Here is a 57111-nt window from a genome sequence, read left to right on the forward strand (position 1 = left end):
GCGCACCCGCGTGTCGGCGCCCGGCTGCAGCAGGTAGATGGCGCAGCGCGAGCCCTTCTCCTGCTCGCGGGCGTTGGCGGGCTTCCAGATCTCGTGCGTGCCCCAGCCGAGCTCGGCCGGCTGGTTGCCTTCGGACACGAAGCCCTCGACCGACCACGTGTTCACGAAGACGCCCCGCGGCTTCGGGGTCTTGGCGCGCTGCGTGTCCCGCTCGGCGATGTGGACGCCCTTCACGCCCAGATCCTTCATCAGCGTGGCCCACTCGGCGCGGGTCTTGGGCTCGGGCCGCTGCAGGCCGGTATCCTGCGCGATGTTGAGCAGCGCCTGCTTCACGAACCACGAGACCATGCCGGGATTGGCGCCGCAGCACGAGACCGCGGTGGGGCCGCCGGGCTTCTTGGCGCGGGCGTCGAGGATGTCCTCGCGCAGGGCGTAGTTGGTGCGGTCGCCCTGGCTCTTCGTCTTGTCGAAGTAGAAGCCCGGCCAGGGCTCGGCCACCGTGTCGATGTAGAGGGCGCCGAGCTCGCGGCAGAGCTCCATGATGGCGCGCGAGGAGGTGTCGACCGACAGGTTCACGCAGAAGCCCTGGCCGCCGCCCTCGGTGAGGAGCGGGGTGAGGACATCGCGATAGTTCTCAGGCGTCAGCGCCACCTTCTCGAAGCGCAGGCCGTGCTTCTCGGCGAGCGCCCGGTGGGTGTCGACCGGGTCGATCACCGTGAAGCGGGCCTTGTCGTACTCGAAATGGCGTTCGATCAGGGGCAGGGTGCCCCGACCGATCGAGCCGAAGCCGATCATCACGATGGGGCCGCTGATGCGGCCATGGATCGGGTGCCGGGTCGGCTGATCGGTCATTCAGGATATCCTCGCGTCTGGCGGACGCCGTCGGCGTCCGCGCGGTCTGGCCAATGGGCGGGTTATGGCGCGCATGTGACACTGCGGCGACAGGTCGACGCATGCGCTGCGGCGCGGCCGATGGGAGCATCGCCGAAAGCGGCTCAATGGCGGCTCGCCCCGGTTCGGTCAACCATTCGCTGCATCGGGTTGTAAACACAACGTTGACGTGCCGCGTCCCACGCCATGAGCTGAGCGCATGATGCATCCGCGCCGAGTCCTGTGGCCGGCACCGCTCGCAGCTTTCATATTGCAGTGCAACAAGGCGGCTGACACGGTCGCCAGGCTCGGGTTCTCCGGAAGCGTCCGGGACCTTCGCCCCCGTCGGAGTCCGTCATGCTCGCTCTCATCGCCTCCCGGATCCCCGGCCCGGTCACCGAGACCGCCGATCGCGATCCCGGTTTCCTCACCCTGGTTTTCGCCTGCGCCCGGGCCGCCCGGACCGGTGCCGAGGCCGCCTTCGCCCGTCGCTGCGCCATGGCCCGCCTCGTCGGCGGCCCGAACCCGCTCTGATCGTTCGGGCTCGGCCGGCCGGCATTGAGCCCGGCCGTGTCGGCACAATTGCGTCATCCCCGCTGGGGCTTTAGGCGGCTCTGCCGTTCCATGGCTCCGGGGGTTGTTGATTCCATGCCGACGATTCGCGCGCTCCTGCGCTCCAGCCTGACCGTTACGTTGCTGCTCGCCTTCTCCCAGGCGGCGCCGCGGGCCCAGGATGCCGAGCCGGAGGCCGCCCCGGCCGAGGCGCCGCAGAAGGCCCGGCCGAAGCCCAAGCCCAAGCCCGCCGCCCCGAAGCCGGCGGCCAAGCCCGCTTCCGAGGCTGCCCCGGCCGCCGCACCGGCTCCGGCCCGCGCCGCTTGGCCCACGGGCGCCAGCACCGTGACCGAGAGCTACGGCGACTGGTCCATGACCTGCACGCATCCGGGCGAGAAGATCACCTGCATCGTCGCCCAGGCGCAGGGCGATTCGCAGACGGGCCGTCGCAAGTTCGGCATCGAGCTCCAGACGCCGGTGAACGGCCGCGCCGAAGGGATCGTGATGATGCCCTTCGGCCTCTCGATCGAGCCCGGCATCGCCTTCAAGCTGGACGAGCAGGTTCTCGGCAAGGGCGCGCCCTACACCGCCTGTGGGGCGGATGGCTGCTTCGTACCGATCAGCTTCCCGACGCTCGCCCTCGACGGCATGCGCACCGCCAAGAAGCTGTTCGTGATCGGCCACAAGGCCGGCAGCAGCGATGACGCCACGATCGCGGTTCCGCTGGAGGGATTCGCCCAGGCCCTCGACCGCGCCGTCGCCCTGAGCAGTTGATCCGGAGCGTTCTGCGCCGAAGTAAATGCCGGTTCGGCGCCGGCGAGCGCGTCACAAAGAGGGCTTCGAGCCGCGCGCGCTCGCGAGGCGATCGGGCACCGCTCGAAGCCGATCCCGCCGATTTGCGGGTTACGGTTAAGGCCGCGTTAGCCGCCCCGCCGCAGGATGGCCGCGACATGTGGCGCCGCGCGCCGCGGCCCAGCCGGTGCCGCGCGCCGGAATCGGATCGGCGAGGCGATGGCAACGGTGGGCGGGCGACCCCGGATCGGTCAGGGGCTCGGGGCGCGGCTGCTGCGCGCGTCGCTGCCGCTGCTCGCCCTGCTGGCCGCGGTCGATCCGGCCCTGGCCGCCCGGCTGATCGGCGCCAAGGGCACGGAGAGCGCCGCAGTGGCCGGCGCCGGTCCCGGCGGCTACGGCCGCATCGTGCTCACCTTCGACAAGCCCGTCGCCGTCAAGGCGAAGCTCGCCGGCGGCGTGCTGCTCCTGACCTACGGCGAGCGTGTCGGACAGGGACCCGAGCGGCTGGCCGACGAGATGCCCGCCTACGTGTCGAGCGTCCGGCGCGATCCGGACGGGACCGGGCTGCGGGTCGCGCTGCAGCGGCCCTACCGGGTCAATCTGCAGATGGCCGGCGAGCGGGTCTTCGTGGATCTGCTGCCGGAGGGCTGGGCCGGCTTGGCGCCGCCGCTGCCGCCCGAGGTGGTGGCCGAACTCGCCCGCCGGGCCCGGGTCGCCGAGGAGGCGCTCAAGGCCCGCATCCCCGAGCCGGTGCGCAAGCCCCTGTCGCTGGAACTGGCGCTCCTCCCGACGCTGACGCGTCTGTCGCTGCGCCTGCCCGCGGAGGCCGTCACGACCCTCACCGCCGAGGGCAACGCCACGCGCCTGCGGGTCGTCGGCCCCTGGACCATCGATCCGAGCGGCACGCGCGGTCGTCCCCGGCCCGGCATCGCCAAGCTGGCGACCGAGACGGATGCGACCTCGGCCAGCCTGCTCGTCACCCCCGAGGACGGATTCCAGATCGGCTCGGAGCGCGAGGACGGGGCCTTCCTGCTGGACGTCGTCCGGCGCAAGCCGGCGGAGCCGGCCAGCAACGCCGTCCCGATACCCGGTCCGGCAACGCCGGCTCCGGTCGCCGTCGCGCCGCCCGCTCCCGTTCCGGCCCCGCCGCCCCGGGCGGAGGCGGCCGCCGTCCCGGAGCGCCCGCCCGCGCCGCCGATGCGCCCGGCCGGATCCGGCTTGGTCTTCCCGTTCCAGGCCCTGCCGCCGGCCGTGCTGTTCGAGCGCGGCGGCATGGTCACGCTCGCCTTCGAGACTGCCGAGCCGGTCCCGGTCCCGGCAGGCAACCAGGGCCTCGTGCCGTTGGGAAGCCCGACCCGGACCGGGCCGCTCACCCTCCTGCGCTTCTCGGCTCCCCAGGGCCGCTTGGTCGATCTCAACGCGGTCTCGACGGCGGGTGGGGTCGGCTGGGAACTCTCGGCGGGCGACACCCTGAGTCCGAGCGACACGATCGATCCCGTGCGCAAGCCCGATGGTTCGGGGCGGATCGCGGTCACCCTCGGCCTGCCCCGGCCGGGCTCGGCGACATGGCTCGACCTCGACGGCGAGCGGATCGCGGTGGTCACCTCGGCCGCCCAGCGTCCCGTCGGCAATCCGAAGAACCGGCGCTTCGTTGATTTCGAGATCCTGCCGAGCCGGCACGGCCTCGCGGTGCTCGCGAGCGCGGACGACCTCGCGGTGCGGCCCGACCTCGACACGGTGACGATCGGACGGGCGGGGGGACTCGTGGCCTCCGCGACGAGCCGGAAGGCCGAGGTGGTCCTCGCCGAGCCGGGGACGCTCGCCATCGCGCCCGACGACTGGAACCGCGCGCGGTCCGGCAACGTGCGCGACACATTGCGCGAGTTCGCCAACGCGGCCGCCGCCGCGAATCCGGCTGACCGCGGCTTGGCGCGGCTCGCCATGGCCCGGGCCGACCTGGCCAACGGGCTCGATGCGGAGGGTCTCGCGGCCCTCGAAGCGGCGGCTGCCGACGATCCGCTGCTCGCAGGCCAGCGCGACACCGCCCTGCTGCGTGGCCTCGCGCTGGTGCGGATGGGCCGGAACGCGGAGGCGCTGAAGGCTTTGTCCGCCCCGATCCTCGCCGGGAATCCGGAGGCCGCCCTGTGGCGGGCGATGGCCTCGGCCGGTCTGGGCGATTGGAAGGCGGCCGAGACCGGTTTCCTCAAGGTCCTGCCGCTCATCAAGGATTACCCCGCGGATCTGGCGCAGTCGATTCGCGCCACGGCGGCGGAATCGGCGATCGAGAACGGCGATACCGAAACGGCCGCCGCCCGCGCCGAGGGCGCCCGCGACCTGCCCCCCTGGATCCGCGACCGGCTGGCCCTCGTCCGCGCCCGCGTCTCGGAGGCGACGGGTCAGGTGGAGGCGGCGCTCGACGCCTATGCCCGCCTGGAGACGGAAGCGGTTCGTCCGGTATCCGCGGAGGCGGCCCTGCGCAGGACGTTGCTCGCCCGGTCTGCCGGCAAGCTGACGCCGGACGCCGCGACCGAGCGCCTGGAACGGCTCGCCCTGATCTGGCACGGTGGCCCGATCGAGGAAGCCATCACGGCGGGCCTGGCCCGGCTCGATCTCGCTGCCGGCCGCTGGCGCCAAGCCTTCATGGCGGTGCGCCGGGCCAATGCCTTCGCGCCCAGCGCCCCCGCCTCGGAGGCGCTCGCCCGCGACGCGCAGATCGCCTTCGAGAACCTGTACCTAACCGACAAGGGAGATAGCCTGCCGGGGATCGAGGCCGTGGCCTTGTTCTTCGACTTCCGGGAGCTGAGCCCGATCGGGCGGCGGGGCGACGAGGTGGTGCGCCGGCTGGCCGATCGCCTCGTCGGCCTCGACCTGCTCGACTCGGCCGCGGACCTCCTCCAGTACCAGATCGACAAGCGGCTGACCGGGCCAGCCCGGTCGGCGGTCGCGGCACGGCTCGCCACGGTGCGGCTGATGGACGACAAGCCGCTGCAGGCGCTGAAGGTCCTCGACGCCACCGAGCTGCCCGAGCTGCCGGGCGAGTTGAAGCGCGCCCGGAACCTGATCCGCGCCCGCGCCCTCTCGGACCTCACCCGCACCGACCTCGCCCTGGAGACGCTCGAGGGAGAGAGCGGGCCGGATATCGATCGCCTGCGCGCCGACATCTATTGGGGCGCCCGCCGCTGGCGCGAAGCCGGCGAGACGCACGAGGCGCTGCTCGGCGAGGCGTGGCGGTCCAACCAGCCCCTCGACGCGGCGGCCCGGGCCGATGCCGTGCGCGCTGCGATCGCCTATGATCTCGCCGGCGAAACGATCGGCCTGGAGCGGCTCAAGGCGAAGTTCTCGGAATCCATGGCGGCGAGCCCCGACGCGCGCACCTTCGCGCTGCTCACGGGCACCGATCCGACCCATACTCCGGGCTTCCGCGCGGTGGCGGCCCAGGCCACCAAGGCCGAGACGCTGTCGGCCTTCCTGGCGGAGTATCGCAAGCGCTACCCGGACGCCGCCGTCCCCGAACGGGGGAAGTCCAGGGCCGCCGGCGCGGACGGTCCCGAGCCGCAGGGCGGTGACCGGCAGAGCAATGCCGAGACCCCCGGCACGCCGCCGGGATGAGCGGCGCCCGCGTCATCGATCCGGACGCCTTCCTGGAGACCGAGGCCTGACGACGCCCGGCTGTCCGCGGATCGCGTGTGCCGTCAGCTCCCGTAGCTCTGCACCAGCGACCCCGCCACCAGGGTCCATCCGTCGACCAGCACGAAGAAGATCAGCTTGAACGGCAGGGAGACCGTGGCGGGCGGCAGCATCATCATGCCGATCGCCATCAGCACCGAGGCGACCACGAGGTCGATGATCAGGAACGGGATGAACAGCAGGAAGCCGATCTCGAAGGCGCGCCGCAGCTCCGAGATCATGAAGGCCGGGGTGACGATCTCCAGGCCGACATCCTCGGGCCCCTTGGGTGCGGGCACCTTGGCGAGGTCGAGGAACAGCTTGAGGTCCTTCTCGCGGACGTTCTTCAGCATGAAGGTCTTGAACGGCGCCGAGGCGCGCTCGAAGGCCTGGGCCTGCGTGATCCGGCCGGCGATCAGGGGCTCGATCCCCGCGCTGTAGGCCGCGCGACCCGTGGGGGCCATCACGAAGGCGGTCAGGAACAAAGCGAGGCTGACCAGCACCGCGGTCGGCGGCGCCGTCTGGGTGCCGAGCGCCGAGCGCAGGAGCGAGAGCACCACCACGATCCGGGTGAAGGCGGTGGCCATCACCAGCACCGACGGGGCGACCGCCAGGACGGTGATCAGCGCGACGAGCTGGAGCGCCCGCTCGGTGGTGCCGCCGGCGCCGAGGTCGAGGGTGACGCTCTGGGCGAGGGCCGGCGAGGCGGCGAGCAGCGCGAGGGCCGGGATCACCATCCGGCCCGGAGGCCGGAATTTGCGCCTCGGACCGGGGCGAGTCGGGGAGTTCGGCACGGCAGGCGTTGGTGTCACGAGCGGTCGCAGGTCGGCGCGGCGGGGCGGACGCCCTCGCGGCGGGCTTCGAGATTCTGCCAGACGAGGAGCGACGGCAGGCCGAGCACCACGTCGGGCACCCGGCGGGCGAGGGAGAGGGCGATGGCCGTCCCGGCATCGATGCCGAACAGGCCGCAGACCAGCACGAGCCCGCCCTCCTGCACGCCGAGCCCGCTCGGGACCAGGAAGGCGGCGGCCTTGATCGCCTGGTTCAGGGATTCGATCACCAGGATGTCGGTGAGCGCGACGTGGTCGACGCCGATGCAGGTCAGCACGATGATGATTTCGGTCGCGCCGAGGAGCCAGGCCAGCGCGTGCAGGGCGATGGACTGGGCGAGACGCCCCCGCCGCCCCGGCCCCCAGACCGCGTCCAGCGCGCCCTGGATGCGCCGGCTCGGCTCGGGCCGGGCCTCGGCCTCGCGCACGAAGCGCCGGCCGAGGGCGGCGATCCGGTCCTCGAGGACACGGACGATCCCGGTCCGCTGGAGCGCGAAGAACGCCGCGACGGCGAGTGCCGCCACCGCGAGGGTGCGCAGCGTCCAGTCGGCGAGTTCGGCCGCCGCGGCGCCGTCGACCTGGGTGAGGAGCCCGGCCCCGAGGCCGGCGAACAGGGCGAGCGTGCCGACCTGGAACAGCAGATCGGCGAGCACCGAGGCGGCGGCGAGCGAGCCCGCGACCCCCCAGAAGGTGAGGAGCCGCGCGCCCAGCACCTCGCCGCCCACCGAGGCGACCGGCAGCAGGACGTTGATGCCCTCGCGCACGAAGCGCAGGATCAGGCAGGCCGAGGCCGGGGCGGGCGACAGCCCGTCGAGGATGCGCGCCCAGGCGAGGCCGCACACCACCAGCACCAGCGCCCGGACCAGCGTGACGCCGACGAAGCCCGCGACGCCGATCCGGCCGAACGCCGTCGCCACGGCCTGGAGATCGTTGGTCGCCACCAGCCAGACCGCGAAGCCGAGCCCGATCAGCGTGCCGAGCAGCGGGAGGCGGCGCACGAGGGCGCGGACGGCCCGGCGCTTCCCGGATTGGCGCGCCTCCGTCACGGTTGCAGCGTGCGCGTTACGCATCGGGAGGCGGGCAAGAGCGTCAGCTCCGGGTTGGGCCGGTCAGCGTGCCGGCGGCGATTCGTCGAGCGATACCGCCGCTAGTGCGGTATTGGGGCCGAATTCGGGGGACGGCCGCCGCGGCGGAGCGGGGGCAAGGACAGCGGCCAGCGCGTCCGCGGGGCCGGCCTCGGGATCGAGCAGGACGACGCGGCCGGACGCGAGGCTCGCGCCGGTGGCGACCGCGATGGCGCGCTTCGGGCACGGGCCGAGGCAGCCCGACTCGACGATGCAGAGCTTCCGCCGGCCGGCCGCCTCGTCCCGGGGGGCCTGCTTCCCGGCCTTCTTCAGGAGCGCGCGGACGGCGCGCGGGCGCAGGCCCTGCCGCTTGGCGCATTTGGAGCAGACGACCACGACCTCGGTGAGCTTGGTCCTGGCGGAGCGGCCGGCAGGGCGGCGATCCGCGTCGCCGGTGGAGCGTGGCTCTGTCATCATCCGGAGACTCTAGGGCGCGATACCGGCATCGGGCTACGTCGCCCGTCGCCGCGGCTCGGAGGGCCGGGACCGGCGCCATAAAAAGGGCCTAAAAGAACGGGATTCCGGTTCCGCGCACGGGCCGCCCCTTGGCCGGCGCCGCCTCGGCGGAACCGGCGCAGACCCAGGAACAAAGAGCGGATGAGCCTCGACGACGTCAAAGACGACACGCGCGAAAGCGAGATCGTGACGTTCGCTGCCCCGACGATGACCGAGCTGCGGCGGAGCGCGGAGACGATCCGGCCTGTCCCGGAGAAGCGGGGCTTGCAGGCTTTGGCCACCGCGATTCGCCAGCGCCTGGACTGGACCCGGCTGCCGGGCCTGCGCCCCCGCCAGGAGGACACGTCGAGCTACGGCGCGCGGATCATCCGCCGCATCAGCCTGTTCGTCGTGCTGCCGACCCTCGTGGTCGGGCTCTACCTGTTCGGCTTCGCGTCGAATCAATATGTCGCCGAGGCCCAGTTCGCGGTGCGCGGCAACGTCGAGCCGATGGAGAACATCTCCCTCGGCCAGTACACGAGCCTGATCCAGAAGCACAACAGTCAGGACAGCTTCATCGTCCGCGACTACATCAACAGCCAGACCATGGTCGAGGCGCTCGAGAAGAGCATCAGCCTGTCCAAGATGTTCTCCCGTCCGGAGGCCGATTTCTGGACGCGGTTCGATCCGAGCGACCCGATCGAGGATCTGACCCAGTACTGGCGCAAGCACGTCGACGCGCATATCGATTCGATCTCGGGCGTGATCCGCCTGTCGGTCCGGGCCTTCACGCCCGACGATGCCCTGACCATCACCCGCGAGGTGGTGACGCGCGCCGAGGCGCTGATCAACGACATCTCGAAGCGCGCGCAGGCCGACATGGTCGTCCAGGCCGAGGCCGACGCCAGGACCGCGCAGGAGCGCCTGCGCAAGGCGCATCTCGCCCTGCAGAGCTTCCGCAATCAGTGGGGGGTGATCGATCCGGTCAAATCCGCCGAGGGGATCCTGACGACCCTCACGATGCTGCGGAAGGACAAGCTCAAGGCCGAGAACGACCTTCAGGTCCTGCGCAGCTCCAACCTGGACGAGCGCTCGCGCTCGATCCAGACGCTCGTCGCCAATATCGCGGCCATCGACCAGCAGATGAAGGCGCTGCAGGACGAGATGACCACCGCGGGGGCCGCCCTGGGCGGCCCGAACCTGACCGAGGCCCTGCTCCAGTACGAGGGCCTGCAGGTCGAGCGGACGATCGCCGAGAAGCTTGAGGAATCAGCCCATCTGCTGCTCGACCGCGCCCGCGTGGCGGCCGGCAAGCAGCACATCTTCCTGGCGACCTTCGTGCCGCCGGTCCTGCCGACGGACAGCCTCTACCCGGAGCGGGGCCACACGCTGCTCGTCGCGTTCTTCTGCTTCTTCGTGCTCTGGAGTTCGTCCTCGCTCCTGATCGCGGGCATCCGCGACCAAAGGATGTAGGCAGCCGCCGAGCGGCTCTGGATCCCGCGCCGCGCGGTCTGTAGAGGGGGTGGCCGGCGATTCCGGTGCCCGGTGAAAGAGCGAAGTCTAACGGTCCATGTCGGATTTCTCCGATCTCGTCGCGAAGGCGATCCAGCCCTCGATGACCCGGGAGGAGCGCGAGGCGGTCTACGCCGTGGTTCGACAGGCCGTGCTCCGCCTGCAGGAGCGGGAGGCGCTCCCCCCCGGCGATCCGCGCGTGGCGCTCCAGCGCCATCTCGTCGAGGAGACGATCCGCGATGTCGAGGGCGACGTCGCCCGCTACGCCTCGCTGCGCAAGCTTGAGGCCGCCTTCGCGGCTCAGAACGAGACGGACCGGGCGACGAAGAGCGGGCGCCGGTAGAGCGCACGCTCGGCCGAGGCGGAAGCTCGGCGCGCCGCCACTGCGGCGCGCATCAAAGGGGTGTCACCCGCAGGCTACGCTCGCCCGCACGCTGCCGGGCTCGGCCACGTCGAGGCCCGCCGAGACGTACTCGTTGAGCTTGTTGCGCAGGGTCCGGATCGAGATGCCGAGGATCTTGGCCGCATGGGTGCGGTTGCCCAGGCAATGGTCCAGGGTGTCGAGGATCAGGTCGCACTCGACCTGCGCCACGGTCCGCCCCACCAGCCCGCGGGTGGCGGCCTCGGCGGCCTGCGCGGCGCGCGTCGCCGGACCTTCCGCGGCGATCGCCTCTCCATCGGGGGAGAGGATCGCCTCGGGGCCGATCGCGTCGCCCGAGGCCAGCAGCACCGCCCGGTGCAGGGTGTTCTCCAGCTCGCGGACATTGCCGCGCCAGGGGTTCCTCAGCACCAGCGCGCGCGCCTCCGCGGAGAGCGGGCGGGCCGGCACGCCGTTCACCGCAGCGTATTTCTTGGCGAAATGCGCGGCGAGTTCCAGGATGTCGGCCGGCCGCTCGCGCAGGGGCGGCAGCTTCAGGGCCACGACGTTGAGCCGGTAGAACAGGTCCTCGCGGAACGTGCCCTTGCGGACCTCCTCGGCGAGGTTGCGGTTCGAGGTGGCGAGCACCCGGATATCGACCCGCACCGGCGCGGTGCCGCCGACCCGGTCGATCACCCGCTCCTGGAGGGCGCGCAGCAGCTTCGCCTGCAGGCGGACATCCATCTCGGAGATCTCGTCCAAGAGCAGCGTGCCGCCATTGGCCTCCTCGAACCGGCCGATGCGCCGGGCGACCGCGCCGGTGAACGCCCCCTTCTCGTGGCCGAACAGCTCGGATTCGAGCAGGGCCTCGGGGATCGCCGCGCAGTTCACCGACACGAAGGGCTTGCCCACCCGGTTGGACTTCTGATGGACGTGGCGGGCCAGCACCTCCTTGCCGGTGCCGCTCTCGCCGGTGATCAACACCGAGGCCTCCGAGCGGGCGACCTGCTCGGCGAGCTTGACCACGCGCTCCATCGACGGATCGCGCCACACGAAGGCGGCGCGGTCGGTGGCCACCGCCTCCAGCACCGCGGCGATCATCTCGGGATCCGGCGGGAGCGGGATGTATTCCTTGGCGCCGGCCCGGATCGCCGCCACGGCGGCCGAGGCGTCGGCCGAGACCCCGCAGGCGACCACGGGGGTGCGGATCCGCTCCGCCTCCAGGGCCGAGACGAGCCCCGCGATCGGCAGCGACACGTCGATCATGATCAGATCGGCGCCGCGGGCGCGCAGCACGTTGAGGCCCTGCGGCACGGCGTCGGCCTGGGTCACGGAGGCGCCGCGCTGCATGGCGATCTTCGAAGCGGTGATCAACTCGCCGTTGAGCCGCCCGATCATCAGGAGCCGCATAACTCGTCCCTCTCAAATCCCATGGCGCGGACAGCCCCCCGGCGTCCGGCCGGTAAAACCTATTCGCCCTTGACGATCTCGGTCATCGTCACGCCGAGCCGATCCTCGACGAGGACGACCTCGCCGCGGGCGACGAGCCGGTTGTTGACGAACACGTCGATCGCCTCGCCGACCTTCCGGTCGAGTTCGAGCACGGCGCCCGGCGCCATCCGGAGCAGGTCGCCGATCGGCATCCGGGCGGAGCCCAGCACCGCCGAGACCATCACGGGCACGTCGAAGAGCTGCTCCAGGTCGGCGGCGGTCTTGGGCGTGGTCGGCGCGTCGCGGATCGAGCCGCCCGCGTAGTCGGGGTCGTTCTCGCCGAGCTGGGGCAGGCTGAAATCGTCGGACATCGGCATCGGGATTCCTTCAGGAACGCGTCGGCAGGCCGAGGGCGTCGAGCACGGCCGCCTCGATGCGGGCGCGCTCCCGGACGATGCCGCCATCGGCCCACTCGATGCGGGCGTCGCCCGCCGCCATGTCGGGGTCGCCGAGGACGACGAGGCGGCCCTCGTAGCCGCGCTCGCGGGCGAGGCGCTTCATCAGGGCCTCGGCCTCCTCGACCAGGCTGTCGTGGACCCGCACCACGAGGTGGGGCACCCCGCGCAGATGCTGGAGCGCGGCGCGCGCCGCCTCGCCGATACCGGCGAGCGGCACGGCGTCGAGGGCGTCGCCCGCGACCTTCCGGGCGATCAGCATGGCGACCTCGACCGCCTGCACCTCGCGCTCGGCGTCGCGGGCATCGGCCTGGGCGATGAGGCCCGCGGCGGCCAGCGCCAGCCGGTTCAGGGCGTCGGCGAGCCGCCCCTGGATCTGCGCCTCGGCCTGGACCCGCCCCTCCTGCAGGCCGCGGGCATGGGCCTCGGCCTCGGCGCGGGCGGCGGCCTCGGCGGCGCGCTGCGCCTCGGCACTGGGACGCGCGCTGCGGAAATCGGTCTCGAACAGGAACGGCTTCGCGCTCCGGGCGGATTGGGCGCTCAATAGACCAGCTCCTCCTCGGCGCTATTCTTGGCGATCATGATCTCGCCCTTCTCGGCGAGGTCCTTGGCGATCTCGGTCATCTTGGCCTGCGCCTCGTCGACCTCCTTGAGGCGGACCGGGCCCAGCGAGGCCATCTCGTCCGTGAGGTTCTTGGCCGCGCGGGTCGACATCTGCCGCATGAAGAAGGCGCGGGTCGCCTCGTTGCCGCCCTTGAGCGCCCGGCACAGGGTTTCGTTGTCGACCGAGCGCATCAGGGTCTGGACGCTGCCCGGATCGAGCTTCAGCAGATCCTCGAAGGTGAACATCAGTTCGCGGATGCGCTTGGCCGAGCCGCGGTTCGCCTGGTCGAGGGCGGCGAGGAAGCGCCCCTCCGTCGACCGGTCGAAGGCGTTGAACACGTCGGCCATCATCTCGTGGGCGTCGCGGCGCTGGGTCTGGGCGATGGTGGAGACGAACTCGACCCGCAGCGTCTCCTCGATGTGGCGCAGGGCCTCCTTCTGGACCGTCTCCATGCGCAGCATCCGGTTCAGGACGTCGATGGCGAACTCTTCCGGCAGGATGGTCAGCACCTTGGCGGCGTAGTCGGCCCGCACCCGGGACAGCACCACCGCCACGGTCTGCGGGTATTCGTTGCGCAGGAACGAGGCGAGGATCTCGGGATCCACCTGGGCGATCGAGGCCCAGACGCGCTTGCCCGACGCGCCCTTGATCTCCGCCATGATCAGCGAGACCTGATCGCTCGGGAAGATTTTCAGGAGCAGCGCCTCGGTCCGCTCGAAGTTCGACGAGATGCCGCCGCTGTTGCCGAGTTTGGTCACGAACTCGATGATCAGCTTCTCGACGGTGGCGACCTCCAGCGTGCCGAGCTGGACCATCGCGTGGCTGACCTTCTTGACCTCGTCCTCCTCCAGCATCTGCCAGATCGGCGCGCCTTCCTCCTCGCCGAGCATCAGCAGGAGCGCGGCGGCGCGCTGCGGGCCGGGCATCGCCGCGAAGGCGTCGACGCCCACATTCGCCAGGGTGTTTGCCGGTCCTGCCGCCATCGTTCCGCCCTCGATCCCCTACGCGTCACTCTTCCTGGAGCCAGCCGCGCAGCACCTCGACGGTCTCGGTCGGGCTCGCCCGGACCATGTCGACGACGCGCTGCACGGTTTCGGCCTGGACCTGGCCGTTGATCTTGGCGAACTCCATCAGCCGGGCGGTGGGGTTGTCCCGCTCCAGGACCGTGATGGTCCCCGCGGGCCCGGCGACCGCCACGGCCTCCGCTGCGGCGCCCATCCCCGGCGCGGCGAGCGACGGCGGATCCGGCACCGGCGCCAGCACCTGCTTCACCAGCGGGCGCACCACGGTGAGCAGGACGATCAGGGTGAGGAGTGCCAGCACGGCGAGTTCGGCCATGCGCAGCACGTCCTCCTTGGTCGGCGCGAGCAGCGATTGGATCAGCGTCGGCTCGGTGAATTGCGGCAGGCTCGGCGCCTCGGCGAATCGGAGATTGACGACCTCGATCTGGTCGCCGCGGGCCTTGTCGAACCCGACCGCGCTGCGCACCAGGGCGGTGATCCGCTCGATCTCGGCGGGCGCGCGGGGGCTGTAGGTCTGCTTGCCGTCGGCCGCGGTCGCGTAGACCCCGTCGACCACCACCGCCACCGACAGGCGCTTGATCCGGCCGCCCTCGGCCACCTCGGTCTTGGTTACCCGGGAGATCTCGTAATTCGTGGTCTCCTCGTTCTTGTTGGTCGCGTCCTTGGGGGCGGGCGCCTTGTCGCCCCCGTTGGCGCCGGGCAACTCGTTGCCGACGCTGACCTGCCCGTCGGCGTTGCTGGTCTGCGAGGATTCGGTCCGGGTCTGGGCCGAGCGGACGACGCGGCTCTCGGGATCGAAGGTCTCGGAGCGGCTCTCGATCCGGTTGAGGTCGAGTTCGGCGTTGACCTGCACCCGCGCCCGGCCCGGCCCGACGATGCCGGCGACCACGTCCTCGATCTGGCCGCGCAGGCGCCGCTCCAGGGCGACCTGGCGGTCCTCGAAGCCGCTGGCGGCGTCCGCCTCCGCGTCCCGGGCGCCGTCCGCGAGCAGGCGGCCGCGCTCGTCGACGATCGAGACCCGCTCGGGCTTCAGGCCCTCCACCGCGGAGGCCACGAGGTGGCGGATCGCCCGGACCTGCCCGGCATCGAGGTCGCCCATCAGCTTCAGCACGATGGCGGCGCTCGGGTTCTCCCGGTCGCGCTCGAACAGGCGCCGCTCCGGCAGGACGAGGTGGACCCGCGCCGCCTGGACCCGGCCGATCGCCTGGATCGAGCGGGCGAGCTCGCCCTCCAGGGCGCGCAGGTGATTCACGTTCTGGACGAAGTTGGTGGACGAGAACGCGTCGCCCTTGTCGAAGATCTCGTAGCCGACGCCCCCCTGGGTCGGCAGGCCCTTGCCGGCGAGGTCCATGCGCAGCTTGGCGAGGTCGCCCCGGGGCGCCAGGATCGTCTGGCCGGCCTCGCCGCGCGTCTCGTAGCGGATGCCGCGGCTGTCGAGGTCGCGGATGACGGCGGCCGAATCCTGCATCGACAGGTCCGAGAACAGCACGCCCATGTCGGGGCGCGAGACCCGCAGGATGATGAAGGCGAAGAAGCCGATCAGCGTCAGCGTCACCGCCGCCATGGCGGCGATCCGGGCCGGTCCGAGCTTCGTGACGAGATCGAGGACCGGCTTCACGGGCGGGTTCGCTGCACTCTGAACGCGATGCGGGCCCCTGCGGCCCGCCCGGCAGAATTTGCCCAGGCCATGGTTAGCGGGGCGTTAATGCCGGGCGCGGCAGCGGCCGATGGCGGCGGCCGGAACGACGCGAAGCCGCGCCCGGGGTCGGGACGCGGCTTCGCGGGGCTTCGGGAACGGACGGTACGGGCGGAGGGGCCCATCCCGGTGATGCCCGATCAGTGCCGGTAATGCTGGATCCGCGTGGTGCGCAGGCCGGCGAGCCCGTGCTGATCGATCGAGAACTGCCAGCTGAGGAATTCTTCGGTGGTCAGGGTGTAGCGCTTGCAGGCCTCCTCCAGGCTGAGGAGACCGCCGCGCACCGCGGCCACCACTTCGGCCTTGCGGCGGATCACCCAGCGGCGCGTGCTCGGGGGCGGGAGATCCGCGATGGTCAGGGGACTGCCGTCGGGCCCGATCACGTACTTCACTCTCGGGCGGCTAGGTTCGGTCATGATACGCTCTACACTCGACTGACCTGTCGAGCCTCGAAGGTACTTGCGCCCGCTTAAGAGATGTTGAAGCGAGTCACTCGGATGTGATTCGTTAAGCGCCACTTGTGGACAACCCGATGGTCTGCACGCTGGAGAGCGGCACTTTCTGCTGGCCGATCAGCAGGACCGGCGCAGAGCCGCTGAGATCGACTTCGTCGACTGTCCCCGACAGGCTGGTATCGACCGCCACGGTGGAACCGGTGGCGTCCGTGGCGGCGACCTTGATCGAGTAGGCGCCGTCCGGCGCCGTCAGCCCTGCCGAGGTCTTGCCGTTCCATGTATAGGTCTGCGCACCCGCGGCGAGCGAGGTGGTCTGGGTCGCCACCACGTTGTTGTTCGAATCGAGGATCGTGATCACCGCCTTGGAGGCGGCCCGGGCCGGCGTCAGCGTCCAGGCGGCCGCGCCGTCGGAGAGCTGCGAGGACGTGCCGCTCGCCGTGATGGTCTTGCCGATGTAGCTGGTCGCCGTGGCCGAGCTCGCCGATTGCGAGGCGGTCAGGATGCTGTCGAGGCGGTCATTGGTCTTGAGCTGCTGTTCGACGCCGGCGAACTGCACGAGCTGCTGCGTGAACTGGTTGGTGTCCATCGGGTCGAGCGGGTTCTGGTTCTTGAGCTGCGTGGTGAGCAGCGTCAGGAACTGCGTGAAGTTGCTGGCGATCTCGGTCGCGTTCCCGCTGCTCGACGCCGTGCCGGACGTGGATGCCGTGCTCGCGAGGCTCGATATGCCGCTGGTCATGCTGGTCTCTCCCGTGCCGCGCCCGGAGCGCGGGCGCACGATGGTTGCGTGTCGTTCGGCGGGGGCCGCCGCGCCTAGATCCGGATGTCGAGGCCGCCGTAGCCGCGCAGCCACCGGGTCGGGGCGATCTCCTGCGGGGCCTCGGCCTGATCCCGGGTCCAGCCGGCCGTCCCGCCTTGGGGGGCGCCGCCCTGCTGGTTGCTGCCGCCGCCTCCGGTTTGCGCATTGCCGTCGCCGCGCAGCGACAGGTTGAGGCCGCCGGCCGATGGATCGAGGCCTGCCTGCGTCAGGGCCTGCTGCAACTGGTTCGCGTCGCGCTGGAGCATCGCCAGGGTTTCGGGGCGGTCGACCACGAGATGCGTCGTGACCGTCCCGCGGGCCTTGTCGATCTCCAGCTTGACGTCGACCCGCCCGAGCTCGACGGGGTCGAGGCGGATCTGGAAGGCGTTCGACCCGTTCAGCGAGCGCAGGCCGATCGCCATCGGCACCTGCCCGATGGGAATCGGCGGGGTCGTCTGGGCGGACGTCTGCGCGGGCGCCGCCTGCGCCGCATTGGCTGCCCCGGCGGAGGTCGTCGGCGTCGCGGGCGCTCCGCCCGGATTGGCCGAGCCTGTCGCCTGCGGCGCAGGGCCGGCGGCACCGGAGGGCACCGGACCCGCGGCCTGACCGGCATCGGCCAGCGCCGTCAGGAAATCCGTTCCGGGACCAGCCGCATTGGCCGCCGGGTCGCCCGTGCCGGTCTGCGCGGCCGCGACCGGGCTGGCGCTCGGATCGACCGGCTCACGCCGCGCCGCGCCGGTCGATGCCTGGCCGAGGGCCGGCCCGGTGATTCCCATCACCTCCGTGCCGCGCGCAGCATTGGCCGTGCCCGTGCCGGCGGGCGTCGATGCCGGTGCCGCCGAGCCGGGTAGGGGGGCTCCGGCTGTCAGCGGGCCCACGCCGCTCCCATCGCCGGCCGTTTCCGGATCCGAAGGCGGATCCTCGCCCTTCGTGGTGGCGATGCGGGCCGCGGCGCCCCCCGACATCGCCGCGATCAGGCTCAGCAGCGTGGCGGCGGGATCGGAATGCGCGGCCGGCGCCGGGCCATCGCCCTGGCCTGTCTGCGCCGCCGGTTCGGCCTGGACCGGCACGTCGGCGTTCGTGGCGGACGCGTCGGCCGCCGGATCCTGCGCGGAGGAGCCAGCCGTCGCGATCTTCGGACTGGTCGGATCCCCGTGCGCGGGGGCTTCCGACGGCGCCTGCGGCCCCGCCGAAGCGTCGGCCTTCAGGACCGGATCGGAAGCGGCAAGCGGCGTCCCGGCGCGCGGGGCGGCCGGCTGCGCGATCGCAGGGGAGGTTGTGCCGGTTGCAGCGCTCCTCGGCTGTGCGACCGCCGACCGCCTGTCCGATGCCCGGGCCTCGGCCTGCGCAGCTGCGTCGCGATCCCGCTCGGAAGCCGACCGGGAGGCGTCAGCCTCCGCACGCTGCGTCGCCTGCCGTTCCCGCGCCGCGTCGGTGGCATCGCGCTGGCTGGCCGCCCGAGCCTGCGCGGCCGCGGCATCGTCCCGGGTCCGGGCCGCGGCGAGGGCCGCGCCGAACCGGTCCTGCGCGGAGGTGCCGGACCGCGCGGCGATGCCGGCCGATTCCCAGCTCGTCCGCGTGGATGGAATCCACGCTGTCACATCCAGCCGATCCGTCGCACCGCTCGCCATGCCGGGCTCCTTCCGGAGGCGGTGCAGCAAGGCGCGCGCCAACGGAGCGCCGCGGCAAACCTCTGAAAACGCTCGCCTTTATCGGACGCCGACGCGCGTGCCAGGGGTCGAAGCTGCCGCCTGCCCGGCAGGATCTGCCGGGTGGTCATACCTCTACCGGGTCCTTCACCCTGGAAAGCCGGCCGGACTCCCGCTATAGACGCCCCGTGCAGCCGGGACGCTTCCGGGCAGGCGGCTGCGGATCCTCGTGATGAACGCCCTCGATCTCCCCAAAGCCCCCCACGAGACGCGCGTCGTCGTCGCCATGTCGGGCGGCGTCGATTCCTCCGTGGTCGCCGGGCTCCTCAAGCGCCAGGGCTTCGACGTGGTCGGCGTCACGCTCCAGCTCTACGATCATGGCGCGGCGAGCCACCGCAAGGGCGCCTGCTGCGCCGGCCAGGACATCCACGACGCCCGGGCGGCGGCCGAGCATCTCGGCATCCCGCACTACGTCCTCGATTACGAGGACCGGTTCCGCGACGAGGTGATCGAAAAATTCGCCGAGAGCTACCTCGCGGGCGAAACGCCGATCCCCTGCGTCGAGTGCAATCGCACGGTGAAGTTCCGCGACCTGCTGGGCCTCGCCCGGGACCTGAACGCGGACGCGCTCGCCACCGGCCATTACGTGGCGAGCCGGGCGCTGCCGGGCGGCGGGCGGGTGCTCCACCGCGCCCTCGATCCCGCCCGGGACCAGAGCTATTTCCTGTATGCCACCACGGCCGAGCAGCTCGATTTCCTGCGCTTCCCGCTCGGCGAGATGGAGAAGACCGAGACCCGCGCTCTGGCGAAGGAGCTCGGCCTGTCGATCGCCGAGAAGCCGGACAGCCAGGACATCTGCTTCGTCCCCCAGGGCCGCTACAGCGACGTGATCGCCCGCCTGCGCCCCGACGCCGCCCGGCCGGGCGAGATCGTCGACCTCGCGGGAGAGGTCGTGGGGCGGCACGAGGGCATCGTGCACTACACGGTCGGCCAGCGCCGGGGCCTCGGCCTGTCGGGGCCGGAGCCGCTCTACGTGGTGCGGCTGGAGCCGGATTCCGCCCGTGTCGTGGTCGGCCCGCGCACGGCGCTCGCCACCACCCGCATCCGCCTCTCGGAGCTGAACTGGCTGGGCGAGGGGCCGGCCGAATCCGTGCGCGACCTGCCGGTGGCGGTGCGCGTGCGCTCGACCCGGCCGCCGCGCCCGGCGACCCTGACGGTCGGGCCGGACGGCGCCGCCGAGGTGGTGCTCGCCGAGCCCGAGGACGGCGTGTCGCCGGGGCAGGCCTGCGCGATCTACGCGGATGACGGCCCCCGGGCCCGGGTCCTCGGCGGCGGCACCATCCGGCGCGTCGATGCGTTGTCGGCCCGGCCCCGCGAGGCCGCCTGATCTCAACCTCTGGAACCTTCGAACGATGCTGAGCGAGCCGCAGACGGCCGGGCCGAGCACGGCCCTGATGCGCAAGGCCTATGCCCGCTGGGCCCCCGTCTACGACGTGGTCTACGACAAGCTCACCGAGCCGGCCGCCCGCGCCGCCGTCGAGGCCGCCGCCGAGCACGGGCCGCGGATCCTGGAGGCCGGGGTCGGGACGGGGCTGGCGCTCGGCTACTATCCGAAGGCGAGCTTCGTCTGCGGCGTCGACCTGTCCGAGGACATGCTGAAGCGCGCCCGCGCGAAGGTCCGGCGCCGGAACCTGTCCCACGTGAAGGGCCTGCAGGTGATGGATGTCTGCCACCTGGGCTACGCCGATGCGAGCTTCGACGCCGTGGTGGCGCAGTTCCTCATCACCCTGGTGCCCGATCCCGAGGCCGCGATGTCGGAATTCCTGCGGGTGGTCCGGCCCGGCGGCGGCATCGTGCTGGCCAACCATTTCGGCCAGAGCGAGGGCCCGGTGGCCCGGGTCGAGGAGATCGTGGCGCCGCTCTGCACCAAGATCGGCTGGTCGTCGGACTTCAAGGCGACGCGGATCGAGGCCTGGGCGCGGCGCAACGGCGTCGAGGTGATCGGGCTGAAGCCGACCTTCCCGGGCGGGTTCTTCAAGATCCTGCGGATGCGCAAGCCCGGGTGAGCGAGGCCATCCCCGTCGGAGCCCCCCGCGAGGGCCGCTGGAAGCGCGTCCGGCGCTGGCTGCCCCTCCTGCTGCTGCTCGGCATCTCGATGGTCGTCCTCGTCTCGGGCGCCGCGCAGATCCTGAGCCTCGATCGTTTGCTCGCCTCACGGGCGTGGCTGCGCGGATTCGTCGAGGCCGACTATGCCCGCGCGCTGGTCTCGGCCTATTGCCTCTATGTCGGGGCGGTGGTCGTCTCGGTGCCGGCCACGCTGATCCTGACCATGATCTGCGGCTTCCTGTTCGGCATCGTTCCGGGGGCGATCACGGCGCTCTGCGCCGCCACCACGGGGGCGGCGATCGTGTTCGCCATCGGCCGCGGCCCCGGCGCCGACCTGCTCCGCCGGATGGGCGGCACCCGGCTCGCAGCCCTTGCCGAGGGCTTCCGGCGCGATGCCTTCGGCTACATCGCAGTGCTGCGGCTGCTGCCGCTGTTCCCCTTCTGGGTGACCAACCTCGCGCCCGCCGCCTTCGGCGTGAAGATGCGGGTTTTCGTGCTCGCGACCTTCCTGGGCCTGTTGCCCGGCGCCTTCGTGTACGCCACCACGGGGGCGGGGATCGAGGATGTGGTCGCCGCCCACGAGGCGGCCCGGACGGCCTGCCTGGCCGGCGACGGGACCGACTGCGATCGGGCCCTGACCCTGCGGGACCTCGTGACGCCCAAGATGGTGGCGGGGCTCGTGATGCTGGCGGCCTTCGCGCTGGTCAGCATGGTCCTGAGCCGGCGCGCCCGGCGCCGCCAGAGCGTGCTCCGCTGAGGGATATTCCGATGCGGCGCGCGAGCGCGCCGGAACAACGACGTAAAGCGATCGCCGAGCGCCGGGCGATCGGACCGGGCTCGTCCATGCGGCGGAGCGAAGGTTCGCACGGGCGCGGATCGCAAGGCGCGAGGCGGCGCCCTCGGACACACGGACGGGGCACAACCGCGATTCCGGGCGAAGGGGGCACGTGCAACCGCTTGCGGGCCACGCCATTATAGTGCTCACGGCCAAGAGGCTGTATCGCCTGTAAAACCGTGGCTCGTGAACATGTCCCCCGCGAAGGCCGGAAACGGCTTGAGCAATCGCCTCCCCGTCGATCCGCATCCGCGACGCCCGCGCGGAGCGTGACCGGCATGACGCTCGATTCCGACACCGCCGTCGCGGCGTCCGGCCTGCCCGTGTCGACGCCGGCCCGCGACGGGCTCGACCGGCGCAGGACGCGCCTGGGGCTGTCCGGCCGGCTGTTCCTCGTCACCGTGGCCTTCGTGGTGGTGGCGGAGGTGCTGACCTACGTGCCGGCGGTCGCCAATTACCGGATCGAGTGGATGTCCGACCGGCTGGCGGCCGCGCAGGTCGCTGCCCTGGTCCTCGACGGCCGGACGGGCGAGCCGGTCTCCGAGGTGCTGGAGAGCCGGCTGCTCGCCGGCGTCAACGCCCGCGCCATCGCGGTGCGCGGCGGCGGCACGCAGCGCCTGCTCGCCATCGAGGCCGTGCCGGAACGGGTCGCCGACACGGTCGATCTGCGCGACGTCACGGCGTTTTCGGCGATCCGCGGCGCGTGGCGCACCCTGATGGCTCCCGCGGATGAGCCGATCCGCGTGGTCGGGGAGGGCGGCGGCGGTTTCGACCGGGTCGAGATCCTCCTCGACGAGGCGCCGCTGCGGGCCGCCATGGTCGATTACGCCCTGCGCCTGCTGGTCTCCTCGCTGATCATCGCGGCCTCGGCGGCGGGGCTGGTCTTCGTGGTGCTGCAGGTCCTGATCGTGCGCCCGGTGCGGCGGCTGGTGACCAGCATCACCGCCTTCGCGGACGATCCGGAGGATGCAGGCCGGATCATCGCGCCGTCCCGCCGCAGCGACGAGATCGGGCAGGCGGAACTCGCGCTCGGGCGGATGCAGCGCAGCCTCGCCGATCAGCTTCGCCAGAAGCGGCGGCTCGCCGAGCTGGGGCTCGCCGTCAGCAAGATCAGCCACGAATTGCGCAACCTCCTCACCGGCGCGCAGCTGCTCGGCGACCGTCTCGAAGGCACGGCCGACCCCACCGTCCAGCGCGTCGCGCCCCGCCTCGTGGGTACGCTCGCCCGCGCGATCCGCTTCTGCGAGGCGACGCTGGCCTATGGCCGGGTGACCGAGCGGGCGCCGCGCCTCGTCAGGACACCCCTGGCGCCGATCTTCGCGGAACTCCCGGACCTCGCCGCGCTGTCGGCGCATCCCGTCGCCGTCCAGGTGGCGGCGCGCGGCCTCTGCGTTCAGGCCGATGCGGAGCAGCTTGGCCGGGCGCTCGCCAACCTCGTGCGCAACGCCGTGCAGGCCCTCGACGGAGCCAAGGTCGCCGACGCCACCGTGCGGGTCGTGGCCGCCCGCGAGGAGCCGGGCCGGGTCACGATCCTGGTCGCCGATAATGGCCCCGGCCTGCCGGCGCGCGCCCGGGAGAACCTGTTCGCGCCGTTCGCGGGCTCGACGCGGTCCGGCGGCACCGGGCTCGGCCTGCCGATCGCCGCCGAGCTGATCGGGATCAACGGCGGCACCCTGACCCTCGACGAAGGCGCGGGCGGCGCCCGGTTCCGGATCGTGCTGCCCGAGGGCTGAGGGCCTATTCCGCCGCGGCCAGGACCGGCTCGGCGACGCGGATGCCGAGATCGGCCAGCAGGGCCGCATCCGCATCCGCCTCGGCGTTGGCGGTCGTGAGCAGGCGTTCGCCGTAGAAGATCGAGTTCGCCCCGGCGAGGAAGCACAGGGCCTGGGCCTCCCGGCTGAGCGCCCTCCGGCCGGCGCTGAGCCGGACCCGGGCCCGGGGCATCACGATCCGGGCGGTCGCGCACATGCGCACCATGTCGAACGAATCGACCGCTTCGGCCTTGTCGCCCAGCGGCGTGCCGGCCACTGCCGCCAGCGCGTTGATCGGCACGCTCTCCGGATGCGGCGCGTGGTTGGCCAGAACGTGCAGCATCGCCACGCGGTCGCTCGCCGCCTCACCCAGGCCGATGATGCCGCCGCAGCACACGCCGATCCCTGCCGCGCGCACCCGCTCCAGCGTGTTCAGACGATCCTCGTAGGTCCGGGTCGAGACGATCTTGTCGTAGTAGTCCGGCCCCGTATCGAGGTTGTGGTTGTAGGCCGTGAGGCCGGCTTCGGCGAGGCGCTCGGCCTGGCTCGCCGTCAGCATGCCGAGCGTGACGCAGGCCTCCATGCCGAGGCCGCGCACGCCCCGCACCATCGCGAGCACGGCGTCGAATTCCGGCCCGTCCTTGGGGCTGCGCCACGCGGCGCCCATGCAGAACCGGGTGGCGCCCGACGCCTTCGCGGCCGCGGCCTCGGCCAGCACGCTCTCCACCGGCATCAGGCGCTGGCGCGCGAGGCCGGTCTCCTTGTGGTGGGCCGATTGCGAGCAGTAGCCGCAATCCTCGGGGCAGCCGCCGGTCTTGATCGACAGCAGGCTCGCCCGCTGGACATCGGCCGGGTCGTTATACGCCCGATGCACGGTGGCGGCCCGATGCACGAGGTCGAGCAACGGCATGTCGTGGATCGCCTGGATCTCCGCCACGGTCCAATCGTGGCGGATGTCCTGCGGGTGCGGGGCGGCGGCTTGGCTCATGATCCCTTTGAGTGGGATCGGCGCAGAAAATCAAGCGCCCCGCCGCGCTCAGCCGGTTGGATCTCCGGCCGAGACCTTGGCGGTCCAGTCGTCGAAGGCGATGACCTTCTGACGCTGTTCGCCCAGATGCTCGATCCGCAGCACCATCTCGTCGCCGGCTTTCAGATAGCGCGGCGGCTTCATGCCGAGGCCGACACCGGGCGGCGTGCCGGTGGTGATCACGTCGCCGGGCTCCAGCAGCATGAAGTGCGATGTGTAGGCCACGAGCTGGGGCACGTCGAAGATCATCGTGGCGGTGGAGCCGGTCTGCCGGCGCTCGCCGTTCACGTCGAGGCTCATGGCGAGGTTCTTGAGGTCGGGGATCTCGTCGAGGGTGACGAGCCAGGGACCCAGCGGCCCGAAGGTCGGCGCGCTCTTGCCCTTGGTCCAGGTCGGGCCCCGGTTCATCTGCCAGTCCCGCTCCGAGACATCGTTGCAGATGCAGGCGCCCGCCACGTAGTTCAGCGCCTCGTTGGCGTGGACGTAGCTGGCGCGGCGGCCGATCACTACGGCGAGCTCCACCTCCCAGTCCGTGCAGGATGAGCTCTTGGGGATGATCACCGTATCGTTCGGGCCGCAGAGGCTCGACGGCGCCTTGTTGAAAATGATCGGCTCCGCCGGGATCGGCGAGCCGGTCTCGGCGGCATGGTCGGCGAAGTTGAGGCCGATCGCCACCACGTTGCGGGTGCCGCCGACGCAGGGGCCGAGCCGCACGTCCGGCGGCAGCTTCGGCAGGGTCTCTGGATCGAGCGCCCGCAGCCGCGCCAGCGACTCGGGGGCCAGCGCCGGGCCGGCGATGTCGCGCACCACGCCCGAGAGGTCGCGCAGGCCTCCGCTCGCGTCCACGAGGCCGGGCTTCTCGTCGCCGCTCGGGCCGTGCCGGAAGAGCTTCATTGCCGCGCTCCTGAATCCTACCCTGGAACCGGTCTATGCCGGCCGCGAGGACCATGGCCGGGCGCCGGTCCCGGCGCAAGCGGGGCGAGCGGGCTTGGCTCCGGTAGCGCGGGTGTCGCACCGAGGCAACAGCTTGGCGAGAAAGTGCATGCCGGCCCGCTGCTGGATTTATTGTTCTCAATCACGAGTGTCTATCGACGTCTGGGATCGGTTTTGGGAAAATCAGTAATAGGGCAAATATACAAGGCGTAAAAACGTATAAGAGGCATATTTTATTGTATTTTGTCTTTCTGCTTCCAGGGCCGATTATCCTTGCGGCCTTGCCCTCGAAACCTGCACCATGCCCGGAAGGCTGCCGCGTAACGGCTCTCGAATAAGCGACGGCGCCAGGCAAAGCTGAAGGGCTTGGGGGAACACGATGGGCGGGACAATGCGCGCGGCGATGCTCGCGGCGATAGCAATGGTCCTCGGCGCCGGAGCGGCGCATGCGGGCGCGTTCGGGATTCGGGAGCAGAGCACGCAGGCGCAGGGGCTGGCCTTCGCGGGGGCCGCGGCCGGCTCGGGCGGCCTCTCGTCGATCTTCTGGAATCCCGCGACGATCACCATGAATCCCGGCTTCGTGTCGGAGCAGAACTTCACCTTCATTGGCCTGTCCTCCACGATCCGGCCGGACCTCGGCACGAACCCGGGCTTCGCGCGCCTGGGCGGCTCCGGCGATATCGGCCAGGGGGCCGTGGTGCCGGCGGGCGCCACCTCCTATCAGATCAACGACCGCCTCTGGCTCGGCCTCTCCACCGGCGCGCCCTTCGGCCTCGTGACCAAGCCCCGGCAGGTCTGGGCCGGCGAGGTCTACGGCCGCTCGTCCCGGATCTTTTCCCTGGCGATCAACCCGGTGATCGGCTTCAAGGTCAACGAGTGGCTCTCGCTCGCCGCCGGTCCGAACATCGAATATTTCCGCCTGACCCTGCGCCAGGCCCTGCCGATCCCCGGCATCCAGCCGACCGTCTATCCGAGTTCCTTCGTCAAGGGCGAATCCTGGGGGGTGGGCTTCACCGCCGGCGCCACGCTGACGCCGCGCGACGGCACCGTCCTGGGCATCGGCTACCGCTCCTCGGTGCATCACGACATCGACGGCTCGATCGGCGTTCCGCTGCCCAACCTGGCGCCGCTGGCCGGGCAGGTCCGCGCGAAGCTCAACACGCCCGACAAGCTGAGCGTGGGCCTGACCCAGGCGCTCTCGCCGGTCGCCCGGGTGAACCTGGGCTTCGAGTGGGACAACTGGTCGAGGCTGGGCACGGTCGGCATCGTGTCGAAGACGCTGGGCGTGCCGGTCAACAACCTGCCGCTGAACTACAAGGATGGCTACACCTACTCGATCGGCGCCGAGTACGACGCCGCGCCGAACCTGACGCTGCGCACCGGCTTCGCCTACGAGACCTCGCCGATCGACTTCACCAACCGCTCGGTGCGCCTGCCGGACGGCAACCGCTACGACGTCTCGGTCGGCGCCAGCTACCGCTGGAGCCAGCAGCTGACCTTGAACGTGGCCTACTCGCACTTCTTCCTGAACCGCTCGCGGCTGCTGGCCGGCCTCGGCCGCGACTACAACGTCGGCAACATCGCCTTCGCGGGCGTGGTCGATTCGAGCGCCGACATCGTCTCGGTGGGCTTCCGCTACGTGTTCGGCGCCCCGCCGCCGGCTGCGCCCGCGCCGCTGGTGCGCAAGTACTGAAGCGGCGGTTTTCGTGCGCTTCATAGTGAGGCGCCGATCGAAGCGCGAAACCGGAAGATGGCGGTAGCGCGCGACGCAGTTTGGACCTTGAACGTATCCGCCTGTATCGCGCCTTTGACGGGATGTTGGATCAGCCACTGAGGTGGATCGCAGTCGTCCGCATCCCGTTGTTTCAGTTGTCGACGCGGCCTATCTTGAGGCCATGATGGCACTGCCCGATCGTACCGGGGCCGATAAGGCCGACCAGCGGAAGGGTCATTCGGTCAGCATCAGAACCTTGATCCTGGTGCCGATAGCGGCCGGCCTGATCGCGTCGCTCTTCGCAAGGTTTGGGCTGTCGTTCTTCGACAACATTCAGCCGAAGACGCTCGATTATTTGACCGCGTTGTTCAGTGTGACCGCTTGGGGCGCATTGCTTGCCGTGGAAGCGTTCGAGAGATACCGGAAGTAGCCGGGAATGTCGCATCCATGGAGGTTGGCGACGAGGTTTCCATCGTCGCGGGCATTGTCGTGTCGGCGCTGGGCCTCTGGTTAAGACCTCACAACCGCAGCCGCGAGCGATTTCCGCTGCTCTTGGCCAATGGCATCGCGGTCGGTCCGCTGATGCTGATCATGCTGAGCCCGTTGCCGAGTCTGATCGGCTGGAATGCCGATTTCCTCGACATTGCCATGAACGAAGGTCGGATAACGATCTTCTGGGCGGCGGCATTTGCGACGGCCCAGTTGTTGATCGATGTGTTCAGCCCCCCGAACCGGCACCCATGATCTGACGCGACCGGGCTGCCGATGCGCCTCAGGCGCGCATCCGCACATAGGTCCCGGGCGCCGGCCCCAGGGATTGCAGCGCGTCGCCGCCGGGCTTGCGCGCCGGAACCCGATCCGGCGCCTGCGCCTCGATCCACTGGAACCAGTAGGGCCACCACGAGCCCTTGGTCTCCGCCGCGGCGGCGATCCAGGATTCCAGCGTCCCCTTCACCGGGCCGCCGGTCCAGTAGCCGTATTTCGGCTTCGACGGGGGGTTGATCACGCCCGCGATGTGGCCGGAGCCCGCCAGCACGAAATCGACCTTGCCGCCGAACGCCTTCGAGCCCTCGAACACCGAGAGCGCCGGGGCGATGTGGTCCTCGCGGGTGGCGAGGTTGAAGATCGGCACCTGCACCTTCTTCAGGTCGAGCCGGACGTTGCCCAGCACCATCCTTCCCTGCGCCAGCGTGTTGTTGAGGTAGCAGTTGCGCAGGTAGAAGGAATGGTTCGCCGCCGGCATCCGGGTGGCGTCGGAATTCCAGTACAGCAGGTCGAAGGCCGTCGGCTCCTTGCCCTTGATGTAGTTGTTGACGACGTAGGGCCAGATCAGGTCGTTCGGCCGGAGCATGTTGAAGGCGTTGGCCATCCGGGAACCGTCGAGGTAGCCCTGCCGGGCCATGCGCGCCTCGACCTGGCGGATCTGTTCCTCGTCGGCGAAGACCTTCAGGTCGCCCGCATGGGTGAAGTCGACCTGGGTGGTGAGCAGCGTCGCGCTCTTGATCCGCCGGTTGCCGGTGGCGGCCTGCATGGCGAGGGTGACGGCGAGCAGCGTGCCGCCGACGCAGTAGCCGGCCGCCGTCACCGCGTTCTCGCCGGTCGCGACGCCGATCGCGTCGATCGCCGCCTCGATCCCCTCGCGCATGTAGGACTCGAAGTCCTTGTCGGCGTGACGCGAATCCGGGTTGACCCAGGAGATGCAGAACACCGTCAGCCCCTGATCGACCATCCACTTCAGGAAGCTCTTCTGGGGGTTGAGGTCGAGGATGTAGAACTTGTTGATCCAGGGCGGCACCATCAGGAACGGGCGCCGCAGCACCGTCTCGGTGGTGGGGGCGTACTGGATCAGCTCGATCAGGTCGTTGCGGAACACCACCTCGCCGGGCGTGACCGCCATGTTGCGGCCGACCTCGAACCCGCTCGGATCGGTCTGGCGTACGCGCAGCTGCCCGCCGCCCGCCTCAAGATCCTCCTCGTACATCTTCAGGCCGCGGACGAGATTGGCGCCATTCTCCTGAAGGGTGTGGCGGATCAGCTCCGGGTTGGTCGGCAGAAAGTTCGAGGGCGAGAGCATGCTGGTGAGCTGGCGCAGGTAGAACTGCGCCTTGTGGCGCGTATGCGCGTCGAGCCCCTCCGCCTCCTCCACCAGCCCCTCGGCCCAGCGGGTGGCGAGCAGGTAGGCCTGCTTGATGAAGTCGAAATACGGGTTGGTGGACCATTCCGCATGGGCGAAGCGCGCATCCCGGGGCTCGGGCAGTGCCACGGGGTCGGCCGGCTGGCCCTGCAGGCGCAGGAAGGTCGAACCCCACAGCGACAGGAAGGCCTGGGACAGGCGCGCCTGCGCCTCCGCGCTCTTGTTCGGATCCGCGAGCCACGCCTCGGCCACCTGTTTGAGGACCTTGGCGGCCTCGTTCATCTCCTCGCCGGGGCCGCCGGCCGGGCCATCGGACTGGAGCAGGCGGCCGACATTGCGGCCCATCGCTTCCATGAACTGCCCGGTGTTGCGCGTCAGCGCCTCCAGATCCGGCAGGGACGGGCTGGTTCCGGCCGGCATCACGCCGTCGGAGACCGGCTTCGGAGGGGCAGTCCGGTCCGGCGCCTGAGGGCTGGTCAAGCGAGCCTCCCTGTGTGTTCGTCCGTCGACCCGTGCATGGGCCTCGTTTCCGACAAAATAACGAGCGAGCCAGAGTTTTCGCCAGTGCGTTCACGAATGCGACCGAAACATCCGGCTGATCTTCTCATGCCCGCCCGTCTTCTCATGGACATGTGACTATGGATCGACCCGCTTTGATCCCCGTCGCTCGCGTTCAACGCACCGGCCGGCTCCCTGGCTTCACCCGCGCGGCGATTCTCGCCGTGCTCACCGGCTCGCTGGCCGCCTGTTCGGGCGATGTCGTGCGCTCGCTGGCCTCGGATGCAGGCTACGGGCCGCGCGTCGTAGCGGCACCGGACTTCGTGACCGAATCCCGCAGCAAGGCGGCGCCGGACTACATGCCGGTCGGCGTCGATGCGCCGAAGCGCGCGGTCCGGGCGAAATCCGTCACCGGTCAGAAGGAACTGGAGGCGGAACTGGAGGGCGCGCGGGGCCGCAACGAGGCCCGCGGCCGCGCCGCCGCGAGCGCCGGACAGGGCGCGGCGGCCACGATCAAGCCGGCCCCGGCACAGCCGTAAGGGCCACGGTTTTGTGGGTCGGCGGCGGCGCACAAGTCTGTTAGACTCGGTGGTTCGCGCGACCGGCACAGATGAGAGACGCCAGCTCCGGGGCGCGCCGATGGACAGGCCCATGACCGACTTTCACCGCATCAAGCGTTTGCCGCCCTACGTCTTCGAGCAGGTCAACCGGATCAAGGCCGCCGCCCGGGCGCAGGGCGCCGACATCATCGATCTCGGCATGGGCAACCCGGATCTCGACGCCCCGAAGCACGTCATCGCCAAGCTGTGCGAGACCGCCGGGCGCCCGCGCACCGACCGCTACTCGGCCTCCAAGGGCATCGCCGGGCTGCGCAAGGCCCAGGCCGGCTATTACCAGCGCCGCTTCGGCGTGAGCCTGAACCCCGACACGCAGGTCGTGGCGACGCTGGGCTCCAAGGAGGGCTTCGCCAACATGGCCCAGGCGATCACCGCCCCGGGCGATGTCGTGCTGGTGCCGAACCCGAGCTACCCGATCCACGCCTTCGGCTTCCTGATGGCGGGCGGCGTGATCCGCTCCGTGCCGGCCGAGCCGACCCCCGCGATGTTCCCGGCGCTGGAACGCGCCATGCGCCACTCGATCCCGAAGCCCGTGGCGCTCGTGGTCTGCTATCCGTCGAACCCCACCGCCTACGTGGCGAGCCTCGATTTCTACAAGGACCTCGTCGCCTTCGCGAAGCAGCACGAGCTGATCCTGCTCTCGGACCTCGCCTACGCGGAGGTCTATTTCGACGGCAACCCGCCGCCTTCCGTGCTGCAGGTGCCGGGCGCGATCGACTGCACGGTGGAGTTCACCTCGCTGTCGAAGACCTATTCGATGGCCGGCTGGCGCATGGGCTTCGCGGTGGGCAACGAGCGCCTGCTCGCGGCGCTCACCCGTGTGAAGTCCTACCTCGATTACGGCGCCTTCACGCCGATCCAGGTCGCCGCCACCGCGGCGCTGAACGGACCGGACGATTGCATCCACGAGATGCGCAGCATCTACAAGAAGCGGCGCGACGCGCTGGTCGAATCCTTCGGCAAGGCCGGCTGGACCATTCCCTCGCCCGCGGCCTCGATGTTCGCCTGGGTGCCGATCCCCGAGCGCTACCGGGAGATGGGCAGCCTCGAATTCTCCAAGCTGCTCTTGGAAAAATCCGACGTGGCGGTGGCGCCCGGCATCGGCTTCGGCGAATTCGGCGACGACTACGTGCGCATCGCGCTCGTCGAGAACGAGCAGCGCATCCGCCAGGCCGCCCGCAACGTCCGCCGGTTCTTCGACGGCACCGACAAGACCCTGCACAACGTCGTGCCGATGGCCCGGGCCGGGTAGGACGCGCATCCGACCGGGCGAGGCGGTTCGGAATGGCCCGGGCCGCCTCGGATCGCGAAACGCGGCGCCGGTCCCCGAAGCGTTGCCGGAGGCCTAGGCCTGCGAGGTGTCCGGGCCCGCAAATCGCCGCGTGAGCGCGTCCGCCGCGCGGGTCCTGCGCGCCGCGAGGTCACGGATCGAAACCGCGGCTTGTGCGAAACCGCCGGCCGTACCGGGCCGATCCGTTTTGGCGGTCGCCCGCGCGGCGAGGCCGTCCGCCCGATCGGTGATCGAGGCGAGCAGGGCGCGTCTGCGGGCGGCGCCGGTTGCAGACGGCGCCGCCCACATCGCGGCCAAGCCGTCGGCGAAAACCTGTGCGGCGGCTGCGGCGGCGATCGCGCCCCGGAAGTCTGTCTCCGAAGCGCCCGAGGCACGGCCTCCCGAATGGGCGCCGCCCGCCGCCGAAGATGTCGACTCGTCCCCCATCAGCGATGCGAGCGATGATCTCATGGCAGTCGTTCCAGGCTGGTCTGCGTCAGGACACGACAAGCTTCTAGGACAGGATGGTTAAGAAAGCTCAAAGCGCAGGTTTTATCCTGAGTTGCATCGAATGTTGCTCTATGAAATTCCGATGGCAGCCGTGAAGTATCTCCCTGCTGACCATGAATGCAGGATGGATTTGAATCTATCCTGTGTCCGGGTGCAAGTTTATTATTCGCCGTGGCCGCGCCGATCCTCATGCCGCGAGATGCACGGTGCGCGCTGGAATTGTTGCCGCAGGGCGACAGGCTTGGCCAAAGGTGTCATCGTCCGGCTCCGGCGCTTGTCAGGGCGGACCGCGATGGCCAGGGTCGGGGGAGGGGTCTTCCCGCGTCCCGAGAGAAGCATGCGCCGCCTGAACCTGATCGCCGCCCTGCTGCTCGCCGCCGCGGCGTCGGCCTGCGCGCCGAACCCGATCATCGCCCGCGATCCGATCCCGGCACCCGGTCCGACGGATGTCTACGCGTGCGATTCGAAGCCGTTGCCGGTCAATGCCTTCATCTCGGATTGCAAGCCGGTGCCGGCGAGCCCGCAGGTGGTCCTGCGCGCCCGGGGCTGATCCGGCCGAACGGTCGGTAACCGATCCGGTCGAAGGGGCCGGACAATCCGGCTGCGATCAGCTAGACTGTTCGTGAGTTGCCGGCCCGGCCGGCCCGTGACGGAGCATCGCGTGAGCACCAAGACCCTGATCGCCGCCGGACTTCTCGCCCTCATGGCGGGGCAGGGCGCCTCGGCCTCCGACGCGGCTTATGCGCCGGCGCCTTATCATGCGCCGTCCTACGTGTTCACGGCACCGAACGGGCCGACGGTCCTGAGGACCGACGGCTGCTGCCAGGTCGTCGTTCCGCCGGGCCGGCCCGATCTCGCTCAACCCGCGGTGCCGGTCGCCGAGGTGATGAATGGCGGCGGCTTCGGCTACACCGGGTTCGACTACTACAACGATCAGATCACCGAGGGACGGTTCGGCGCGCGCAAGCGGCCGAAGGAGTACGTGATCGCCCCGACCTACCTCGTGCCGCCGCGCTATTGAGCCGGCCGGGGCCTCAATCCTTGTCCGGATCGTGGCCCCAGTTCATCAGCGACATCCGCCAGGGTGAGTCCGGATCCTTGCGGGCCGCGCCACCCTGCTTGAGATGGCGGTGGACGTAGCCCACGACCTTGCGCATGGCGGCGTAGTCGTCGTCGGTGAGATCCGCCTTCTTCGTGTCCTTGATGGCCAGGATGCGCCGGCCCATCGCATGGCCGGTCGATTCATCGCCGTCCTTCTTCTGGCCGACCTCCTGGCTGGCGTCGCTGTCGAGGTGCTTCTTCAGCGCGGCCGGCGTCATGTTGACGGCCTCGTTGAAGTCCTTCCATGTCGCCGCGTGATCGTCATCCGCCATCCGCGGGTCTCCTTCGCGTCCAAGCCGTTCGTGCGCGGACAACGCGCCCGGCGCGGACCGGCTCGCGCGTGTCCCTGCGGTTGGGCGCCGCACGGGTTGGAGACGCGGCGGCCGGGCGGCGTTTACAGGCCGGTGCCCGGGCGGTATCAACCCGGCCCGATACGAACCCCATTCCCGAACTCCACCCCCGAAAAACCAGATGCGCGCCGAGATCGAGCAAGCCTCGGATGCCGCCAAGCAGTCTATAGGGCTGCTGAGGAGGCATCTTTGACTGGGACACAGTCGATAAACGCCTCGCGGAGCTGAACGCGGCCTCCGAGGACCCCGACCTCTGGAACGATGCCGAGGCCGCCCAGAAGGTCATGCGCGAGCGCCAGCAGCTCGACGAGGCCGTCACGGCGATCAGGAAGCTCGAACGCGACCTCGAGGACGGCGCCACGCTGATCGAACTCGGCGAGATGGAGGGCGACGAATCCTCGATCCGCGAGGGCGAGGCCGCGATCCTGGCCGTCGAGAAGGAGGCCGCGAGCCGGCAGGTCGAGACCCTGCTGTCCGGCGAGGCCGACGGGTTCGACACCTATCTCGAAGTGCATGCCGGCGCGGGCGGCACCGAGAGCCAGGACTGGGCCAACATGCTCCAGCGCATGTATGCCCGCTGGGCCGAGCGCCGGAAATACAAGGTCGAGGTCGTGGAGATGACCGACGGCGAAGAGGCCGGGATCAAGGGCGCCACGCTCCTGATCAAGGGCCACAACGCCTATGGCTGGCTCAAGACCGAGTCCGGCGTGCACCGGCTGGTGCGGATCTCGCCCTACGATTCCAGCGCCCGGCGCCACACCAGCTTCGCCAGCGTCTGGGTCTATCCGGTGATCGACGACCGGATCGAGATCGAGATCAAGGAATCCGATTGCCGGATCGACACCTACCGGTCGTCGGGCGCCGGCGGCCAGCACGTCAACACCACCGACTCGGCGGTGCGCATCACCCACAACCCCACCGGGATCGTGGTGGCGTGCCAGCAGGAGCGCTCGCAGCACAAGAACCGGGCGACCGCCTGGAACATGCTGCGCGCCCGCCTGTACGAGCTGGAGCTGAAGAAGCGCGAGGAGAAGGCCAACGCCGAGGCCGCCGCCAAGACGGATATCGGCTGGGGTCACCAGATCCGGTCCTACGTGCTGCAGCCGTACCAGCTGGTGAAGGACCTGCGCACCGGAACCCAGTCCACGGATCCGGACGCGGTGCTCGACGGCGACCTCGACCCGTTCATGGAGGCCTCGCTCGCGCAGCGGGTCTATGGCGGCGCCGAGGCGGTCGAGGATATCGACTGATCGGCGGGGGCGGCCGGTTCCGCAGGGCTTCCCTCCCCCGCAGAGGGGGGAGGGAAGCCGGGACGCCCCTCAATACCCCAGCGCGGCCCCATCCTTGCGCGGGTCCGAGCCGGCCGCCAGCGTGCCGGCCTTGCGGTCGATCCAGATGACCTGCCCGCCGCCGAGCGGCAGGGGCGCGCGGATCGCCGGATGGCCGCGCTCCTTCAGCCCCGCCATCACGGCGTCGGAGATCCCACCCTCCACCTCCAGGGTCCCGCCATAGGCGAAGCTGCGCGGGGCATCGAGCGCCGCCTGCACGTCGAGCCCCCGGTCGAGGAGGCCGGTGAGCAGCTCGACATGGCCCATCGCCTGATAGTGCCCGCCCATCACGCCGAACGGCGCCACCGCCTGCCCGTCCTTCATCAGCATGCCGGGGATGATCGTGTGCATCGGCCGCTTGCCCGGCCCGATGCTGTTCGGGTGGCCGCCCTCGGTGCGGAACGACAGGCCGCGATTGTGCAGCAGCACGCCGCTCTCGGGCGCCAGGATCCCTGAGCCGAAGCCCTGGAAGATCGAGTTGATCAGCGACAGCGCGTTGCCGTCCCGGTCGACCACGCAGAGATAGACCGTGTCCTTGTGGGCGCGGCCCTCGGCGACCTCTTGGGCGATCTCGGGATAGATCTCCGGCTCGCGCGCCCGGCCCATGTCGATGGCCCCGTGGGCGGCGGCCTTCCAGGCGTCCGAGAGCAGGTGTTCCACCGGCACGTTGGCGAGGGCGGCGTCGCCGAACAGCACGTCGCGGTGATGGTAGCCCTGCTTGCACACCTCGGCGAACAGGTGGAGCCGGTCGAGCTCCGAGAGCGCGCCGACATCGTAGTGCGAGAGGACGTTGAGCATCATCAAGGCCGCCAGACCCTGGCCGGCGGGCGGGCACTCGTAGACGTCGTAGCCGCGATAGCGGGTCGAGACCGGGGTGACGATATCGGGCCGGGCGGCGGCGAAATCGTCCAACGTGTGCAGGCCGCCGAGTTCGTTGAGCCGGCTCACGATGTCCTGCGCGACGGGGCCCGCGTAGAAGGCCTTGGGACCCGCCTCGGCGATCTTCCGCAGCGTCGCGGCGAGCTTCGGCAGGCGGAGGACGCTGCCGATGGCCGGCGCCTGTCCACCGGGCAGGTAGGTCGCGGCGGCGTGCGGGTCGCCGGCGACGCGGGGCACGCAGCGCTGCCAGTCCCAGCCGACGCGCTGCTGGATCACGAACCCGTCCTCGGCGTAGCGGATCGCCGGCTGGAGCAATTCGCCCAGCGACCGGGTGCCGTGCTCGCGCACCAGCAGATCCCAGGCCGCGACCGCGCCCGGCACCGTGACGGCGTGCGGCGAGGTCGGGGTGATGGTGACGCCGTGCTCGGCGTACCAGTCGGGCGTGGCGGCGGCCGGGGCGCGGCCCGAACCGTCGAGGGCGATCGGCTTCGTCGCGCCCGCGGGGGCGTAGAGGGCGAAGCAGTCGCCGCCGATGCCGGTCATCAACGGATCGACCACGCCTTGCACGGCGACCGCCGCGATGCCGGCATCGACCGCGTTGCCGCCGGAGCGCAGCACCTCGATGGCGGCGAGCGTGGAGAGCGGGTGCGAGGTCGCGACGGCGGCGTTGGCGGCGTAGACCGGGGAGCGGCCGGGGGCGGAAAAGTCTCTCACGGGATGTCCTGCTGTACGGAGTGGTTTAGCGGCGGCCTGATCCAAACCGCGACCTCATCCTAAGGTGCCGGAGCGAAGCGGAGGCCTCGAAGGAGCCCTCCAGGGATCGCGCGGCCGGCTGAAGCCCTCCTTCGAGGCCCGCTGACGCGGGCACATCAGGATGAGGTGGAGAAGGGGAGAGGCCGTGTAAGGCGCTCACGCGTGCTGCCCTGTCGGCAGCGCCACCCAATGACCCGGCACCACCTCGGTGAGCGGCCCATCGGGCGGCTCATTATGGCCGACGAGGTCCCGCGCGGCGAGACGGGCGCGCTCCTCGGCCGGGTGCGGCACCGGCACGGCGGCGAGCAGGCGGCGCGTGTAGGGATGGCGCGGATCCTCGTAGAGGGCGTCCGCTTCGGCCAGCTCGACGATCCGCCCGCGCCAGAGCACCGCCACCCGGTGGCAGAGGTAGCGCACCATCCGCAGATCGTGGGAGATGAACAGGTAGGACAGGCCCATCTCGTCCTGCAGATCCTGGAGCAGGTTGACCACCTGCGCCTGGATCGAGACGTCCAGCGCCGCGATCGGCTCGTCGGCGACGATGAAGCTCGGTTTGAGGGCGATCGCCCGGGCGATGCAGATCCGCTGGCGCTGCCCGCCCGAGAACTGGTGCGGGTAGCGCCCCATGAAGCGCGGATCGAGCCCGACCCGCTGGAACAGCGCCGCGACCGCCTCACGCCGCTCGGAGCGGCCCATGTCCCGCCGGTGCAGCTTGAACGCCTCCGCGACGTAGTCCCCGGCGCTCATGCGTGGGTTGAGGGCCGCGTAGGGGTCCTGGAACACGATCTGGATCCGCGCGCGCATCTTCCGCATGGCGCCCGCCGAGAGCTTGGCGAGGTCGGTGCCCTCGAACGCGATGGTGCCGGAGGTCGGCGGGTTGAGCATGGTCACGGCCCGGCCGATGGTCGATTTGCCCGAACCGGATTCACCGACGAGGCCCAGGGTCTCGCCGGGGCGGATGTCGAAGCTGACACCTTCGACGGCGCGGAACACCGACGCCTTGCCGCCCCACCACGAGCGCAGCGGATAGTGCTTGGACAGGTCGCGCACCGAGACGACCGGATAATCCCGCCGGCTCATCGTGCGGCCTCCGCGGCCAGAAGCTTCGGCAGATCGTACCAGGCGGCGACGAGGTGGCCGGGGGCGGCGCCCGGCGCCTGCACGAGCGGCGGCATCTCGGCCCGGCAGCGGGGCGTCGCGAACGCGTTGCGCGGCGCGAAGGGGTCGCCCGGCGGCGGGTGGCGCATGTCCGGGGGCGCCCCCTCGATCTGGTGCAGGCGCCGCCGCCCGGCCCGGCCGCCGGAGAGGTCCGGCAGGGAGCGCAGGAGTCCCAGCGTGTAGGCGTTGCGGGGATCGGAGAAGATGTCGTCGACCGGGCCGCGCTCCAGGATCCGGCCGGCATACATGACCTGCACGGTGTCGCTGATGCCGGCGACCACGCCGAGGTCGTGGGTGATCCAGATGATCGCCATGCCGAGCTCACGCTTGAGCTCCTGCACCAGGGCGACGATCTCGGCCTGGACGGTGACGTCGAGGGCGGTGGTCGCCTCGTCGGCGATCAGCAGCTTCGGCCGGCAGCTCAGGCCGATCGCGATCATCACCCGCTGGCGCTGGCCGCCGGAGAATTCGTGCGGGTACTGGTCGAGCCGCGCCCCCGCATTCGGGATGCGCACGAGGTCGAGCAGGTCCTTGGCTCGGGCGCGGGCCGCGCGGGCGTCGAGACCGAGATGGATGCGCAGGGGCTCGACGATCTGCGCCGCCACCGTCATGCCGGGATTGAGCGAGCTCATCGGGTCCTGGAACACGAAGCCGATCGCACCGCCGCGGATCTTTCGGAGGTCCCGTTCCTTCAGGGCGAGCAGGTCGCGGCCCTCGAACAGCACCTGACCGCCGGTGATGCGGCCGGGCGGGCGCGGGATCAGGCCCAGCATGGCGAGCACGTGCACGCTCTTGCCGGAGCCGGATTCGCCGACGATGCCGAGCGTCTCGCCCTCGTGCAGGGTATAGGAGACGCCGTTGACCGCGTGGACCGCGCCGCCGTCGGTGTCAAAGGCGACTGCGAGGTCGCGGACGTCGAGGAGGGGCTTTTTCATGTCCGCTGCCTCGGGTCGAGGGCGTCCCGCAATCCGTCGCCGAACAGGTTGAAGGCGAGCACGGCGAGGAAGATCGACAGGCCGGGCCAGATCGCCATCCAGGGCGCTTGGTCCATGAAGTTCTTGGCGGTGTTGAGCATCGCGCCCCAGGAGGGCTCGGGCGGCTGCTGGCCGAGTCCCAGGAAGGACAGGCTCGCCTCCGCGATGATCGCGGCCGCAATGGTCAGCGTCGCCTGGACGAGGATCGCCGGCACGATGTTGGGCAGGATGTGCACCCGGGCGATCCGCCAGGGCGGGTTGCCCATGGCGCGCGCCGCCTCCACGAACTCCTCCGCGGCCACGGCGCGGACCTGCGCCCGGGTCAACCGGATGAAGGTCGAGGTCGCCGAGAGGCCGATGGCGATCATCGCGTTGACGAGGCTCGGGCCGAGGAAGGCGGCCAGCGCGATCGCCAGGATCAGGAACGGGATCGCGAGCAGCGCGTCGGTGAGCCGGGAGATCACCCCGTCGATCCAGCCGCCGGCGTAGCCGGCCAACAATCCGAGCGGGAGGCCGAGGGAGACGGCGAGCGCCACGGAGACGAGGCCGGCGCCAAGCGAGGCGCGGGCGCCGAAGATGATCCGCGAAAGCACGTCGCGTCCGACTTCGTCGCCGCCGAACGGGTGCGCGAGGCTTGGGTGCCCGCGGACGTTGGCCCAGTCGGTGGCGGTCGGGTCGTAGGGGGCGATCCAGGGGGCGGAGACGGCCATCAGGATCAGCAGCCCGACGATGACGAGGCCCGCGACGGCGCTCTTGCGCGCGCGCAGGCGTCGCCAGAAGGCCGCGAGGGTGCCGGGTTCCTGGATGAGGGCCGGCGTGCCTGCGGGGGCGGCGAGGCCGGCGGGTTCGGCGATGGGGGTGCCGGTGCTCATCGGATGCTCGGAACGTTGGCAGCGTCGCGGCCCGCACGCGCCTTCCCTCCCCCCTCTGCGGGGGAGGGTGGCCCCCGAAGGGGGTCGGGAGAGGGGAGCGACGGTGCAGGAAAAGGCTGTGGTCGTCCTGAAGGGCGCGCCCATTTCTGAACCCAGGTTCCCCTCTCCCGACCCCTGCTGACGCAGGGGCCACCCTCCCCCGCAGAGGGGGGAGGGGAGGCGCCGCGCTCCATGATCGCCCTCATGCCCGCCTCAGCTTCGGGTTCACGGCCGCGGAGAGCAGGTCGGCGGCGAGGTTCAGGGCGATGTAGGTCGCTGCCGTGCAGATCACGACGCCCTGCACGGTGGCGAAATCCCGGTTGAACACCGCATCGACCATCAGCTTGCCGAAACCCGGCACGGAAAAGACCTGCTCGGTCAGCACCGCCCCCGACAGGAGCTGCCCGAATTCGAGCGCCCCGAGGGTGATGATCGGGATCGCGGCGTTCGGCAGCGCGTGCCGCAGGGTCACCCGCATCGGCGAGACGCCCTTGGCGCGGGCCGTGCGGACGTAATCCGAGCCCAGCACGCCCAGCATCGCCGCGCGGGTGTGGCGCATCATCACCGCCGCGATGGCGTTGCCGAGCACGAAGGCCGGCATCACCATGGCGGCGAGGTTGTCCGACAGACTCTCGAACGGCGAGACGTAGCCCGAGGCCGGCAGCCAGCCGAGCTGCACCGAGAACAGCAGGATCAGCAGGATCCCGAGCCAGAAATTCGGCACCGACAGACCCCACAGCGCCACCCCGTTGGCGATCGTGTCGGCGGCTTGGCCGCGCTTGACCGCCGAGAGCACCCCCATCGGCACGCCGATGGCGAGCGCCACCAGCATGGCGAGGCAGGCGAGTTCGAGCGTCACCGGCAGCTTCTCGACGATCAGCTCGGAGACCGGCTTCTGCAGCCGGATCGACTCGCCGAGATCACCCCGCAGCACGCCGCCGGCCCAGTAGGCGTAGCGCACCGGCAGGGGCGCATCGAGGTGGTACTTCTGCCGGATGAAGGCGATCACCTGCGGGTCGCGCTCCTCGCCGGTCAGCGCCGTGGCGACATCTCCCGGCAGCAATTGCTGCAGGGCGAAGATGATCATCGAAGCGAGGATCAGGGTCGGGACCGCCAGGGCGAGGCGTCGGGCCAGGAACCGGAGCATCAGTTGAGTTTCAGGCCGGTGAAGCGCACGAGTCCGTCCGGATAGGGCACGAAGCCCGTGAGCTTCTGGCTGTAGGCCCAGAGCAGCTTGCGGTGCAGGATGTAGATCCCCGGCCGATCCTTCAGCACCTGATCGGCCAGGGCCTTCCAGGCGGCCTTGCGTTTGGCCGGATCGACGGTGCCGCGCTCGGCCTGGAGCGCCGCGTCGGCCTCCGGGCTGCAGTATTTCGGATAGTTCAGCGCCGCCTTGCAGAACAGGAAGCTGAACGTGTTGCCGTCCGGATCCGAGCGGCCGCTCCAGGAATAGAGCTGCGCCTCGTAATTCCCCTTGTCGGCGGCATCGAGCGCCGTTGTGAAGTCCACCGCCTGGAGCTTCACGTCGAAGCCGGCCTCCTTGGTCATCGCCTGGATCACTTGGCCGACCTGCGGCGACTCGCTGTTGGCGTAGACGGTGAGCGTGATCTGCGGGTTCGGCTTGCCGGCCTCGGCGAGGAGCGCCTTGGCCTTGGCGACATCGCGCTTCGGGATCGGATATTCGGCGACGTAGTTCGGGTTCTTCGGGTTGACCCACTGGTTCCCTGCCAGGAACTCGCCGTTATAGACGACCTGATTGATGGCGTTGCGGTCGATGGCGGCCTCGAAGGCGGCGCGCACCTTCGGATCGGAGACCGGCGAGCCGGCCTTGTTGGGGTTGAACAGGATCTCCTGGAAGCCGAGTTCGGTGGTGGATTCGAGCTTCAGCTTGGCGTCGCGCTTCACCTGCGGCACGTCGGTGGGGGCGAGGCGCTCCAGCAGGTCGAGCTGCCCGGCGCGCAGGTTGGTGAGCCGCACCGTGGCATCGGGGATCGGGCGGAACTCGATCCGCTGGATGTGGATCGCGTCCTTGTTCCAGTAGTCGGGGAAACGCTCGACCACGATCCGGTCCTGCGGCACCCGCTCCACGAACTTGTAGGGTCCGGCGCAGACCGGCGCGGTCGCGAACTTGTCGCCGAGCCGCTCGGCGGCCTTGGGCGAGACCATCATGCCGGCCCGGTCGGTGAACTGCGCCAGCAGGGGCGCGAAGGGCTGCTTCAGATTGATCCGGAAGGTCAGGGCGTCGACCACATCCACGGAGTCGATCGGCGCGATCTCCGAGCGGCGCTGCGAGCCCGGCATCTTCAGATGACGCTCGATCGAGAACTTGGCCGCAGCGGCGTCGAGCTTCTCGCCGTCGTGGAACAGCACGCCGGGGCGCAGATGCATGGTCAGCGCCTTCTCGTCGGGCGAGAGTTCCCAGGAGGTCGCGAGCTGCGGCACCGGCTTCAGGTCGGGCCCGATATCCACGAGCTTGTCGCAGAGCGCCGCAAACACCATCCGGCTGGCGAAGGTGCGGGCGAGCGTCGGGTCGAGGGCGTCCGGATCCTCCATCATGCCGTAGCGCAGGGTCTGCGCGGCGGCGGGTCCGGACAGGATCAGTCCGGCGAGGAGGCAGGTGGCGAGACGCAACATGAATTCGGTCCGGAGGCTGGCGCAGGCGGCGGGATGCGATCGGCCGCAGCCGATCCGGAGGCGTCGGAGCATGTCGCGCGCCACCGTGGTATGCACAATCCCAAGGCAGCATCCATGCCAGACGGTCGAGCTGCATCTTATATTCAGGGGGTCCTGACGGCTTCAGAGACGTATCGAGAGCCGTCAATTCCGATATTCAGTTGGCAATTGAGTATAGTATTCGGCAGAATTTGTGAGCCATGAACGCGTAAACGCACAGTTAAATGCGGTCACCGATAAGCTCAATTTTACTGACTTGCTGAAGTTCTCCGCAGGCCATTCCGTTGCATAACGCTGCCATGTCACAAAAGCGTCGATGAAGGACATGCATGGCCCGCGACACCGCATCATCCTGCCTGCCCTCTGCTGGACCCAACGGCGCCGGGATTTCTACGCGATCACCACGGATGTCTCGGTCGAGGGGATCCGCTTCCGCTCGTCGTCGCTGCTGAGCCCGGGCGAGGATCTCACCTGCAGCATCCGCTACATCGGCCTCCTGCACGCGCGGATCGACCAGGCGGTGGGCCAGGAATTCGTCGTCTCGGTCCGGGGCGGCCGGCCGGCGCTGGTCGGCTTGGCGCGCCAGTTCGTGACGCTGTCCCGGGCGCAGGATTTCCGCGTGGAGCCGGTCCGGCTCGATCGCCGCATCGTCCCGAAGCAGAAGGTCGTCGTCGTGACGCTGGAGGGGGGGCATGCCGTTTCGGGCCACGTGCTCAATATCTCGGCGTCCGGCGTGGCATTGCTGATCGACCAGACGCCGGAACTCGGCGCGACGATCCGGGTCGGCCAGAAGTTGGCCCGCGTAATGCGGCATTTCACCCATGGGCTGGGGGCCGCGTTCGTCGAACCCTTCGAGCCGGGCGCCGTCCACGAGGCGATGACCATATAGGACGCGTCCCAAGGCAGGGGCCGGGGCCTCGCAGTGACCGCGGATGGGCGCTACATCTCCCAGGGTCAGCGAAGGACACCCCATGAAGCGCCATTTCTCCGCCTCTCTCGCCGCCTCCCTCCCGGCCGCGTTCGCGCTGCTGCCGCAGGCGGCACTCGCGCATCCGGGCCACGGCGCCGCCACCGGCGTGGAAGCTGGGTTCCTGCATCCGCTGCTGGGCGCCGATCACGTGCTGGCGATGGTCGCGGTCGGCCTGCTGGCGGCTCTCCGGGGCGGTCGGGCTCTCTGGGCGCTGCCCTTGTCCTTCCTGGCGCTGATGAGCGCGGGGGCGGGGCTCGGCATGGCCGGCATCGCGCTGCCCTACGTCGAGACCGGGATCGCGCTCTCGATCGTGGTTTTCGGACTTGCCGCCATGGTCGGCCTGCGGGCGCCGGTGGCGCTGCTCGCCGCCCTGGTCGGGGTGTTCGCGGTGTTTCACGGCTACGCGCACGGGGCCGAGATGCCTGAGACCGCCTCCGGCCTGACGTTCGGCCTCGGCTTCCTGGCGGCGACCGCGCTCCTTCACGCGGCCGGGATCGGCCTTGGCGTTGCCGGTGCCCGCCTGGGCCCCACGCGGGCCGCGCCGACCCTCGGCGCCGGCGTCGCGCTGGCCGGTCTCGCCCTGCTGGCGCTGCCGGCCTGAACGAGGCGGCTGGCCTCCGCGGCGGCGCCGCCCGTCGCAGGACCGGCCGCGGCGCCTGAGCATCCGCGTCGATCTGGAACCGAGCTGTCGGCTGGCCCCGGCATAATGCGGCGGCTCGACCGGATCGCCGACCACGGTTCCGTTGCGGGCGTCGGCCGCGTGCCGGGCCTGTCGTGTCGGCGGGCGTGGAAGTTGGTCGAGGCGCAGACCGGCGGACGGTGCGGAGGTGGTGCGCGCTTCCGGGATTTGCAGCCGATGGCGTGGCCCGGCAGCGGGCGGTCGCGGCGGCTGCTGCGTATCTGAGCCGGCCGGGGACATGTAACCGGCCCGGGCGTGGGCGCGATAGGCGAGTGCGCGTGTCACAGACCCCGAGGGGCTGATTGCACCGCATGTTGCCCCACGTCCTGCCGGTCGCAACAACCCCGGCGGCAAGAAGAGGACCCCACATGGCTAAGTTCACGACGCTCGCCCTGATGAGCCTTCTGGCTGTCACCACGGGTGCACAGGCAGCCCCGAAGGTGGAGCGCCTGCGGGGAGCGATCGAGGCGGTCGAGCATGGCGGATTCACGCTGAAGACCCTCGACGGCAAGTCGGAATCCGTGGCGCTGCCACCGGATGCGAAGGTCTCGTGGGTCATCCCGGCGCGCTTGGACCAGATCAAGGACGGCGTGTTCATCGGCACGGCCACGAAGGGCGAGCCCCCGGTGGCGCTGGAGGTCGTGCTGTTCCCCGAGGCGATGCGCGGCACCGGCGAGGGGCATTACGACTGGGACATGATCCCGGACCACACGGCCGGCGGCACGCGGGTGAAGAGCGCGATGACCAACGGCACCGTGACGGCCGACTCCCGTTCGACCGCGCCTGACGCCCCCCGGGTGAAGAGCGCGATGACCAACGGTACCGTGACGGCGAGCGGCGGGGGAGCCGAGCGGACGCTGACGGTGGATTACGGCAAGGGCCAGTCCCTCCAGATCCTCGTGCCGCCGCAGGCGCCCGTGGTCAGCTTCGCGCCGGCCGACGCCTCGGCCCTGACGCCGGGGGCGCGGGCATTCGTGATCGTCGCGCGCGAAGAGGACGGCCATCTGACCGCACGCCGGGTCGCCGTCGGCAAGGACGGCCTGACCCCGCCGATGTAAGCCGGCAATGTAATGCAGCTGTCGCGCGGGGGCCTGCAGCAATCACTGCTGCAAAGACTCCCGCGCATGATTCGCCCGGCGCGAATACGGGCGCCGGGCTATTCGGATCCGAAGACGCTCCGAAAATTCGCGCGAAACCGGCGTTCGGACTCTGGTTAATGGCCAATGCGTCCCGAGATTGTTGCCACCACGCAACATCGCGTCGGAACCGCGGCAATAATTGAGAATCCTCGTTGCCGCCCGAAACCCGTTCGCACATGGTGAGGGGGCACGGGGGCATCGCCAAGCGAGAGCCCGCAAGAGCCTGCCGCTCAAGACGCAGGCCAACTCTACAAAACGTGCGGCTAGACCCGGTCAACCGGGCACGTCCGCATTCTTGGGTCTCGAAGCTTTGGAGATATCAATGAAGCTCTTGAAGGGCTCGTTGCTTGGGTCGGCTGCTGCGTTTGCGGCGGTGGGCGCCGCGCACGCCGCCGATCTGCCGGTCAGGAAGGCTGTTCCGATCGAATACGTCCGCGTCTGCACCGCCTACGGTGCCGGTTTCTTCTACATCCCCGGCACAGACACCTGCCTGCGCATCTCGGGTCGCGCCCGGTTCGAGGGGGCGTACCAGACCAGCTACTCGCGTCAGGCCGGTCCGAACGTCGGCGACACGTCGGGCTATCAGGGCCGGATGCGCATCAACCTCGATGCCCGCACCCAGACCGCCTACGGCACGCTGCGCGCCTTCGTGCGTCTCGATGCCGGCGCCCGCACCGGCTATTCCGGCGTCGGCACCTCCGGCACCCAGCAGCGCATCGGCCAAGCCTATGCCGGCATCGGCACCGACAGCTTCGGCCGTGACCAGCAGTACATGAACGTCGACAAGGCGTTCATCCAGTTCGCCGGGCTCACCGCCGGTCGCGCCTCCTCGTTCTTCGACTTCTACGCCCACGACTTCGAGTTCGCCGGTGCCACCGCGGGTTCGGACGTGTTCTCGACGAACCTGCTGGCCTACACCGCCACGATCGGCAACGGCCTGTCGGCGACGATCTCGATCGAAGACCCGGTCTTCCGCCGGACCCCGATCTTCTCGCCGTTCAACATCTCCGCCACCGTCAGCACCGGCAGCGTGTCGAACTTCGGCGTCACCAACCAGCCGACCCCGATCTTCGTCGGCCCGGGGCGTTACGCCAACGTCGACAGCATCGAGCGCTCGCGTCTGCCCGACTTCGTCGGCGTCGTGCGCCTCGACCAGGCCTGGGGTTCGGCCCAGCTCTCCGCCGCCACCCACGAGCTGAACATCGGCAACCTGTCGACCGCTGCCAGCACCGGCACCGGCCCGGTCCTCGTCCCCGCCCACACCAGCACGGTCCAGGGTTGGGCGGTGCAGGGCGGCCTGAAGATCAACACGCCGTTCGTGGCGCCGGGCGACGCCCTCTACCTGCAGGGCGCCTACGGCGACGGCGCGCAGCTCTACACCGGCTACTCCAGCTACACCGGCTCGTACACGCAGAGCACCACGACCATCCAGGGTCAGAAGTTCGCGCAGTACTTCTCGGACGCGGTGGTCAACCCGTTCACCGGCCAGCTGCAGACCTCGCAGAGCTTCACCGCCGTCGCGTCGTACCTGCACTACTGGACGCCTGAGTGGCGCTCGGCCTTTTTCGGCTCCTACGGCGAGCAGAGCTTCGGCCAGGGCATCCGTGCATCGCAGGGCGCGATCTACAACCTCGTGAGCGGTCTGGCCGGCAGCAACCCGTTCGGCTCCAACGCCGTCGGCACGCCCGGCACCCGGTTCTACCAGCTGAGCCAGGCTCTGCGCGACACCTACCAGTTCGTGGCGGGCGGCAGCTTGATCTGGTCGCCGGTCAAGGATCTCGATATCGGCGTGGAGGCCTTCTACACGCAGATCGGCCTGAAGAACGGCCGGGCGATCGACCTCGACAAGAGCCCGACCGCCTACGCCAACGTGGCCGGCATCAACGCCGGGACCTTCGCGGTCCGCACCGCCACGCAGGACTCGGTCTCGCAGGTCCGCTTCCGCGTCCAGCGCGACTTCTGATCCGAGACGCCGGGGCTTCCGCCCCGGCAGCTTGCCTCGTGCTCCATATTTCAAGGCTCGGCTTCGGCCGGGCCTTTTTTGTTGCGCCGGTGGTCCGCTGATCCGTCGGCCGCCGCAAGCGAGGCGGAGCGCCCGCCCACCGCGTTGAGGCCGCGCAGGCGCAAGCGCGGGACCACGCCGGCCCTGCCCGAATCGCTGCGCCGCCGAGGCAGGATCAGGCTGCCGCCCCCGGACGTCGCGCGCGGGCCCAGGCAGGCGGATCGGCCCACCTCCCTGCTGCCTGCCGCATCCGTCGCGCAGACTGCGCCCACGGACCAGTGGCGCTTGTCCCTCGGGCTCTCGCGACGCGACCGCGCCGAGAATCACGACCGCCATCGAGTTCGCGCCGAGGCCGCCGGGACGGTGCATCTACCGATTCGGTTGCGCGCGGAAGCTGGGATGCGCGCCTGGGGTGCAGATCCGCCGCGCTGCGGCCGCGTTGCCGCGCCAAAGGGATCTCTGCAAAACAATCATTTTCTTGATTGCTCTAAAGCTGAGATGGCAGCTCCATATAATGTTTACTTGTTGTCTTAGCGCTGATCTATTTATATAAAACCAAGCCTGTTTCGCATAAATCAAAGTATATGTTTTGTTGTAAGTGCGCAACATCGCTGTTGAACACTATTCTTGTCTGCTGATCAAAGTTGCGCGTTCGGGCTCGTTTGCACAATGTGCTGGCGCATCGGTGACTCTCGACATCGAGATCCCGAAAAGATTCGCTGTCAACGAGCGGGTTGCGCAAACAATAAGCCGTTATCACGGGAAACGACTGTGTAAACGGCGCTATCGGGTCTCGAAGCTTTGGAGATATCTATGAAGCTCTTGAAGAGCTCGTTGCTCGGGTCGGCTGCCGCGTTCGCGGCGGTGGGCGCCGCGCACGCCGCCGACCTGCCGGTGAAGAAGGCCGTGCCGATCGAATACGTCCGCGTCTGCACCGCCTACGGTGCGGGCTTTTTCTACATCCCCGGCACCGATACCTGCCTGCGCATCTCGGGCCGCGCCCGGTTCGAGGGCGGCTACATGCCCAGCTACTCGCGCGGGTCCGGGGTCGGCGACACCTCGGGCTACCAGGGCCGGCTGCGCATCAACCTCGATGCCCGCACCCAGACCGCCTACGGCACGCTGCGCGCCTTCGTGCGCTTGGACGCCGGCGCCCGCACCGGCTATTCCGGCATCGGCACTTCCGGCACGCAGGCGCGCATTGGCCAAGCCTACAATGCCACGGGCGTTGACGAGAATGGGCGTGCGCAGCAATTCGTGAACGTCGACAAGGCGTTCATCCAGTTCGCGGGCCTGACCGCCGGTCGCGCCTCCTCGTTCTTCGACTTCTACGCCCACGATTTCGAGTTCTCCGGCGCCACGGCCGGCTCGGATGTCGCCTCGACCAATCTGTTCGCCTACACGGCGACCTTCGGGAACGGCCTGTCGGCGACGCTCTCGGTGGAAGACCCGGTCTACCGCCGCACGCCGATCTTCACGCCGACCGGCCCGTCGGGCACCATCGCCAGCCCCGTCGTCGTCGGCTACAACAGCAAGGGCGTTCCGACCGTCGTCGGCGCCATCGACAGCGTGCAGCGCGAGCGCCTGCCCGACTTCGTCGGCGCCCTGCGCCTCGATCAGGCCTGGGGCTCTGCCCAGCTCTCGGCGGCCACCCACGAGCTGAACGTCGGCAACATCGGCACGACTCCGGTCTCCGGGGCGAATGCCGCCGTCGCGCACACCAGAAGCATCCAGGCCTGGGCGGTGCAGGGTGGCCTGAAGGTCAACGCCCCGTTCATTGCGCCGGGCGACGCCCTGTACCTGCAGGGCGCTTATGCTGATGGGGCTCAGCTCTATACGGGTTACTCCGCGTTCACGGGCTCGTACCAGCAGTCCGCGGCCACCATCCAGGGCCAGAAGTTCGCCCAGTACTTCTCGGACGCGACGATCAACCCGTTCACCGGCCAGCTGCAGACCTCGCAGACCGTGTCCGCGGTCGCCTCGTACCTGCACTACTGGTCGCCGGAATGGCGCTCGGCGTTCTTCGGTTCCTATGGCGAGCAGAACTTCGCCAAGACCGCCCGGTTCAGCCAGGGTCTCGTCGCCAATCTCGTGACGCCGAGCCCGGCCTCGAACGCCATCGGCGTGCCCGGTACCCGGTTCTTCCAGCTGAGCCAGGCGCTGCGCGACACCTACCAGTTCGTGGCGGGCGCCAGCCTGATCTGGTCGCCGGTCAAGGACCTCGATATCGGCGTGGAGGGCTTCTACACGCAGATCGGCCTGAAGAACGGCCGGGCCATCGATCAGGACAAGAGCCCGACCGCCTACGCCAACGTCGCCGGCATCAACAACGGCACCTTCGTGCCGCGCACCGCGACGCAGGACTCGATCTCGCAGATCCGCTTCCGCGTCCAGCGCGACTTCTGATCCACGATGCCGGCGCCGGGATCTCGGTCCCGACGCTGGCCCCCGTGCAAGCCGACTTTCAAGGCCTGGCTTCGCGCCGGGCCTTTTTTCGTCGCAGGGCCCGTCAGGCCGGATGCAGGCCCGCGCCGGTGCGACGCGGATCTCCGCCCCCAGCGGGACGCCGCCCTGCCGGTTTCCGCCGCGCCAAGCTCGACCGGCGGCGACGGGATGCGCGCCGGTGCGGCACGGGACGGCGGTCGCGATTCGCCCGACATCGCACGCATGGCCGCCGAGCTTGGTCCTGGCCGACCAACGCCGAGGGCGCCGCTCCGCCCAAGCGCGGCCGCGCTCTCGCCGGTGGAATGCCGCTGAGATACTGGCATTGGTTGGTACGAACAAATTACGGATTATATCAGCACAATCAAAGATAAATTAAGGTGTTGTATCGGCTTACCGGCCGAATCCGAGACGAAGATCCGGCTTTTGTTGCATGTCGGCAACAAGATTCCGAACGTTCTTGCAGATCTCGGGCTGTGCGTTGCTGGCAAAAGTAAACGGCCGCACAATGTCATGCGCAAGATGAGTCGGAGAAGTTTTATCTCTCCAAGACAAGCCCTGTGAAGAACGAAGCGATAAGGCGGTCGCAGGCAGGAAATGTCGGGAGTTTCGGCTTCACGATCCAAAGACAACTGGGGATTTTGATGACATTGCTGAAGCGTTTCCTGCTCGGGTCTGCGGCCGCGTTCGCGGCGTCGGGCGCCGCGCATGCCGCCGACCTGCCGGTCAAGAAGGCGGTGCCGATCGAGTACGTCCGCGTCTGCACCGCCTACGGTGCCGGTTTCTTCTACATCCCCGGCACAGACACCTGCCTGCGCATCTCGGGTCGCGCCCGGTTCGAGGGGGCGTACCAGACCTCGTCCAGCCGGCAGCCGGGCGCCAGCGGCGACACGTCGGGTTATCGCGGCCAGCTGCGCTTCAACCTCGATGCGCGCACGCAGACCGCCTATGGCACGCTCCGCGCCTTCGCGCGGCTCGATGCCGCCTCCCGGACCGGCGTGATCCACTCCGGGACCATGCTGCGCATCGGTCAAGCCTACGGCGCCACCGGTGTCGACGAGTCCGGGCGCGTCCAACAATACGTGAACGTCGATAAGGCGTTCATCCAGTTCGCCGGCCTGACGGCCGGTCGTGCGTCGTCGTTCTACGATTTCTACGCCCACGATTTCGAGTTTTACGGCGCCACCTCGGGATCCGACAATTCCTCCACCAACCTGCTCGCCTACACGGCGACCCTCGGGGACGGCCTGTCGGCGACGCTCTCGGTCGAAGACCCGGTCTACACCCGCTCGCCGGTGTTCGCGCCGCTCTCGGCGCCGCTGGCGAGCCCCGTCTTCGTGGGCTACGCCAACGGTCTGCCGTCGCGCTACGGCAACGTCGATCCGATCCAGCGCTCGCGGCTACCCGACTTCGTCTCCGCCCTGCGGGTCGATCAATCCTGGGGCTCCGCGCAGCTCTCCGCCGCCACGCACGAGATCAATGTCGGCAACCTGTCGACCGCGGCCGCGGCCGGCACGGGCGGCGTGCTCACCGGCATCCCGCACACCCGGTCGGTCCAGGGCTGGGCCGTCCAGGGTGGCGTGAAGATCAACCTGCCTTCCATCGCGGCCGGCGACACCCTCTATCTCCAGGGTGCCTACGCCAACGGTGCCCAGAGCTACACCGGCTACTGCATGATTGCGGGTTGCTACAGGCAATCGAACACGGGCTTCGACACGCAGAAGTTCGAGCAGTACTTCGCCGACGCGTCGATCAACCCGTTCACCGGCCAGCTCCAGACCTCGACCAGCTTCTCGGCGGTCGCGTCCTACCTGCACTATTGGTCGCCGGATTGGCGCTCGGCCGTGTTCGGCTCCTACGGCGAGCAGGATTTCTCGGCGGGCGCCCGCTTGGCCCAGGGGGCGCTATACGGTCTCGCGAGCGCGAACGGCGCGGGCGCGGCGTTCGGCAGCAACGCCGTCGGCGTACCCGGCACCCGTTTCTACCAGCTGAGCCAGGCCTTGCGCGATACCTATCAGGTCACGGCCGGCGCGAGCCTGATCTGGTCGCCGGTGGCCGATCTGGATATCGGCGTCGAGGCCTTCTACACGCAGGTGGGCGTCAAGAAGGGGCGGGTGATCGATTCCGACAAGAGCCCGACAGCCTACGCCTACGCCAACGTGGCGGCCATCAACAACGGCACGTTCGTGCCCCACACCGCGACCCGGGATTCGATGACGCACGTCCGCCTCCGCGTCCAGCGCGACTTCTGATTCCCCTGCGCCGGCCGGAAACCCGCGCCGGCACCAACCAATACACGCGGCTAGGCCCGGCCCTGCGCCGGGCCTTTCTGCGTCGCCCAACCCTCCCCCAGTAACGCCCGCGCGCCGCGAAGAAGGCGCCGGCGGCCCGGCCGCCCTCGGGGCGCACCTTTGATCCAGGCTTGCGGAACAGCGCGCGCGCTTTGTTCCCCGCTCCGCGTTGCCGCACCCGACCGGCACTGATACGCCGAATGTCACTTTATCTTTGCCGATCGCGGACTTCGACGGACCACGCTTGTCTGAGCATGGCAAAGTCCGGAGCGGCCCTCGAGCGGTGAGAGGTCCGGGGGGGACGCCATGACCAGCACCGCCACCACAAGCCCCACCCCATCCGCGGCCGAGAGCCGGGTGACGGAGGGCCGCCCCGCCCGGTTCTGGCCGGAGCGCTGGTGGCGCCTCGTCGACACCAAGATCGGCATCATCCCGCTGCCGGTCTACATCATCCTCGCGGCGCTGATCGTGATCCTGGTCCAGGAGGGCGAGATCAAGCCCGACGGGCCGACCATGATCGCTGTGCTGGTGATGGGCGGCTTCACCTGCGCGGAGATCGGCAAGCGGATCCCGATCCTCAGGAACATCGGCGCGGGCGCGATCTTCGCGACCTTCATCCCCTCGGCGCTGGTCTACTACGCGCTCGTCCCGCCGGCGATGGTCAAGGCGATCACCGACTTCACCAAGTTCACCAACTTCCTCTACATCTACATCGCCACGATCATCGTCGGCTCGATCCTCGGCATGGACCGCGAAGTCCTGATCAAGGGCTTCCTGAAGATCTTCGCGCCCCTGGCCACCGGCTCCCTGGCGGCCGCCCTGGTCGGGACGCTCGTCGGCACGCTGCTCGGCCTCGGCCCCTACAAGACCTTCTTCTTCATCGTCGTGCCGATCATGGCCGGCGGCGTCGGCGAGGGGGCGATCCCGCTCTCGATCGGCTACGCGGCGATCCTCGGCCAGCAACAGGGCGTGATCTTCGCCCAGGTCCTGCCGCCGGTGATGCTGGGTTCGCTCACCGCGATCGTCTTCGCCGGCACGCTCAATTCCGTGGGGAAGCGCTATCCTCACCTCACCGGCGAGGGCCGGCTCCAGCCGGATTCGGACGGCCTCAAGGCCAGCGACGCCCAGGCCAAGTCCGAGGCGGCGCGGGGCCAGATCGACCCCGCCACGATCGGCGCCGCGGGGCTCACCGCCATCACCCTCTACCTGCTCGGCGTCATGGCCCATCACCTCATCGGCCTGCCGGCGCCGGTGGCGATGCTGTTCCTGGCCGTCTTCGCCAAGCTCGCCAGCGCGGTCTCGCCCCATCTCCAGGCGGGCGGCTTCGTGGTCTACAAGTTCGTGCAGGTCTCCATGACCTATCCGCTGCTCTTCGCCATCGGCGTGGCGCTCACGCCCTGGAACGAGCTGATGGCCGCGTTCACGCTCGTGAACCTGATCACCATCGTGTCGACCGTTGCGACGCTGATGGTGACGGGCTTCTTCGTCGGCCGCTGGATCGGGATGTACCCGATCGAGACCGCCATCGTGAACGCCTGCCACAGCGGCCAGGGCGGCACCGGCGACGTGGCGATCCTCACCGCGGCGAACCGGATGGCGCTGATGCCCTTCGCGCAGATCGCGACCCGGATCGGCGGGGCGCTCACCGTGACCGGCACGATCATCGCCATGAAATGGATCGGGGTCTGAGGGGCCCAGGGAGCAGCGCGTCATGGTGGATGATCCGGGCGCCGTCGAGGCGACCCTCAAGTCCAGGATCGGTGCGATCCTCCGCTCGACGAGCGGCAACTTCCTGGAAATGTTCGACTTCTTCCTGTTCGGGTTCTACGCCACCTACATCGCGCGCGCGTTCTTCCCCTCGGGCAATGAGACCACCGAGCTCCTGCTCACCTTCGGTACGTTCTGGCTCGGGGCGCTGATGCGCCCGCTCGGGGCGATCGTGCTCGGCGCCTATATCGACCGGATCGGGCGCCGGCAGGGCCTGATCGTCACCCTGGCCATCATGGCGAGCGGCACGGTGCTCATCGCCTTCTGCCCGAGCTACAGCACGATCGGCGTCGCGGCGCCCCTGATCGTGCTGGCCGGCCGCCTGCTCCAGGGTTTTTCCGCGGGCGTCGAGATCGGCGGCGTCTCGATCTACCTGTTCGAGATCGCGACCCCGCAGCGGCGCGGCTTCTACACGTCGTTCCAGTCGGCGAGCCAGCAGGTGGCCATCCTGTTCGCCGCGCTGATCGGCTACGGGCTGAACGCCCTCCTGACCAAGCAGCAGATCGGCGATTTCGGCTGGCGGATCCCGTTCTTCATCGGCTGCCTGATCGTGCCGTTCATCTTCTTCATCCGGCGCTCGCTGCAGGAGACGCAGGCCTTCGCCAAGCGCACCCATCACCCCGGCACCCGGGAGATCCTGGCGACCGTCGCGGCCAACTGGCGGATCGTGCTGCTCGGCATGATGCTGACCACGATGACGACGGTGACCTTCTACATGATCACCGTCTACACCCCGACCTTCGGCAAGACCGTCCTCAAGCTCACCGAGACCGACAGCCTGATCGTGACGCTGTGCGTCGCCATCACCAACTTCGTCTGGCTGCCCGTGGGCGGGGCGCTCTCCGACGCGATCGGCCGCAAGCCGGTGCTGCTGACGATCTCGACCCTGTCGCTGCTGACCACCTATCCGGCCCTGCACTGGCTCGTGGCCGACCCGACCTTCGGCAAGATGCTCGCCGTGGAACTGTGGTTCTCGTTCTTCTTCGGGGTCTATAACGGCGCGATGGTGGTCTCGCTCTCCGAGGTGGTGCCGGCCCATGTCCGGGCGAGCGGGTTCTCGCTGGCCTACAGCCTCGCCACGGCTCTGTTCGGCACCGCGACCCCGATGGTCTCGACCTTCCTGATCGAGAAGACCGACGACCGGGCCGCGCCGAGCTACTGGCTCATGGCGGCCGCCGCCTGCGGCATCGTGGCGACGCTCGCGCTGTTCCGGGGACGCCCGCAGGTGGAGCGCGTCCCCGCCCACGCCTGAACGGCTGTTTGCGGGATCGGGGTTTCCAAAGGGCGTGCCCTTTGGTGGGTTGTCAGGGCAAAGCCCTGACTGATCCCAGGGCTCCGCCCTGGACCCGCGAAAGGTCTCGACCTTTCGAAACCACGACCGGGCTCAGCTCTCCTGCCAGATCCGGATCCGGGCCTTGAAGGCGGCTCGAATATGCGCCCGGGCCGCGGCCTCGGCGGCGTCGCCGTCATGGGCGCGGATCGCCGCCACGATGGCGGCGTGCTCGGCGAGGGACTCCGCGGCGCGGTCGGGGGCCGACAGGGTGGTGGCGCCCGGCAGCAGCACCAGCGACAGGCGCATCGTCTCCAGCGTGCCCTGCAGGAAGCGGTTGCGCGCCGCCCCGTGGATCTGCCGGTGGAACAGGCGGTTGGTCCGCGCGAGCGCCGGCGCGTCGCCCAGCAGTCCCTGGTCCCGGGCCAGCATCTCCTCCAGGATCTCGGTCTCGACCGCGCTGGCATGCACGGCCGCGAGGCGGGCCGCCGTCCCTTCCAGCACCTCGCGCATGTCGTAGAGTTCGCTGACCTGCCCGTAATCGAGCTGCGCCACGCTGGCGCCCCGGTGCGGCTCGTGGGCGACGAGGCCCTGCGCCTCAAGCCGGCCCAAAGCCTCGCGCACCGGCGTGCGGCTGATCTGGAACCGCTCCGCGAGTTCGGCCTCGCGCAGCCGGCTGCCGGGCGCGAGTTCGCCCTCCTCGATCGCCCGCAGCAGGCGCTCGTAGGCGCCGACGCCGCTGGAGCGCTCCGACTCGCTCGCCTTCATCCCGGGATCTCCTCGCCGCGGCCATAGCCCGAAACGCGGCTGCCCGGAACGCTTGCGACCAATTGCATGCAGACGTATACAATACTGCCATCGGGGATGAGCGGTGAGGAGACGGCGATGCAGCGGGCAGGCGATGCGCAGTGGGACGTGCTGGTGGTCGGCTCGGGCAATGCCGCCATGAGCGCCGGCCTCGCCGCCCTCGAGCGTGGCGCCTCGGTACTGATGATCGAGAAGGCCGAGCAGGACTTGGCGGGCGGCAACACCGCCTACACGGCCGGCGCCATGCGCTTCGTCTACGAGGGCATCGACGACCTGATGCCGCTTCTGGCCGATCCGGAGGATCCGCGCCTGCCCCGCACCGATTTCGGCGCCTACACGGCGCAAAAATTCGAGCAGGATCTCCTCGGCTTCAACGACGGCCGGCCGCTCTCGCGCGAGCAGCGCATCCTGATCGATGAGAGCGGCGCGGCCCTGCGCTGGCTCGGCACGCAGGGGGTGAAGTTCGAGCCGATCTATTCCCGCCAATCCTTCGAGAAGGACGGGCGCTTCGTGTTCTGGGGCGGCCTGACGCTCGCCACCCACGATGAGGGGTTCGGCCTCGCGCGGGCGGAACTCGAAGCCTTCACCAGGGCCGGCGGTGAGATCCGGTACGGCTGCCCGGCCAAGGGGCTGATCGTCGAGGACGGGCGCGTCGTCGGCGTGGAGACGCCGCAGGGAGCTTTCCGCGCCAGAGCCGTGGTGCTCGCCTGCGGCGGCTTCGAATCGAACGCCGACCTGCGGACGCGCTTCATCGGCGCGGGCTGGGACAGGGCGCGGGTCCGCGGCACGCCGCACAACCAGGGCGACGGGCTTCAGATGGCGCTGAACCTCGGCGCGAAGGCGCACGGCTTCTACGGCGGCTGCCACGCCACGCCGATGGACCTGTTCACGCCCGATTACGGCAACCTCGAACTGCCGCACGGCGAGCGCAAGCACTACCGCAAGATCTGCTATTTCTTGGGACTCATGCTCAACGCGAACGGTGAGCGGTTCGTCGACGAGGGCAAGGACTTTCGCAATTACACCTACGCCCAGTTCGGCCGCGCCATCATGGAGCAGCCCGGCCACGTGGCGTGGCAGATCTTCGACGCGAAGGTCGATCACCTGCTCTACAGCGAGTACCGGTTCCACGACGCCCACTTCGTCGAGGCCGACACGCTGGACGGGCTCCTCGACAAGCTCGACGGCATCGACCGCGACGGCGCGAAGCGGACCATCGCGGCGTTCAATGCGGCGGTGGACGCGGCGGTCCCGTTCGACCCGACCGTGAAGGACGGGCGCGGCACGAAGGGGCTGCCGCTGCCGAAATCCAATTGGGCGCAGACGATCGAAACCGGACCGTTCAAGGCCTATCCGGTCACCGGCGGCATCACCTTCACCTACGGCGGTGTGGAAGTCGGTGACGATGGCGGCGTGAAGCGGGAGGACGGTAGCGCCATTCCGGGCCTCTACGCCTGCGGCGAGATGGTGGGCGGCGTGTTCTTCAACGGCTATCCGGGCGGCTCGGGGCTGACCTCGGGCGTCGTGTTCGGCCGGCGGGCGGGATACGGCGCCGCTGCCGGGGCGCGGCGCTGACCGGAGAGCAGGACATTGACCGGAGGGCGACGCTCCCTCCTCCCCACAAGGGCTACGGGCGACACAAGTTTGAAGCACGCGGCTGATGACGAAGCGCGACGTGCCCCTTCTCCCGTGCGGGAGAGGGTTGGGGTGAGGGGGGAGAACTCTCAGGATCGAGCGCGCCCGCGCCGCGCGTGCGGGGTGCGCCTTTTCCGGATGCCGCACGTCCCTCACCCTGTCCCTCTCCCGCACGGGAGAGGGGACCTGCGCCTCACCAAGCAGCCGGGCGAGCCGGCCGAAACCTCAAACCTGCGTCGCCAGTAGCCACAAGGAAGAGGGCATACGGCCCCGTGGTTTTACCGGCCGCAGCGGCCCATCGCCCCCTGTCCGCAGCCTCACCACAAGCGTAGAATCCCGG

The 57111-nt window shown here is 69.8% G+C and carries 49 protein-coding genes (1 of these 49 only partly in view); 26 read left to right on the top strand and 23 right to left on the bottom strand.

The window, feature by feature from the left end; all coding sequences use genetic code 11:
- A protein-coding gene (locus FVE89_RS08580) for a saccharopine dehydrogenase NADP-binding domain-containing protein (protein ID WP_160533618.1) crosses the window boundary here: on the bottom strand, window positions 1-852 show its 5' portion. The gene continues 594 nt to the left of window position 1, outside the view; the window shows 852 of its 1446 coding nt (coding positions 1-852); it begins with the start codon at window positions 850-852; the stop codon falls past the left edge of the window.
- 375 nt (window positions 853-1227) lie between these two features.
- Here FVE89_RS08580 and FVE89_RS30480 point away from each other — a divergent pair, with 375 nt between their 5' ends.
- The 3 genes from FVE89_RS30480 (at window position 1228) to FVE89_RS08590 (ending at window position 5823) form a co-directional block, all read left to right on the top strand.
- Window positions 1228-1404, top strand: coding sequence for a hypothetical protein (locus FVE89_RS30480; protein WP_202130684.1), 177 nt, complete (start codon window positions 1228-1230; stop codon window positions 1402-1404).
- 114 nt (window positions 1405-1518) lie between these two features.
- Window positions 1519-2196, top strand: a complete 678-nt coding sequence (locus FVE89_RS08585; protein WP_160533619.1) for an invasion associated locus B family protein — start codon at window positions 1519-1521, stop codon at window positions 2194-2196.
- 237 nt (window positions 2197-2433) lie between these two features.
- On the top strand, window positions 2434-5823 hold the full coding sequence (locus FVE89_RS08590) for a hypothetical protein (protein ID WP_160533620.1): 3390 nt from the start codon (window positions 2434-2436) through the stop codon (window positions 5821-5823).
- A gap of 83 nt (window positions 5824-5906) precedes the next feature.
- On the opposite strand, the gene fliP is transcribed toward FVE89_RS08590, so the two are convergent.
- From fliP to FVE89_RS08605, 3 genes are all read right to left on the bottom strand, one after another.
- The gene (fliP, locus tag FVE89_RS08595) at window positions 5907-6617 is read right to left on the bottom strand and encodes a flagellar type III secretion system pore protein FliP (RefSeq protein ID WP_202130685.1); all 711 of its coding nucleotides are present in this window, start codon (window positions 6615-6617) and stop codon (window positions 5907-5909) included.
- 71 nt (window positions 6618-6688) lie between these two features.
- Complete coding sequence (locus FVE89_RS08600; protein WP_348644675.1) at window positions 6689-7756, bottom strand: flippase-like domain-containing protein; 1068 nt, start codon at window positions 7754-7756, stop codon at window positions 6689-6691.
- Between the two features lie 63 nt (window positions 7757-7819).
- Window positions 7820-8251, bottom strand: coding sequence for a hypothetical protein (locus FVE89_RS08605; protein ID WP_160533623.1), 432 nt, complete (start codon window positions 8249-8251; stop codon window positions 7820-7822).
- Between the two features lie 180 nt (window positions 8252-8431).
- Between FVE89_RS08605 and FVE89_RS08610 the strand changes: the two genes are divergently transcribed.
- Both FVE89_RS08610 and FVE89_RS08615 read left to right on the top strand, forming a co-directional pair.
- Window positions 8432-9742, top strand: a complete 1311-nt coding sequence (locus FVE89_RS08610) for a capsule biosynthesis protein (RefSeq protein WP_160533624.1) — start codon at window positions 8432-8434, stop codon at window positions 9740-9742.
- A gap of 97 nt (window positions 9743-9839) precedes the next feature.
- Complete coding sequence (locus FVE89_RS08615; RefSeq protein WP_160533625.1) at window positions 9840-10124, top strand: hypothetical protein; 285 nt, start codon at window positions 9840-9842, stop codon at window positions 10122-10124.
- Window positions 10125-10187: 63 nt separating this feature from the next.
- Here the strand turns inward: FVE89_RS08615 and FVE89_RS08620 are convergent, their stop codons facing one another.
- From FVE89_RS08620 to FVE89_RS08655, 8 genes are all read right to left on the bottom strand, one after another.
- Window positions 10188-11549, bottom strand: a complete 1362-nt coding sequence (locus tag FVE89_RS08620; protein WP_160533626.1) for a sigma-54 dependent transcriptional regulator — start codon at window positions 11547-11549, stop codon at window positions 10188-10190.
- Window positions 11550-11608: 59 nt separating this feature from the next.
- Window positions 11609-11941 (bottom strand): flagellar motor switch protein FliN, encoded by a 333-nt coding sequence (fliN, locus tag FVE89_RS08625; RefSeq protein WP_160533627.1) that lies wholly within the window; start codon window positions 11939-11941, stop codon window positions 11609-11611.
- 16 nt (window positions 11942-11957) lie between these two features.
- Window positions 11958-12569: a FliH/SctL family protein gene (locus FVE89_RS08630; RefSeq protein ID WP_160533628.1), complete on the bottom strand. Its 612-nt coding sequence runs from the start codon at window positions 12567-12569 to the stop codon at window positions 11958-11960.
- Window positions 12566-13612, bottom strand: coding sequence for a flagellar motor switch protein FliG (locus FVE89_RS08635; protein ID WP_160533629.1), 1047 nt, complete (start codon window positions 13610-13612; stop codon window positions 12566-12568). Before FVE89_RS08635 ends, FVE89_RS08630 begins: the two co-directional genes overlap by 4 nt.
- A 25-nt stretch (window positions 13613-13637) precedes the next feature.
- On the bottom strand, window positions 13638-15269 hold the full coding sequence (fliF, locus tag FVE89_RS08640) for a flagellar basal-body MS-ring/collar protein FliF (protein WP_160533630.1): 1632 nt from the start codon (window positions 15267-15269) through the stop codon (window positions 13638-13640).
- Between the two features lie 218 nt (window positions 15270-15487).
- A complete protein-coding gene (locus FVE89_RS08645; protein ID WP_007569077.1) occupies window positions 15488-15763 on the bottom strand; it encodes a DUF1153 domain-containing protein in 276 nt (91 codons plus the stop codon).
- A gap of 91 nt (window positions 15764-15854) precedes the next feature.
- The gene (locus FVE89_RS08650; RefSeq protein ID WP_160533631.1) at window positions 15855-16538 is read right to left on the bottom strand and encodes a flagellar hook capping FlgD N-terminal domain-containing protein; all 684 of its coding nucleotides are present in this window, start codon (window positions 16536-16538) and stop codon (window positions 15855-15857) included.
- Between the two features lie 74 nt (window positions 16539-16612).
- On the bottom strand, window positions 16613-18229 hold the full coding sequence (locus FVE89_RS08655; RefSeq protein WP_160533632.1) for a flagellar hook-length control protein FliK: 1617 nt from the start codon (window positions 18227-18229) through the stop codon (window positions 16613-16615).
- Between the two features lie 250 nt (window positions 18230-18479).
- Between FVE89_RS08655 and mnmA the strand changes: the two genes are divergently transcribed.
- From mnmA to FVE89_RS08675, 4 genes are all read left to right on the top strand, one after another.
- Window positions 18480-19634, top strand: a complete 1155-nt coding sequence (gene mnmA / locus FVE89_RS08660; protein WP_160533633.1) for a tRNA 2-thiouridine(34) synthase MnmA — start codon at window positions 18480-18482, stop codon at window positions 19632-19634.
- A gap of 25 nt (window positions 19635-19659) precedes the next feature.
- Window positions 19660-20313, top strand: coding sequence for a class I SAM-dependent methyltransferase (locus FVE89_RS08665; protein WP_160533634.1), 654 nt, complete (start codon window positions 19660-19662; stop codon window positions 20311-20313).
- On the top strand, window positions 20310-21110 hold the full coding sequence (locus FVE89_RS08670; RefSeq protein WP_160533635.1) for a TVP38/TMEM64 family protein: 801 nt from the start codon (window positions 20310-20312) through the stop codon (window positions 21108-21110). The genes FVE89_RS08665 and FVE89_RS08670 overlap by 4 nt, the downstream gene beginning before the upstream one ends.
- A gap of 356 nt (window positions 21111-21466) precedes the next feature.
- Window positions 21467-22921 (top strand): HAMP domain-containing sensor histidine kinase, encoded by a 1455-nt coding sequence (locus FVE89_RS08675; protein WP_160533636.1) that lies wholly within the window; start codon window positions 21467-21469, stop codon window positions 22919-22921.
- Between the two features lie 4 nt (window positions 22922-22925).
- Here the strand turns inward: FVE89_RS08675 and bioB are convergent, their stop codons facing one another.
- On the bottom strand, window positions 22926-23927 hold the full coding sequence (gene bioB / locus FVE89_RS08680; RefSeq protein ID WP_160533637.1) for a biotin synthase BioB: 1002 nt from the start codon (window positions 23925-23927) through the stop codon (window positions 22926-22928).
- Between the two features lie 48 nt (window positions 23928-23975).
- Complete coding sequence (locus FVE89_RS08685) at window positions 23976-24860, bottom strand: fumarylacetoacetate hydrolase family protein (protein WP_160533638.1); 885 nt, start codon at window positions 24858-24860, stop codon at window positions 23976-23978.
- Between the two features lie 430 nt (window positions 24861-25290).
- On the opposite strand from FVE89_RS08685, the gene FVE89_RS08690 reads away from it, so the two are divergent.
- From FVE89_RS08690 to FVE89_RS08700, 3 genes are all read left to right on the top strand, one after another.
- The gene (locus FVE89_RS08690) at window positions 25291-26592 is read left to right on the top strand and encodes an outer membrane protein transport protein (protein ID WP_160533639.1); all 1302 of its coding nucleotides are present in this window, start codon (window positions 25291-25293) and stop codon (window positions 26590-26592) included.
- Between the two features lie 142 nt (window positions 26593-26734).
- Window positions 26735-27043, top strand: coding sequence for a hypothetical protein (locus tag FVE89_RS08695; protein WP_160533640.1), 309 nt, complete (start codon window positions 26735-26737; stop codon window positions 27041-27043).
- Between the two features lie 17 nt (window positions 27044-27060).
- Window positions 27061-27357, top strand: coding sequence for a hypothetical protein (locus FVE89_RS08700; RefSeq protein ID WP_160533641.1), 297 nt, complete (start codon window positions 27061-27063; stop codon window positions 27355-27357).
- A gap of 28 nt (window positions 27358-27385) precedes the next feature.
- Here the strand turns inward: FVE89_RS08700 and phaC are convergent, their stop codons facing one another.
- The gene (phaC, locus tag FVE89_RS08705; RefSeq protein ID WP_160533874.1) at window positions 27386-29167 is read right to left on the bottom strand and encodes a class I poly(R)-hydroxyalkanoic acid synthase; all 1782 of its coding nucleotides are present in this window, start codon (window positions 29165-29167) and stop codon (window positions 27386-27388) included.
- Window positions 29168-29400: 233 nt separating this feature from the next.
- On the opposite strand from phaC, the gene FVE89_RS08710 reads away from it, so the two are divergent.
- The 4 genes from FVE89_RS08710 (at window position 29401) to FVE89_RS08725 (ending at window position 32663) form a co-directional block, all read left to right on the top strand.
- Window positions 29401-29784: a hypothetical protein gene (locus tag FVE89_RS08710; protein WP_246730552.1), complete on the top strand. Its 384-nt coding sequence runs from the start codon at window positions 29401-29403 to the stop codon at window positions 29782-29784.
- 112 nt (window positions 29785-29896) lie between these two features.
- Complete coding sequence (locus FVE89_RS08715; RefSeq protein ID WP_160533642.1) at window positions 29897-31114, top strand: LL-diaminopimelate aminotransferase; 1218 nt, start codon at window positions 29897-29899, stop codon at window positions 31112-31114.
- An 865-nt stretch (window positions 31115-31979) separates the two neighbouring features.
- A complete protein-coding gene (locus tag FVE89_RS08720; protein ID WP_160533643.1) occupies window positions 31980-32192 on the top strand; it encodes a hypothetical protein in 213 nt (70 codons plus the stop codon).
- Window positions 32193-32303: 111 nt separating this feature from the next.
- Window positions 32304-32663: a hypothetical protein gene (locus FVE89_RS08725; protein ID WP_160533644.1), complete on the top strand. Its 360-nt coding sequence runs from the start codon at window positions 32304-32306 to the stop codon at window positions 32661-32663.
- Window positions 32664-32676: 13 nt separating this feature from the next.
- Here the strand turns inward: FVE89_RS08725 and FVE89_RS08730 are convergent, their stop codons facing one another.
- Complete coding sequence (locus tag FVE89_RS08730; protein ID WP_160533645.1) at window positions 32677-33015, bottom strand: DUF3140 domain-containing protein; 339 nt, start codon at window positions 33013-33015, stop codon at window positions 32677-32679.
- Between the two features lie 199 nt (window positions 33016-33214).
- Between FVE89_RS08730 and prfB the strand changes: the two genes are divergently transcribed.
- Window positions 33215-34343, top strand: a protein-coding gene (gene prfB / locus FVE89_RS08735) for a peptide chain release factor 2 (protein WP_160533646.1) whose coding sequence is annotated in 2 segments (ribosomal slippage) — window positions 33215-33283 and window positions 33285-34343 — 1128 coding nt in all. Because the reading frame shifts where the segments join, the coding sequence is not laid out codon by codon here.
- A gap of 69 nt (window positions 34344-34412) precedes the next feature.
- On the opposite strand, the gene ggt is transcribed toward prfB, so the two are convergent.
- The 6 genes from ggt to FVE89_RS08765 all read right to left on the bottom strand — a co-directional run bounded on the left by ggt (window position 34413) and on the right by FVE89_RS08765 (window position 41730).
- Window positions 34413-36014, bottom strand: coding sequence for a gamma-glutamyltransferase (ggt, locus tag FVE89_RS08740; protein ID WP_160533647.1), 1602 nt, complete (start codon window positions 36012-36014; stop codon window positions 34413-34415).
- A gap of 195 nt (window positions 36015-36209) precedes the next feature.
- Window positions 36210-37133: an ATP-binding cassette domain-containing protein gene (locus tag FVE89_RS08745; protein ID WP_160533648.1), complete on the bottom strand. Its 924-nt coding sequence runs from the start codon at window positions 37131-37133 to the stop codon at window positions 36210-36212.
- Entirely contained in the window at window positions 37130-38146 is a 1017-nt protein-coding gene (locus FVE89_RS08750; RefSeq protein ID WP_160533649.1) for an ABC transporter ATP-binding protein, read from the bottom strand. The genes FVE89_RS08745 and FVE89_RS08750 overlap by 4 nt, the downstream gene beginning before the upstream one ends.
- On the bottom strand, window positions 38143-39057 hold the full coding sequence (locus tag FVE89_RS08755; protein WP_160533650.1) for an ABC transporter permease: 915 nt from the start codon (window positions 39055-39057) through the stop codon (window positions 38143-38145). Before FVE89_RS08755 ends, FVE89_RS08750 begins: the two co-directional genes overlap by 4 nt.
- Before the next feature lie 241 nt (window positions 39058-39298).
- On the bottom strand, window positions 39299-40243 hold the full coding sequence (locus FVE89_RS08760) for an ABC transporter permease (protein WP_160533651.1): 945 nt from the start codon (window positions 40241-40243) through the stop codon (window positions 39299-39301).
- On the bottom strand, window positions 40243-41730 hold the full coding sequence (locus tag FVE89_RS08765) for an ABC transporter substrate-binding protein (protein ID WP_160533652.1): 1488 nt from the start codon (window positions 41728-41730) through the stop codon (window positions 40243-40245). The genes FVE89_RS08760 and FVE89_RS08765 overlap by 1 nt, the downstream gene beginning before the upstream one ends.
- Before the next feature lie 364 nt (window positions 41731-42094).
- On the opposite strand from FVE89_RS08765, the gene FVE89_RS08770 reads away from it, so the two are divergent.
- From FVE89_RS08770 to FVE89_RS08805, 8 genes are all read left to right on the top strand, one after another.
- Window positions 42095-42658, top strand: coding sequence for a pilus assembly protein PilZ (locus FVE89_RS08770; protein WP_160533653.1), 564 nt, complete (start codon window positions 42095-42097; stop codon window positions 42656-42658).
- Between the two features lie 82 nt (window positions 42659-42740).
- Complete coding sequence (locus FVE89_RS08775) at window positions 42741-43340, top strand: HupE/UreJ family protein (RefSeq protein ID WP_160533654.1); 600 nt, start codon at window positions 42741-42743, stop codon at window positions 43338-43340.
- 446 nt (window positions 43341-43786) lie between these two features.
- The gene (locus FVE89_RS08780; RefSeq protein ID WP_160533655.1) at window positions 43787-44476 is read left to right on the top strand and encodes a metal ABC transporter permease; all 690 of its coding nucleotides are present in this window, start codon (window positions 43787-43789) and stop codon (window positions 44474-44476) included.
- 403 nt (window positions 44477-44879) lie between these two features.
- Window positions 44880-46520 (top strand): porin, encoded by a 1641-nt coding sequence (locus FVE89_RS08785; RefSeq protein ID WP_160533656.1) that lies wholly within the window; start codon window positions 44880-44882, stop codon window positions 46518-46520.
- Between the two features lie 852 nt (window positions 46521-47372).
- Entirely contained in the window at window positions 47373-48965 is a 1593-nt protein-coding gene (locus FVE89_RS08790; RefSeq protein WP_160533657.1) for a porin, read from the top strand.
- 680 nt (window positions 48966-49645) lie between these two features.
- Window positions 49646-51253 (top strand): porin, encoded by a 1608-nt coding sequence (locus tag FVE89_RS08795; RefSeq protein ID WP_160533658.1) that lies wholly within the window; start codon window positions 49646-49648, stop codon window positions 51251-51253.
- Between the two features lie 345 nt (window positions 51254-51598).
- Complete coding sequence (locus FVE89_RS08800) at window positions 51599-52981, top strand: 2-hydroxycarboxylate transporter family protein (protein ID WP_160533659.1); 1383 nt, start codon at window positions 51599-51601, stop codon at window positions 52979-52981.
- A gap of 22 nt (window positions 52982-53003) precedes the next feature.
- Window positions 53004-54311, top strand: a complete 1308-nt coding sequence (locus FVE89_RS08805; RefSeq protein ID WP_160533660.1) for an MFS transporter — start codon at window positions 53004-53006, stop codon at window positions 54309-54311.
- Between the two features lie 132 nt (window positions 54312-54443).
- Here the strand turns inward: FVE89_RS08805 and FVE89_RS08810 are convergent, their stop codons facing one another.
- Window positions 54444-55097 (bottom strand): GntR family transcriptional regulator, encoded by a 654-nt coding sequence (locus FVE89_RS08810; protein ID WP_160533661.1) that lies wholly within the window; start codon window positions 55095-55097, stop codon window positions 54444-54446.
- A 117-nt stretch (window positions 55098-55214) separates the two neighbouring features.
- On the opposite strand from FVE89_RS08810, the gene tcuA reads away from it, so the two are divergent.
- Complete coding sequence (gene tcuA / locus FVE89_RS08815; RefSeq protein WP_160533662.1) at window positions 55215-56711, top strand: FAD-dependent tricarballylate dehydrogenase TcuA; 1497 nt, start codon at window positions 55215-55217, stop codon at window positions 56709-56711.
- Window positions 56712-57111: the final 400 nt, after the last annotated feature.

The organism is Methylobacterium sp. 2A (genome assembly GCF_009806555.1).
Classification (GTDB): domain Bacteria; phylum Pseudomonadota; class Alphaproteobacteria; order Rhizobiales; family Beijerinckiaceae; genus Methylobacterium.

Excerpts from the sequence above, each read along its gene's own strand:
- FVE89_RS08765 (WP_160533652.1), bottom strand. The coding sequence starts at position 41,730 with ATGTTGCGTCTCGCCACCTGCCTCCTCGCCGGACTGATCCTGTCCGGA.
- phaC (WP_160533874.1), bottom strand. The coding sequence starts at position 29,167 with ATGCCGGCCGGAACCAGCCCGTCCCTGCCGGATCTGGAGGCGCTGACG.
- FVE89_RS08605 (WP_160533623.1), bottom strand. The coding sequence starts at position 8,251 with ATGATGACAGAGCCACGCTCCACCGGCGACGCGGATCGCCGCCCTGCC.
- FVE89_RS08635 (WP_160533629.1), bottom strand. The coding sequence starts at position 13,612 with ATGGCGGCAGGACCGGCAAACACCCTGGCGAATGTGGGCGTCGACGCC.
- FVE89_RS08810 (WP_160533661.1), bottom strand. The coding sequence starts at position 55,097 with ATGAAGGCGAGCGAGTCGGAGCGCTCCAGCGGCGTCGGCGCCTACGAG.
- FVE89_RS08745 (WP_160533648.1), bottom strand. The coding sequence starts at position 37,133 with ATGAGCCGGCGGGATTATCCGGTCGTCTCGGTGCGCGACCTGTCCAAG.
- FVE89_RS08720 (WP_160533643.1), top strand. The coding sequence starts at position 31,980 with ATGCGCCGCCTGAACCTGATCGCCGCCCTGCTGCTCGCCGCCGCGGCG.
- FVE89_RS08650 (WP_160533631.1), bottom strand. The coding sequence starts at position 16,538 with ATGACCAGCGGCATATCGAGCCTCGCGAGCACGGCATCCACGTCCGGC.
- FVE89_RS08755 (WP_160533650.1), bottom strand. The coding sequence starts at position 39,057 with ATGAGCACCGGCACCCCCATCGCCGAACCCGCCGGCCTCGCCGCCCCC.
- FVE89_RS30480 (WP_202130684.1), top strand. The coding sequence starts at position 1,228 with ATGCTCGCTCTCATCGCCTCCCGGATCCCCGGCCCGGTCACCGAGACC.
- FVE89_RS08620 (WP_160533626.1), bottom strand. The coding sequence starts at position 11,549 with ATGCGGCTCCTGATGATCGGGCGGCTCAACGGCGAGTTGATCACCGCT.
- FVE89_RS08645 (WP_007569077.1), bottom strand. The coding sequence starts at position 15,763 with ATGACCGAACCTAGCCGCCCGAGAGTGAAGTACGTGATCGGGCCCGAC.
- FVE89_RS08805 (WP_160533660.1), top strand. The coding sequence starts at position 53,004 with ATGGTGGATGATCCGGGCGCCGTCGAGGCGACCCTCAAGTCCAGGATC.
- tcuA (WP_160533662.1), top strand. The coding sequence starts at position 55,215 with ATGCAGCGGGCAGGCGATGCGCAGTGGGACGTGCTGGTGGTCGGCTCG.
- FVE89_RS08665 (WP_160533634.1), top strand. The coding sequence starts at position 19,660 with ATGCTGAGCGAGCCGCAGACGGCCGGGCCGAGCACGGCCCTGATGCGC.
- FVE89_RS08800 (WP_160533659.1), top strand. The coding sequence starts at position 51,599 with ATGACCAGCACCGCCACCACAAGCCCCACCCCATCCGCGGCCGAGAGC.
- fliN (WP_160533627.1), bottom strand. The coding sequence starts at position 11,941 with ATGTCCGACGATTTCAGCCTGCCCCAGCTCGGCGAGAACGACCCCGAC.
- FVE89_RS08655 (WP_160533632.1), bottom strand. The coding sequence starts at position 18,229 with ATGGCGAGCGGTGCGACGGATCGGCTGGATGTGACAGCGTGGATTCCA.
- FVE89_RS08675 (WP_160533636.1), top strand. The coding sequence starts at position 21,467 with ATGACGCTCGATTCCGACACCGCCGTCGCGGCGTCCGGCCTGCCCGTG.
- FVE89_RS08730 (WP_160533645.1), bottom strand. The coding sequence starts at position 33,015 with ATGGCGGATGACGATCACGCGGCGACATGGAAGGACTTCAACGAGGCC.
- FVE89_RS08790 (WP_160533657.1), top strand. The coding sequence starts at position 47,373 with ATGAAGCTCTTGAAGAGCTCGTTGCTCGGGTCGGCTGCCGCGTTCGCG.
- FVE89_RS08770 (WP_160533653.1), top strand. The coding sequence starts at position 42,095 with ATGCATGGCCCGCGACACCGCATCATCCTGCCTGCCCTCTGCTGGACC.
- FVE89_RS08685 (WP_160533638.1), bottom strand. The coding sequence starts at position 24,860 with ATGAAGCTCTTCCGGCACGGCCCGAGCGGCGACGAGAAGCCCGGCCTC.
- FVE89_RS08590 (WP_160533620.1), top strand. The coding sequence starts at position 2,434 with ATGGCAACGGTGGGCGGGCGACCCCGGATCGGTCAGGGGCTCGGGGCG.
- FVE89_RS08715 (WP_160533642.1), top strand. The coding sequence starts at position 29,897 with ATGACCGACTTTCACCGCATCAAGCGTTTGCCGCCCTACGTCTTCGAG.
- FVE89_RS08775 (WP_160533654.1), top strand. The coding sequence starts at position 42,741 with ATGAAGCGCCATTTCTCCGCCTCTCTCGCCGCCTCCCTCCCGGCCGCG.
- FVE89_RS08585 (WP_160533619.1), top strand. The coding sequence starts at position 1,519 with ATGCCGACGATTCGCGCGCTCCTGCGCTCCAGCCTGACCGTTACGTTG.
- bioB (WP_160533637.1), bottom strand. The coding sequence starts at position 23,927 with ATGAGCCAAGCCGCCGCCCCGCACCCGCAGGACATCCGCCACGATTGG.
- mnmA (WP_160533633.1), top strand. The coding sequence starts at position 18,480 with ATGAACGCCCTCGATCTCCCCAAAGCCCCCCACGAGACGCGCGTCGTC.
- FVE89_RS08760 (WP_160533651.1), bottom strand. The coding sequence starts at position 40,243 with ATGCTCCGGTTCCTGGCCCGACGCCTCGCCCTGGCGGTCCCGACCCTG.
- FVE89_RS08610 (WP_160533624.1), top strand. The coding sequence starts at position 8,432 with ATGAGCCTCGACGACGTCAAAGACGACACGCGCGAAAGCGAGATCGTG.
- FVE89_RS08615 (WP_160533625.1), top strand. The coding sequence starts at position 9,840 with ATGTCGGATTTCTCCGATCTCGTCGCGAAGGCGATCCAGCCCTCGATG.
- fliP (WP_202130685.1), bottom strand. The coding sequence starts at position 6,617 with ATGGTGATCCCGGCCCTCGCGCTGCTCGCCGCCTCGCCGGCCCTCGCC.
- FVE89_RS08700 (WP_160533641.1), top strand. The coding sequence starts at position 27,061 with ATGGAGGTTGGCGACGAGGTTTCCATCGTCGCGGGCATTGTCGTGTCG.
- FVE89_RS08750 (WP_160533649.1), bottom strand. The coding sequence starts at position 38,146 with ATGAAAAAGCCCCTCCTCGACGTCCGCGACCTCGCAGTCGCCTTTGAC.
- FVE89_RS08690 (WP_160533639.1), top strand. The coding sequence starts at position 25,291 with ATGCGCGCGGCGATGCTCGCGGCGATAGCAATGGTCCTCGGCGCCGGA.
- FVE89_RS08780 (WP_160533655.1), top strand. The coding sequence starts at position 43,787 with ATGGCTAAGTTCACGACGCTCGCCCTGATGAGCCTTCTGGCTGTCACC.
- FVE89_RS08795 (WP_160533658.1), top strand. The coding sequence starts at position 49,646 with ATGACATTGCTGAAGCGTTTCCTGCTCGGGTCTGCGGCCGCGTTCGCG.
- FVE89_RS08785 (WP_160533656.1), top strand. The coding sequence starts at position 44,880 with ATGAAGCTCTTGAAGGGCTCGTTGCTTGGGTCGGCTGCTGCGTTTGCG.